Here is a 55,724-nt window from a genome sequence, read left to right as displayed (position 1 = left end):
GACTTGCTGCTGCAACCATGAGCATTAGCGGGCATGGTCTCAACCTGAGCTTGAACCAGGGCCATGGCCAATGTCCGCTGCAACGCCGTTCTCCGAACGCCGCCGCTCGGTCCGCAACCGGACCCTGATCGGCGGCAAGGTCATCTTCAACCAGCGCCAGTCGACGCTGGACTGCACGATCCGCAACCTGTCGGAAGACGGCGCTCTCCTGGTGTTCCCGGACAGCATCGCCCTGCCGGAGCTGTTCGAGCTCTATTTGCCGGTGAAGCGGGAAAGCCGGATGGTGCGCAGCCGCTGGCGCGACGCCGAGCGCATCGGCGTCTCCTTCGCCGCTGCCGCGAAGCAGGACGATGCGCCCGTACCGCTCGACCTGATGCGGCGCCTGCGCCAGCTCGAACAGGAAAACACCGCGCTGAAGGCACGCATCGTCGAGTTGACGGAAGGCGCCTGAGTTTCCTTCAGCCCTTCGCCGGCTGCGCGACCGACAGCACGGTCTTGCCGGCATAGGCCTTCACGATCTGCTCGCGCTTGCCATAGGGCAGGACGCGCTCGACATCGTCGAAGCCGTTGGGCGCGAGCGCCTCGACCGCATCGATGACGCGCTCGGGACCACCGCCGCGGTTCATCGCGACGATCTCCGCCGTCGCCGGCAGGCGCAGAGCCTCATAGGCGGCGAGCGCATGGCGCGGATGCTCGGCCTTGACCAGCAGGTCGGCGAGGCAGCGCGCATCGAGGATCGCCTGCGAAGCGCCGTTCGAACCGACCGGGTACATCGGATGGGCGGCGTCGCCGAGCAGCGTCACCCGGCCATGGCTCCAGCGCGGCAGTGGATCGCGGTCGCACATCGGGTATTCCCAGAAGGTGCCGCTCGCCTGGATCAAGGCGAGGATATCGACGCCGGGCACGGTGAAACGCCGGGCGAAAGGCAGCACGTCCTCCAGCCGCCCAGCCTTAGACCAGGCCTCCTTCGGCGGCGGCTTGGCGGGATCACCGGTACGGATGTTGACGACCCAATTGGTCAGGCGCGTCCCCGGGTTCTTGCCCTCGGCAATCGGATAGAGCACCAGCTTGCCGGCCATGCCGCCGGCGATGATCATGCTCTCGCCATCGAGGAAGGCAGGCCAGTCGCAGGCGCCGCGCCACATTTGCACGCCGTTCCAGCGCGGCCCGCCCTGGTTCGGGAAGTAGTGCGCGCGCACTGTCGAATGGATGCCGTCGGCGCCGATCAGGATATCGGCGCGCGCCGTCTCGCCGCCCTCGCCCAGCCTGGCGTCGGCGAAATGCGCGGTCACCCCGCCCTCGTCCTGCAGGAAGCCCTGCAGACGTCGGCCGGTACGGATCGCATCCGGCCCCAGACGCTCGACCACGGCGTCCCGGATCACGCCCTGAAGCCGGCCGCGATGGATCGAGAACTGCGGCACCGGAGCGCCCGCGTGCAGGCCGCGGAGCTCACGCCAGACGGTCTGGCCGAAGCGGTTCATGTAGACCAGTTCGCGCGTCCGGATCGCCACGGCATCGAGGGCCGGGAGCAGGCCGAGCTCGGCCAGCTCTCGAATCGCGTGCGGCAGCGTGTTGATTCCGACGCCGACCTCCCGGATCTCGCTCGCCTGCTCGTAGACTGTCGCGGCGATGCCGCGCGCGTGCAGCATCAGGGCCAATGACAGCCCCCCGATGCCGCCGCCGATGATGATGGCCTTCATGCCGCGTTCCGCTCCCCCGAATTATTTCAAGCTTCAAATAACCCGAGGCGATTTGTCAATCGCTCCACAAAGCTGGTGAAAACCGCCCCAATTTCGCGGCTTTTGACAGGAACGAAGCCGATTGCTGTGCGTATGTACGGCCGATGCCGTCGTGTTTCGCCGGCAAGCATGCCAAATGGCGGGTTCGTGCGCGAGAGCGCGTCGATTCGCCGCGTTGCGCCTGTACCCGTTGGGATTCGGCGCAGCGTCAATTTTAACAAGATTGGTCTCAGGAGGTTTTCATGACCAAGAACGAACTGATCGCCGCGATCGCGGACGAGACGGGCAAGACCAAGGCCGATGTCTCGGCCATTCTCGGCTCGCTCGCTGGCGTGGTCGCCAAGACGCTGAAGTCGGGCGGCGACGTCACGCTCGGCGGCATCGGCAAGCTGGCAGCCGCCAAGCGCGAGGCCCGGGAGGCCCGCAACCCGTCGACCGGCGCGACCATCAAGGTTCCGGCCAAGACGGTCGTGAAATTCAAAGTCACCAAGGATCTGGCCGACGCCGTCGCCTGAGCCTTGCTAGACAGCGGCGGCTCCCACACCGCGTGTGGAGGCCGCTTGACCGATCAGCCTGCGCTGCAAGCTGATCGGTTAAACGGCCTTACGAGCCGCCGCAGCTTGACCTTGAGACGCTGCTAGCCACAGTAGCGCGATGTTCCTCCGTCTCTTCACCGATCTGCGCGCCGCCAAGGTCCCGGTCACCTTGCGCGAGTATCTTGCGCTGCTGGAGGGCGTCGAGGCCGAACTCGCCGAATACCGCGTCGACGAGTTCTACTATCTCGCCCGCGCCTGCCTGGTGAAGGACGAGCGCCATCTCGACCGTTTCGACCGCGTCTTCGCCGAGGTCTTCAAGGGCGTCGAGACCCTGGGCGAGGCCTTCGAGCAGGTCGGCATTCCTGAAGAGTGGCTGCGCAAGCTCGCCGAGAAATTCCTCACCGACGAGGAGAAGGCCCAGATCGAGGCCCTCGGCTGGGAGAAGCTGCTGGAGACGCTGAAACAGCGCCTCGCCGAGCAGAAGGGCCGGCATCAGGGCGGCTCGAAATGGATCGGCACGGCCGGTACCTCGCCCTATGGCGCCTATGGCTACAACCCGGAAGGCGTGCGCATCGGCCAGGACAAGAACCGCAATTTCCGGGCGGTGAAGGTCTGGGACAAGCGCGATTTCAAGGATTTCGACGACACGCGCGAGCTTGGCGTGCGCAATTTGCGGATCGCGCTGCGCCGCCTGCGCAAATTCGCCCGCACCGGCGCGGCCGAGGAGCTCGACCTCGACCAGACCATCACCGAAACCGCCAAGCACGGCTATCTCGACGTCAAGCTTCGGCCGGAGCGGCACAATGCGGTCAAGGTGCTGCTCTTCCTCGATGTCGGCGGCTCGATGGACTGGCATATCGAGCTGGCCGAAGAGCTGTTCTCGGCAGCGCGGGCCGAATTCAAGCATTTCGAGCATTTCTACTTCCACAATTGCCCCTATGAGCGGGTCTGGAAGGAGAACCGGCGCCGGCACGACCAGGTGATCCCGACCTTTGACGTGCTGCGCACCTACCCGGCCGATTATCGCCTCGTCTTCGTCGGCGATGCCTCGATGAGCCCCTATGAGATCGCCATGCCAGGCGGCTCGGTCGAGCATTGGAACGAGGAGGCCGGCGAGGTCTGGATGCGGCGGCTGACCGAGCGCTTCCCGAAATCGGTCTGGCTCAATCCGGTGCAGCAGAACCTCTGGGGCTACACCCAGTCGATCCGTCAGATCGGCGGGTTGATGGCCGGCCGGATGTTCCCGCTGACGCTCGACGGCCTGGATGAGGCAATGAAGGCGCTGACGCGCTAGACGCATGGCTCGTCATGCTCGGGCTCGACGGGAGCATCTTTTTCAGCAGATTCTCGGGGCTGCGCTTTGCTCCGCCTGAGAATGACGGCTAGAGCTTGCCGCCATGACCCTCGCCGACGACGACACCACCCTGCCCTTCTGGCGCCAGCGACCGAAGCCGATCGGCTTCGAAATCGCCTATCGGCTCAAGGGCGACATGCTGGAGATCGATTCGACCCGCAAGGTCGACCAGGTGAGGCTCTCGGCCGTCGAGCAGGTGCGCTTCATCTATGCGCCCAGCAACGTCTCGTCGAAAGGCTTCCGGACCCAGTTGCGGCTGAGCGATGGCCGGACGATCAGCTTCGGCAACCTGTCCTGGCGCTCACTCACCGACATCGACCGCGACGATGCGCGCTATCATGCCTTCGTCACGGCGCTGTCGACGGCGATCGTGCGTGCGAATCCCAAGGCGCGCTTCCTCGCCGGCAAGCCCTATCTGCTCTGGCTGGCACTGGTGATCGCCGGCGGCGGCGCCATGCTGATGCTGACCTTCTTCAGCCTGCGTGCCCTGCAGCAGGGCGCGACCGCCGCAGCGGGGCTCGGGCTCGTGCTCGCGGCGGCCTCGTTCTGGCAGGTCTGGCCGATGATCCGGCTCAACCAGCCGAGAGACCTCGCGAGCGGCGAGGTCCCCGACGATCTCGTCCCGGGCCGCCTTGCGGCCTGAAGCTCCCTACCTGACCACCAGCACGGAGCACTTCGCCCGGCGCACGATGGTCGAGGCGTTCGAGCCGATCACATAGGCCAGCATGCCAGGCTCGTGCGAGCCGATGACGATCAGGTCGGCACCGCTGGCATCGGCCTCGGCCAGCACCTCGCCATGGACCGAGCCGACCAGGACCTTGGCCGAGACGCGCTCGGCCGGCAGATTCACCTTGGCGGCGATCTCGGCGAGCTTGGCTTCGGATTCGGATTGCTGGCCGGCGTCGAAATCGGCCGGCACGAATTCCATGTAGGTGATCGGCACAAGCGAGCGGACATAGATCAGCCTGATCGAGCCTTCGGACTGGGTGGCGAACCCCTCGGCCGCGGCGATGGCCGGTCCTGCCAGCTCGGCCTCGGCGAGATCGACCGGGACCAGAATCGATTTGTACATCGCATCCTCCTCCGGCGTGGCCCGCCCGGCCTGATGGTCGAACGATCGGAACCGACGCCTGCGCACTATGTCGGAGCACGATCCCGCAAGGGAAGAGCGTCGCGTCGTCGCGATGGGCTCCGGCGTCCGACAGCGCGATCATGGCCGGAGCGAACGCGGCCGTCCTTGCGGTCGATCAAATGGGCCGACGAGCGCGCGCGAGCCCTCTCCGGGAACGGGGGAGGGTCTGCGAGGGGCAGCGCTCAGGCTGGTCAGATGGAGCGTAGGGCCCCCTCTCCATCTCTCCCCCCGTTCCGGGAGAGAACCTGTCGCGATTCCGTGCCATCGCCGCGATGGTCAGGAAAGACGGCGTGCTTCGTGAAAGTTCAGCCCTGACGCGCCGGTGTGCGCACCACGAGGCCGTCGAGATCGTCCCGCACCCTGATCTGGCAGGACAGGCGCGAAGTCGGGCGCACGTCGAAGGCGAAGTCGAGCATGTCCTCCTCCATCGGCTCGGCGTGGCCGGCCTTCTCGGCCCAGGCCTCGTCGACATAGACATGGCAGGTGGCACAGGCGCAGGCGCCGCCGCATTCGGCCTCGATGCCCGGCACGCCGTTGCGGACTGCAACCTCCATCACGGTCGACCCCGTCTCGCCCTCGACCGTGCGGCTGGTGCCCTGGGCGTCGATGTAAGTGATCTTCGGCATCGTGAACTCCGGCCGCCTGGCGACGGCTGCGCGGCTGGCGCGGTCGGGAGGAACCGGCCGGGCTTCCTGGCGGGCCACGGGCAGGTTCGCGAAAGGGACATCGTCCGCGAGCGGGGAGCCCGCCGACATCGCATCTCTAGAAGATTTCGAAAGCGCGCGAAACGGCGATCTCCGCCGTGCCGCCCCTGCCGTCCTGCGGCGTCAGGCCGCGCAGTCGAGCCGGGAGATCACGGCGCGCGCCTCGGCCGCGGCGAGCGTCAGCGCGTCCAGCGCATCCTCGCGCGGCGCGGCATCGGCCTTTGTCAGCTGCTGCTCGATCAGGTCGGCGGCCTCGGCCACCTGCCAGGCGCCGATGGCGCGGGCAGCTCCCTTCAAGGTATGGGCGGCATCGCGGCCGACACTGGCGTCTCCGGCATGGATGGCGCGCAGCTGGCGGGCGCATTGCTGGGCGAACAGCGTCAGCAGCTCGCGCTCCAGCTCGGCATCGCCGCCGCTCTGGCGGGCGAGATGCACGAGATCGATGGCAGTCTGGGGCATGGGGAACTCGGTTCTTGTCTAAGCCGCGGAACTCGCGCAGCCTTCTGACCCCTCATGAAGCGCCGTTATGGTGAATGAGGCGTTAACGACGTTTGTGAATCAGACGGTCAAACGGGTTTCAATCCCTGCTTGCCTCAACTACCCTTCGAGACAGTAAACGATGGGCGTCGTGTCGCTAGTAGGATCCGGCTGGAGGCTGCCGGTTGCTGCTCTGCGGCGGACAGTGGCGCCCGTCGCAAGTGGCGTAGCGAGGCGGCATTCATGACCCGGCAGAACAAGCTCCAGGATCCGACCGAAGCGGCAATGTCGGCGATCGAGGAGGCGCTGAGGCTCGATCCGTCGAAGACCGAGGGCCAGTCTTCGGCCGAACCGAGGCTGCCCTCGACCGGGGAGAACGAGCTCAAGATCGAGCTGCCTCGGGTCGAAAGCGCTCCGGCCAGTGCCGACGCCGTATCCGAACCGCTTCCCGCGCCCTCCCGCCCGGCCATCGCGCCGGACACCAGCCGCGTCGCCAATGACGACCGCCGCGACTCCTCTTCACTCGTCCAGGCCTTCGCCGTCCGCCCCTCCGGCAGGCCCTATTGGCTGGCCGTCCTGGCCGCTTTCGTCTGGCTCGGCAGTGTCGGCTTCACGCTCGTCAGCCGATATGGCTCGTTCACCGAAGGCCTGCCGGCCGGCATGGCCGCCTGGGGAGCCGGGCAGTGGGCCCTGCTCGCCTTCGGCGCCGGCACGCCGGTGGTCTTCTTCTTCGTGCTGGCGGCGCTCTATCGCCGCACGCAGGAGATGCGGCTGGTCTCGCGCGCAATGACCGAGGTCGCGCTGCGCCTGGCCGAGCCGGAAGTCGTCGCGACGGATTCCGTCCTGTCGCTGAGCCAGACCATCCGCCGCGAGGTCGCCGCCATGGGCGACGGCATCGAGCGCGCGGTTGCCCGCGCCGGCGAGCTCGAGACCATCGTTCGCGGCGAGATCGCGACGCTGGAACGCGCCTATGCCGACAACGAGATCCGGCTGCGCTCCCTCATCGACGAGCTGGTGACCCAGCGCGAATCCGTCGTCGGCAATGCCGAGCGGGTGAAGTTTGCGATCTCAGGCGCGCATGAGAGCATCACCAAGGACCTGGAAACCGCCAGCCGCTCGATCGCCGAGGCTGTTGCCGAGGCGGGCGAGCGCGTCACCTCGCGCCTGACCGACAAGGGCGACCAGATCACGCTGGCCCTGGGCCATGCCGGCGAGCGCATGGTCGACGAGATCAGCGGCCGCGGCAACGACCTGGTCGAGCGCCTGCAGTCGACGTCGCACGACGTCAGCGAGCGCATGACCGCCGCGAGCCAGTCGGTCACCGCCGTGCTCGACAACCGCGCCCAGGAGATCGCCGGTTCGCTGGAGCGCACCGGCGCCGTCCTCACCGAGGGCCTGACCGCCGGCGCCCGCGACGTCACCCGCGCCATCAGCGAGACAGGCGCGCAGGTCGTCGAGTCGCTGGCGAGTCGCGCCGAGGCCGTCAACGAGACGCTGCGCTCGACCGGGGACACCCTCGCCGAGGAGATCAGCCAGCGCGGCGCGACCGTCGCCGAGCGCTTCGAGCAAAGCGGGCGCACGCTGGTCGACCTGTTCGACACGCAGAGCACCAGCCTGACCCAGCGCCTGACCGAGACCGGCGAGAGCCTGCGTACGTCGATCAGCAGCGAGGGCGAGAGCGTCACCACGCGCCTGGCCGAGGTCGGCCGCGGCGTGCACATGCTGCTCGGCAAGCAGAACGAACTCGTCGTCAGCCGCATCCAGGAGGCCGGCGACACCGTTCACGGCCTGATCGCCAGCCAGGGCGAGACGCTGGTCGAAAAGCTCGAAGGCACCGTCCAGACCGTCGACAACCTGCTGCGCGAGAAGACCGATTCGATCACCCTGCGCTTCGACGAGGCCGGTAAGGGTCTGCACAACCTGATCGGCGAGCGCGGCGAGGAACTGACCGCCCGCATCTCCGCCGTCGGCGCGACCGTGCACAGCCTGTTCTCGGAAGAGGCGAGCAGCCTCGTCACCCGCCTCTCCGACGTCGGCCATGAGGTCCGCAGCACGATCGGCGAGCAGGGCGACCATCTGGTCGGCCGTCTGGCCGAAACCGGCCAGCGCCTGCAGGAAGCGATCAGCGAGCGCGGCGACGGGCTGGTGCTGCGCATGGCCGAGATCGGCCAGGGAGTCGAGCATGCGATCGGCGAGCGTGCCGACAGCATCGTCAATCGCGTGGCCGATGCCGGCCGCAGCGTCGAGGCCATGATCGGCGAGCGCGGCGACGGCCTCGTCTCCCGGCTGTCCGAGACCACCTATGAGATCGAGCAGACGCTTGGCGGCCGCGCCGACGGCATCGTCGCGCGCATCGCCGATGCCAGCCGCGGCATCGAGAGCGTGATCGGCGAGCGTGGCGACGGCCTCGTCGCCAAGCTGTCGGAGACCACCGAGGAGATTCACCGGACGCTCGGCGACCGCGCCGAGGGCATCGTCGCCCGCGTCGCCCATGCCGGCCGCGACGTCGAATCGGCGATCGGCGAGCGTGGCGACGGGCTGATCGCCCGCCTGTCCGAAGTCGCGCGCGAGGTCCATGCCACGATCGGCGAGCGCGGCGACAGCCTCGTCGCCCGCCTGTCGGATGTCGGCACCGAGGTCCACACCGCGATCGGCAGCCAGCGCGAGACACTGGTGACCCAGCTCACCGATGCCGGCGCCAGCGTGCGCAACATTCTGATTGCCGAGGGCGAAGCGCTCAGCGGCCGCGTCATCGCAACCGGCCAGGACATGCAGGAGCTGCTCTCCGGCCAGAGCCAGGCCCTCGTCACCCGCGTCGCCGATGTCGGCCGCTCGGTGCACGGCCTGCTGGCGGAGCGTGGCAACGCCCTGATCGACCGGCTGGCCGAAGCGAGCGGGACCGCGCATCGCCAGCTCGACGAGACCGGCGAAGCGCTCGCCGCCAAGATCCTCGCCGCCAGCGAGACGGCGAAATCGGTCATCGACGACCAGCACAGCGGCTTCATTGCCCGCCTCGGCCAGGCCGGGGACGAGGTCGGCGCCCTGCTCGGCACGCAGCGCGATGCGATCATCGCCGGCCTCACCGCCACCGGCCGCGAGGTCCATAGCCTCATCGGCGAGCAGAGCCAGAGCCTGGCCAGCCGTCTCGACGAAGCGACCAAATCCCTCGCCGACGCGATCAATGTCGACGGGCGCGAGATCGCCGACCGCGTCACCGACGCGGCGACAGCCCTGCGCGGTACCTTCACGACCGAGGCCGAGCGCGCCAGCAGCCTGCTCGCCGCGACCGGCAAGGACGTGGTCATCGCCCTCACCCAGCAGGGCGGCCGGGTCAACCAGGCGCTCGCCGCCAATGCCGAATCGCTGCTGCGCTCGGTCGATGCCCGCTCGCAGGCGCTCAACGAGTCGCTCGCCAGCAAGCATGACGCGCTGAACCGCCTCTTCGACGTCCAGGGTCGCGAGATCGAGGCGACGATCGGCGCTCGCCTCGGCGCCTTCGAGGAAATCATCGTCACCCGCGGCGGCACGCTGGCCGCCAAGCTCGGCCACGACGCCCGCTCCTTCACCGACCAGGTGACGCTGCGCCTCGGCCAGGTCGAGAAGCTGCTCGGCGAGGAAGGCCAAGCGCTGGCGGAGCGGATCGGCGAGCGCTCGCAGCACGCCGCCGAGACCATGATGGCGCGCACGCAGGAAGCGGCCGCCGCCATGGAGACGCAGATCAAGATCTTCGAGGAGCGTTCCAGCGCCAAGAGCGCCGAGATCGCGACTTCGCTCGACGGGCTCATCGCCCGCATCGACGGCAATCTCGGTTCGCGCGCCAGCGCGCTCAACGAGGCGTTGGTCGAGCGCACGGTCGACATCGCCCGGGTCATGGCCGAGGGCGGGCGCGAGGTCACCCGTGCTCTCACCGCCAAGGCCGACGAGATCGGCGAGATCGTCACCACGAAGAGCGAGGCGCTCACGCAGACGCTCGCCGAGAAGGCCGACAGCATCAATGCGACGCTGGGCGGGCGCGCTTTGCAGATCGCCGATACGCTCGACCAGAGCGTGGCGCGGTTCGAGGAGCGCGTCGTCAACCGGCTCGACACGGTCTCCGGCACGCTCGACGCGCGCGGCAGCCAGATCGCGCAGACCCTGCAGGGCACCGCAGATTCGATCGCCGGCTCGCTCGGCGACCGCACCGAGGAACTGCGCGCCCTGTTCGACGGCAAGGGCACCGGCCTGATCACCCTGCTCGACGAGCGCGGCAACCAGATCGTCCAGACGCTGCAAGGCACCGCGGATGCGGTCACCGGCTCGCTCAGTGCCCGCACCGACGAGCTGCGTGCGCTGTTCGAGGGCAAGGGCACCGGCCTGATCACCCTGCTCGATCAGCAGGGCAACAAGATCGTCCAGACCCTGGACGGCGCCGCGGCCTCGGTCGCGGTATCGTTCAGTGCGCGCACCGACGAGCTTCGTGCCCTGTTCGACGACAAGGGCACCGGCCTGGTCACCCTACTCGACCAGCACGGCAACCAGATCGCGCAGACGCTGCAGGAGAAGTCGGACGGCATCGCGGCCGCGCTCTCCGACCGTTCGAACGAGCTGCGCGCCGTGTTCGACGAGCGCGGCGGCGGCATCCTCAATGCGCTCGGCCATCGCGGCAGCCAGATCGCCCAGATCCTGCAGGAGCGCTCGGAGGGCATCGCCACCGCCCTCTCCGGCCGCACCGAGGAATTGCGCGCCGTGTTCGACGAGCGTGGCGGCGACATGCTGAACACGCTCGACCAGCACAGCCGCAACCTGACCCGGACCCTGGCGGAGCAGTCGGACGGGATGAGCTCGGCGCTCATCACGCGCACCGAGGAACTCCGCGCCCTGTTCGACGAGCGCGGCAACGGTGTGGTCGATGCGATCGGCCGCAAGGGCGTGACGCTCGCCAACCAGTTCGCCAACCTCGGCGAGGCCCTGGTCAATAATATCGAGACGCGCGGCAACAGCATGGTCGCCGGCCTGCAGGAGCGCAGCGCCGAGATCAGCCAGGCGCTCGAGCTTGCTTCGGGCGCGCTGCGCGAGACGATCGAGAGCGGCACCAACCACTCCGTCGAAGCGCTGCTCAAGACCAACGAGCAGCTGCGCAGCGAGCTCGGCAGCATGCTGGGCCGCCTCGGCGAGGCCAACAAGCTGATGCAGCAGATCGTCACCGGCGCGAACAAGAATCTCGCGGCCGTCGAAGGCAGCCTGTCGGGCCGGGTCGAGGAGCTGCAGAACGTGCTCTCGACGGTGGTGCAGGAGACCAACCGGACCTCCGAGCAGGTCGCGAGCCAAATCGCGACGCTGAAGGGCTATTCGGAAGGAACGCTGCGCGACACCGCAGCGCTGATCTCCCGGATCGACGCGCAGGGCTCGTCGATGACCGAAACCACGCATGCCAACGCCGCGGCGCTCAACGCCGTCGCGCAGCGGCTGGAGCAGGTCGAGGCCCGCGTCGGCAACGTCCTGGCCGACCGCAAGGAGGCGCTGGAGCACCTGCACGAGCTGATCTCGACGCGCACCGACGACATCGAGCAGATCACTCGCTCCTTCTCGTCGGCGCTCGACGATTCGCTCAGCAACGCCGAGACGCGCACCCGCCAGCTCAGCACCGTGCTCGGCGACGCAGCCGAGTCGACCAGCAGCGCCATCGCCCAGCAATTCGACTCGATCCGCGCCGCCAGCGGCCGCGAGCGCGAAGCGACGGCGCTGGCCCTGCGCGCCGCCTATGAGGAGGTGGTGAACGAGATCTCCGGCGAGTTCGCCAAGGTCACCGAGCGCTTTCAGAGCGCCGCCGAGGACATGCGGGCCATGTCTGCGGAGATCCATCGCGAGCTCGAGTCGACCCGGACCGAGCTCAAGAAGGGCGTGCTCGAGCTGCCGCGCGAGACGCAGGAATCGACCGCCGCCATGCGCCGCGTCGTCGCCGACCAGATCAAGGCGCTCAACGAGCTGACCGAGATCGTCTCGCGCTCGGGCCGCAGCAGCGATGTCGCGCGCCCACAGGGCGAGCGGCGGCCGACGACGAGCTATCAGCAGCCGGTCCCGGTCGTCAGCGCCGCGTCCTCGATCGCGGTGCAGAGCGCGCCGGTGCTGACCGAGCCGCTGCGCGCCTCGATCGATCCGACGCCGGAGCCGGCCCGGGCCGAGACGCAGGCGGCGCCGGTGCGCCCGGCCCCCGCCCCCGAGCCGGTACGGCCTGAGGTTCAGCGTGCCGAGCCGGCTCGCCGCGCCGCCGTCGAGCAGCCTGCCCCCGCCAAGTCGGGTTGGCTCTCGGACCTGCTCAGCCGCGCCTCACGCGACGACCGGGCGCCGGAAGCGGCCAAGCCGACGGCGCACAGCATCGAGAAGCTCGATTCGCTCTCGGTCGACATCGCCCGGATGATCGACCATGACGCGGCCGTCGAGCTCTGGGAGCGCTACAAGCGCGGCGAGCGCAACGTCTTCACCCGCCGGCTCTATACGCTGCAGGGCCAGCAGACGTTCGACGAGATCCGGCGCAAGTATCGCCGCGACACCGAGTTCAAGGAGACGGTCGACCGCTATATCGAGGAGTTCGAGCGCCTGCTCGGCGAAGCGGCCAAGGACGACCGCGACTCGATGGTGGCGAAGACCTACCTGACCTCGGAAACCGGCAAGGTCTACACCATGCTGGCCCATGCCAGCGGTCGCTTCGAGTAAGAACAGCCCTTGCGCGCAAACCAGAAGAGGCCGCCCGGGAGGCGGCCTCTTTTGCTTCTGCGCCCCCGGCTCCGATGCGAGGCAACACCTGATCGTGAGAGCCCTCATCCTGAGGAGCCATTTCGCCGGACATGGCGTCTCGAAGAATGCTTCACAGCAGGTCCCGGAGCCTCATGGGCCATCCTTCGGGACGCCGCTGACGCGGGTCCTCTGGATGGGAGCTTCCGGGCGAGATGCCATCGAGGAGACAGCGCCGCCACGTCGCGCCATCGTCAGTTGCTGAGCCTGAAGATCGGTGCCCGACAGGGACCGGGTAGGCGAGGTCTGCGGACGCGCTGCGCCACGGTGCCGTAGGCGCAGGCCTCAGCGCGCCCAGCGGGCGATCTGGATCAGCACCTGCGACAGCGCCTGGTCGAGGGCCTGTGCCGCCCCTGCCCCCTCGGCGCCAGCCGGCACGCGGGCCGAGAACAGCCTGGCGCGCTGGACCTTGCCGGTGCGGTCGCCGATCAGCTTGGCGGTGATCTCGACCACGGCCTGGCCGCTAGCGGCGTCGATGTTGAAGGCGCGGATATCGGTGTTGAGCTGGAAATCGGGCACGATGCGTTCGCCCGGCCGTCCAACGGCAGCGATGCGGCTGCCGTTCTCGAAGGTCTGAATCAGGCGGGTCTGCACCAGATTGGGCACCCGGTCGGCCCATTGCGCCCCACCGAGGAAAGAGAGCGCGCCGCTCGAATCCTTGACGATCAGTCGGTCGGAATCGAGCGCCTGCACCGCCGTTGGCTGGGCGACGATCAACACGCCGCCGCCCCCGCCGATTCGGCCGAAATCGCGTGGTGCCGAGAGGTCATAGGTCGTCGGCGCCGATCCGCCGCCGCAGCCGGCCAGCAGCAAAGAGCCTGCCGCCGCCAGAGACACGGCGCGCAGACGACGACGAAGCAGCGAGGGCAGACTCGGCATAATCATATCGGCTAGCGCGATCCGCTGTATTGGGGAAGCGGCGGACGGCCGCCGAAGATGAACTGCTGGGGATTGCGCTCGACATTGCGCAGCACACGGTTGAGATCCCCGAGCGTACGCTTGCCGTCGGAGGCGAGCGTCTCGAGGTCGCGGAGGCCGGGGCCGGTGAAGCGGTTGATGCCGACGGTGATCTCGGCGGTGCGCTTGTCGAGATTGTCGGCCAGCACCCGGATCGATTTCGCGGCATTGGCGACCTCGGCAAAGGCACCCTGCCCGTCCTGCGTGTTCAGGAAGGCCTGCGCCGCCTTGAGCACGCCCTCGACCTGATCGGCGGCGCGGTTCAACTTGTCGGTGATCGAAGCGACGTCGCTGACCGCCTTCGACACATCCGCGCTCGATCCGCCGAGCGCAGCGGTGAATTTGTCGACGTTCTCGATGATACCGGTGATCTTCGCGCGATCGATCGAGCGGACCACCGAGGTCAGTTCCTCGCTCAGCGTTCCCAGCTTCTGCGAGAGCGGCGCAATCGTATCTGCAATCTGGCCGAAGCTCGACATCAGCTTGTCGATGTTGCCGGAATTGTCGCCGAGCGCCTGCGAGAATTTCTCGACATTGCGGACGGTGTTGGTGATCGAGCCGGCGTTTGTCTTGATCAGCCCGTCGAGATTGCCGAGCACCTCGTCGGCCTTTTTGGAAACATTGCGGACCGATTCGATGATGTCCTGCAGCTCGGAGCGCTCCGCGACGATAGTCGGCAGCGTCTCGCCGGGCTTGGCCTGCAGCACCGGGGCATCCGGCTCGCCGCCGATCAGCTGCAGCGCGACCACGCCGGCAAGCCCCTGCGCCTCGATGCGGGCGCGCGTGTCGACCCGCAGCGGCGTGGTGTTGTCGACCTCGATCACACCGAAAATGCGGCGCGGATCGTCGGGCTGCAGGCCGATCTGCTTGACCTCGCCGACCCGCAGGCCGTTGAAGAGCACGCTGGAGCCGCGTCCCAGGCCTGTGACCGTCCCGGTGAAGATCACGCGAACGTCCTGCTTGCGGCCGCCGCCGCCGCTGCCGAACCAGTAGACGAAGCCGAACATCGCCGCGATCACCGCAAGGGTGAAGAGGCCGACTAGGGCGTAGTTGGCACGGGATTCCATCGCGAGCGGTCAGGTCCTCGTTTGATCCGCGGGCAACCGGGCGCGTGCCCGCTCGCCGCCGAAATACGCCTTGAGCCAGGGATGATCGGAAGCCAGCATGGTGGCCAGCGGACCGACCGCGATGACACGCTTGTCCGCCAAGGCGGCTATCCTGTCGCAAGCTACGTAAAGACTATCGAGATCATGGGTTACCATGAACACTGTCAGGCCCAAAGTCTGCTTGAGCGTCATAATCAGCTCATCGAACTCGGCGGCACCGATCGGATCGAGGCCGGAGGTCGGCTCGTCCAGGAAGACGATCTCGGGATCGAGCGCCAGCGCCCGGGCGAGCGCCGCACGCTTGATCATACCACCGGACAGTTCGGAAGGCGTCTTGTCGGCCGCATCGGGCTTCAAGCCGACCATCTCGATCTTGAGCATGGCAAGCTCTTCCAGGAGGCCCGGCGAGAGCTGGAGATATTCGCGCATCGGCACCTGGATGTTCTGCTTGACGGTCAGCGCCGAGAACAGCGCGCCCTGCTGGAACATCACGCCGAAGCGACGCTCGAGCCGCCGCCTGCCGCGCGGATCGAGTTTGTCGACATTCTCGCCGAAGACCTCGATCGAGCCACGCTGCTTGCGCACGAGACCGAGGATGGTGCGGGTCAGCACCGACTTGCCCTGGCCGGATCCCCCGACGAAGCCGAGAATTTCACCACGCATCACATCGAGATCGAGCCCGTCCATGATCACCTTGTCGCCGAAGGCGACCTTCAGATCACGAACGCGAATCACCGCCTCGGGTTCCTCACCGCCCGACGCTTGTGGCTCGCGCGGGCCGGCCTGAGAGGGTCTGTCGAGCACGTTCAGCTCCCCTCACATCCTGATCGAGGCGAAGAACATCGCGAACAGCCCGTCGACCACGATCACCATGAAGATCGCCTTCACCACCGAGGCCGTCACCTGATGGCCGAGCGATTCGGCCGAGCCCTTGACCGCCAATCCCTCGATCGAGGCGATCAATCCGATCACGAATGCCATGAACGGGGCTTTGATGAGGCCGACAGCGAAATGCTGCCAGGTGATCACGGATTTCAGGCGTTCGAGATAGGTGTCGAGGCCGATGCCGCCATAGAGCCAGCTCACCAGGCCAGCGCCGATAAGCCCGGACATCGCCGAGATGAAGGTCAGGATCGGCAGCGAGATGATGAGCGCCAGGATGCGCGGCACCACCAGCACCTCGATCGGGTCGAGCCCCATCACCCGCAGTGCGTCGATTTCCTCGCGCATCTTCATCGAGCCGATCTCGGCCGTGAAGGCGGAGCCGGAGCGGCCGGCGACCATGATCGAGGTCAGCAGCACCGAGAGCTCGCGCAAGACGAGGATGCCGGTCAAGTTGACGACGAAGGCTGTGGCGCCGAAGCGCTGGAGCTGGAAGATGCCCTGCTGCGCGACGATGCAGCCGACGAGAAACGAGATCAGGATGATGATCGGCGCGCCGTTGAAGGCGATCAGCTCGATCTGGTTGATCAGCGAAGGCCCGCGGAAGCGCCGCGGTCCGAAGAGGGCGCTGACGCAGCCCGCCATCACCTCGCCGAGGAAGACGGCGCCACCGGCAAGGTCACGGCCGAAGCGGATGACGGCCTGGCCGATGTCGACGAGGATCGTGACGAGCCCGATCGGTCGGATCGGCGGCTCGTAGTCGGTGACATTGCGCTCGACCTCGCGCAGGAGCACCGCATGCTCCGGACGGCGGCTCACCAGCTCGATGGCTACGCCCTTCGCCTCACCTGCCTGCTTCACCTGGTCGAGCAGATAGGCGCCGAGCGTGTCGAGGCGCTCGATCGCCGATAGGTCGAGGCGCGCCTGGCGGACGCCGCCGACGCGCTCGGACAATTCGCTGGTCAGGGCTTCCAGGCGCGGCGCCCGCCCAACGCTCCAGCGACCGGCCAGAGATACGACGAGGACGCCGCCATCGTCGCGATAGACCGCCTGCGGCTCAACGTCGTCGACGACAGCCATGCCGGCTCGCCTGCTCCCGCGCTTAGATTCGGCCCCCGAGACCTGTATTGCCGCGGGAGTTGAGGAAGGCAAGGGCCGCCAAGACCAGCCCGAGCAGCGCGACCGGCACCATGGCGAGGAACACGCCCGGCCCGAACAGGCGATAGAGATAGCCGGACAGCACGGTAGCAAGCCCCATCACCAGCGCACTCACCGCAACGAGGCGCCCCTGCGCTGCCGCGCGGCGCGCCTCTGGGGACAGCGCCGACAGCGCCGCGAGCGTGCCGAGATGCATGCAGCCGAAAGTTATGCCGTGCAGCAGCTGCAGGACGGCGGTGATGGCAAGGCCGGGATCGACGCTCATCGCCGCGAAGCGCAGGACGGCGGCGACCGCCGCGATCGCGATCCAGCGCAGGCCGATGAGACCGCTCGCGGCAATGCTGCCCCCGACGAGGAAGACGGCGATCTCGGCAAGGACTGCAACCGCCCAGAGCCAGCCGACCGCCTCGCCGCTGAAGCCGATGCTGCGCCAGTGCAGGGAGCTGAAGGCATAGACCGCCGCATGTGTGGCGTTGACGCAAGCAGCCGCCCCGACAGCGAGCCAGAACGACATCCCGAAGCCAGCCGCAGACACTCCTCGCGGAGCGGCCGGCGAAATCCCCCCTGGCGGCGACGGAGCCTGCAGCGCGGCAAGCGCAGCGAGCGCACTGCTGCCGGCGAGGACGAAGGGGATCAGCCAGGCGCCGTGCTGCGCGATCAGGTAGCCGCCGGCGAGATTGGAGAGCACGAAGGTCACCGAGCCCCAGAGTCTGACCCGGCCATAATCCTTCAGTGCCCCGGCCTTGACCTGCGCGGTGGTCAGGACGTCGGCAAGCGGCACCACACCCGACAGGGCGATGGCGCTGAGCGCCGTCAGGACGGCGATCGGCAGGAAGTCCGCCTGCTGCGCCAGGGCGAAATAAGCAAGTGCTGCCAACGCATTGAGCAGCGCCAGCAGGATATTCGGGCGCAGGCGGTCACCGAGCCCCGTCACCGACGATGCCACGAAGACGCGCACCAGGATCGGAATCGCCAGCACATAGCCGATGTCGACATCGCCCAGTCCCGTGGAGGCGAGCCAGACGGGAAAGAATGGCAGATAGAAGCCCACGCCGAGGAAGTTCAGCGCGTGCATGAGCGAGAGGCGCAGAGCCAACACGCGCGAGAATCCGGTCCGGAGCGGCGGTGACATGCCTTTGGCAGCGATTTCTTAAAGAATCAGCAGCAATTTTGCCGATGGGCATCTTCGGTCGGCGAAACACGATTCGACCAGCCCATGGAGTGCAGCCTGGCCATGAGCGACGCGCGTTCGCTATCTCCGCTGAGCGCGGCCGACTATGACGCGATTGCCGCCGCCGTGATGGAAACGGCGCGCGGCCGCTGGTTCCTGTCTGAATATGCCAGGCGCAACCGGCAGACCGACACCGAGATGGTGCTGTCGGCGATCGCGCGCCTCGAACGGCTCTGCACGGTGCCGGTTGCGCTGCCGGAGCTGGGGCCGGAATTCTCGGAAACCGCCCGCACCATCGCCGAACTGCGCGACGATCTCGACCGGGGCGGCGCCTCGGCCCGCCTGTCGGCCCGCATCCAGGAGACCACCGCCGGCATCATCGAGGCGGCCGAATCCATCCAGGAGATAGCCTGGACCCTGCGCGAGAGCGGCGTGGAGCCCGAGCTATGCGATCGGCTCGACCGGCGCGCGAGCGAGATCTATGGCGCGACCACCGTGATCGAGGCCGGCGCCAACCAGATCGAGAAGGTCTCGGACACAGTCGCCATGCTCGATGCGAGCTTGCGGGCCGCAGCCGAGGTCGCGGCCGAGGAATCGCAGCCGGCCGTGCCTCCCGCGCCCGCGCAACCGGCCATCATCGACCCGATGACCGATCTCGGTGACATCGATGTGGTCGATGCCGGAACGAAGCAGCGCGTGCCGCTGAACGAGACCGGGCTGCACCAGCAGACGCAGCCCTATCGCCGGCGCAGCAGCACCCAGGTGGCCGAGGACGATATCGCCTTCGCCGATGTCGGTGCACCGCCAGAATCGATCCTGCTGCCGGACACGGCCAGTTCGGCGCGGCTCGAGCTCAGCTATTCCGAGGCCGACCTGCGGGCGATCGCCTCGCTGCCGGTCGAGGACCGACTGCATTTCTTCGGCTGAATTCGTCCCGCCTCAGTTCTCGCGCCTCAGCGCGCTCTCATGCCAGCGCCGCAGCAGGAGATGCGAGATCAGGCTGGTCGCGAGGAAGATGGCGATGCCCGAGAGCGAGATCATCAGCAGCGCCGCAAAGACGCGCGGGATCTTGAGCTGATAGCCGGCCTCGAGGATGCGGTATGCCAGCCCCGATTCCGAACCGCCCGTCCCCGCCACGAACTCGGCGACGACGGCGCCGATCAGCGCGAGCCCGCCCGAGATCTTGAGACCTGCGAGGAAATAGGGCAGCGCCGCCGGCAGCTTGAGATAGCGCAGCGTCTGCCAGCGCGTCGCGCCATGCAGCTGGAAGAAATTGATCAGGTTGTGATCGGCCGAGTTCAGCCCGAGGATGGTGTTTGACAGGATCGGGAAGAAGGCGACGATCCAGGCGCAGATCAAGAGCGACAGGTTGATGTCGCCGGCCCAGATGATGATCAGCGGCGCGATCGCGACGATCGGCGTCACCTGCAGGATCACCGCATAGGGCAGCAGCGCCATCTCAAGCCATTTCGACTGAGTGAAGAGCACAGCGAGCGCGACGCCGACGATCACCGCCGCCGCCAGCGCCATGAAGGTGATGCGCAAGGTGATCCAGAGCGAGGCCGAGAGCGTGCCCCAATCGGCGATCAGGGTCTGGCCGACCAGAAGCGGCCCGGGCAGCACATAGGACGGCACCTCGTTCCAGCGCACGGCGAACTCCCAGAGCCCGAGCACCAGGATGCCGACGAAGATCGGGGCGAGGATGCGCGGCCAGAAGCTGACCGGCAGGCCGAGGATGCTGGGCTCGGCAAGCGCGAGCGGACGGGCTTCGGCATCGGTGCCGTCATGCGGCACGGCAGCCGCGGAGGACGGAGAGCTCATGCGCCGATCGCCTCCTTGAGCTTGCCGGAGGCCAGTCGGCAGAGATGGGCGTATTCGGCCGAGGTCCGGAACAGCTCGTCGCGCGGATAGGGCGCGGAGACGTCGAGATCGGCCATGACGCGGCCGGGGCGGGCTGCCATCACCACGATGCGCTGCGAGAGATAGACCGACTCGAACACCGAATGGGTGACGAAGACTGCGGTGAAGCGCTCGCGCCACCACAGGTTCAGGAGGTCGTCGTTGAGGCGATGGCGAGTGATCTCGTCGAGCGCGGCGAAGGGCTCGTCCATGAGCAGGATCTTCGGCCGCATCACCAGCGCGCGGGCAATCGAGACCCGCATCTTCATGCCGCCGGAGAGCTCGCGCGGATACGACTTTTCGAAACCCTTGAGACCAACCAGCGCCAGCATCTCGGCGGCGCGCGCTTCGGCTTCGCGCTTCGGCACATGCTTCAGCGTCAGAGGCAGCATGACGTTGGACAGCGCATTGGCCCAGGGCATCAGCGTCGGGTCCTGGAAGACGAAGCCGAGGTCGCGCCCTGCCTTGTCCTCACTCGAGCCGGGCCAGTCGATCGTGCCGGTGGAGGGGCTGCCCAGCCCGGCGATCATGCGCAGCAGGGTCGACTTGCCGCAGCCGGAGGGGCCGAGCAGGCTGACGAATTCGCCGGTGCCGAGATCGAGATCGACATCGCGCACGGCGATGGTGCCGTTGGCGAACTGCTTGGAGACCCGCCGGATCGAGACGAGCGGAGCCCCGCTCGCCTGCCCCCCCGCCGGATGTGTGCTCAGATAGGCTGTGTCCAAAGGCCTGACGATCCGTTGTGTGAAAGGCCGTCATTCTCGGGCGCAGCGGAGCGCAGACCCGAGAATCTCCGGCAAGAGATGCTCGGGACAAGCCCGAGCATGACGCATTTCAGGGCTTGCCGACGCCCTTGTTGATGAACTCCAGGCTGTAGGCCTTCTTCACGTCGACGCCCGCGGGGATGACGCCCGCCTCGGTCATGGTCTTGGCGAAGCTTTCCCAGCGCGCGTCGGTCATGGCGCCGATGCCGAGCGTCTTCGCATCCCCCGAGGCGACGATGCCGTTGTCGTTCATCACCTTGAGGGCGTAGTCGATCTTCTCCTGATCCATGTCGGGATTGTCCTTCAGGATCCGGGCATTGGCGGCGGCGATGTTCGGGCCACCCTTCATGTATTCGGCCCAGCCCTCGGCCGTCGCGTCGACGAAGCGCTGCACGATCTCCTTCTTCTCCTGCACCATCTTGCGGGAGATCGTGATCGTCGTGTTGTAGTTCTCGAAGCCGGCATCGGCGAGGAGATGGACGACGGGCTCGACGCCAGCCTTGCGGATGACGAAGGGCTCGGAGGAGAGGAAGCCCTGCTGGGTCAGCTTCTTGTCGGCCAGGAACGGCGCCATGTTGAAGGTGTAGGGCCGGATCTGCTCGTCCCGATAACCGAATTTCAGCTTCAGGAACGGCCAGAAGCCGACGCGGGCCTGCGCCGCGATCAGGATCGGCTTGTCCTTGAGGGCGGCGAGCGAGTCGTTGCCCTGGCCGGGATGCGAGATCAGGACCTGCGGGTCCTTCTGGAAGATCGAGGCGATGACGAGGAAGGGCAGGTTCTCCTGCGCGAAGCTCAGCGCCTCCAGCGAATTGCCCATGATCATGTCGACGCGGCCGCCGAGCAGGAGCTGGGTCGGGTTCTGCTGCGGGCCACCGGGGCGGATGTCGACGTCGAGCCCGTACTTCTTGTAGATGCCGTTGGCGGCGGCGAGATAGAAGCCGCCATGCTCGGTCTGGGCGCGCCAGTTGGTCTGGTAGCTGACCTTGTCGAGGGTCTGCGCATTGACACGCGCGCCCGGCACCGGGATCAGCACCGAGGCGGCCGAGCCGCCGAGCAAGCCAAGCGCAGCGCGCCGGTCGAGGCGATATTTCATCGTCATGGCCTAACCCCCTCCATCATGTCGCGAACCTGTCGCCGGACCGCACAACCCTTGCATCCAGCAGATAGCCTGTATGCCACGGCCTGTGGGCCGCTGGAAATGCGCCGTCGCCGGCTTTCGCACAGACAGGCTTTGCCGGCGAGGCTCCGGCCCGCATGGCATGCGCATGCCACCAGCCCTTCCCTCGTCATTCGCGGCCACTATGCTGGGCAGTCCTGTCGCCCTGAGGCAGCAGGCGCGAATCGCGGGGCCTGCCCGCAGCTTGATCGACGAGACATCGAGACATGACCGCACGCTTCTGGGGCGACCTGAAGACCACCGACTTCGCCGGCCTCTCGCCCGAGGCGACCATCGCGGTGCTGCCGCTCGCCGCGATCGAGCAGCACGGCCCGCACCTGCCTGTGTCTGTCGACACCACCGTGATGAACGCGATGCTGGCGCTGGCGATGCCGCAGGTCCCGGCCGGGCTCGACGCGTTGGTGCTGCCGACGCAGGCGATCTGCAAGTCGAACGAGCACCTGCATTCGCCGGGCACGCTGACGATCTCCTGGGAAAGCGCGATCCGCAGCTGGATCGAGATCGGCGAGAGCGTGAAGCGCGCCGGCCTGCGCAAGCTCGTGCTCGTCACCTCCCATGGCGGCAATGTCGACCCGATGAAGGTGGTGGCGCGCGAGCTGCGCGTCAGCCAGGGCATGTTCGCGGTCTCGACCTCCTGGAGCAATTTCGGCCTGCCGCCGGAGCTCTATGGCGAGATGGACGCCAGGCACGGCATCCATGCCGGCGACATAGAGACCTCGCTGATGCTGCATTTCCGGCCCGACCTCGTCGACATGAGCAAGGCCGAGCGCTTCGTGCCGCGCACGGTCGAGATGGCGGATGAGGGCTATAGATGGCTGCGGCCGACCGGCGCGCATCCCTTCGCCTGGATGGCGCAGGACGTTCACCCTTCTGGCGCGGCGGGCGATGCCAGCCTCGCCACGGCAGAGAAGGGCAAGGCGACAGCCGAGTTTCAGGCCAGAGGCTTCATCGAACTGCTGGCGGATGTGGCGCGGTTTCCGCTGGCGAAGCTGCACAAGGCGGGGTGAGTGCATCAATCCGGATCGAGCAGCCTCGGCCCCGCCCCCTGCTTGCCGAGCTCGTCCCAGGGATTGTGCAGCGGGCAGCTCTTCACCGAGAGGCAGCCGCAGCCGATGCAGTCGTTGAGGTGGTCGCGCAGGCGCGTCAGCCGGTCGATGCGGTGCTCCAGCTCCTCCTTCCAGGCGGCCGAGAGCCGGCTCCAGTCCTCGGCCGTCGGCGTGCGCTCCTGCGGCAGCGCCTTGAAGGCCTCGCGGATGGTCTTGAGCGGGATGCCGGTGCGCTGCGCCACCTTGATGATGGCGACACGGCGCAGCACCTCGCGCGGATAGCGGCGCTGGTTGCCGGCATTGCGGCGGCTGCGGATCAGCCCTTCGGCCTCGTAGAAGTGCAGCGCCGAGACCGCGATGCCGCTGCGGCTCGCGACCTGGCCGACGCTGAGATCGTCGGCAAAGGGATTGCGGGCTGGGTGCTTCATGGCGCTTGACCTTAACCTTACTTGAGGTCTTATAGAGGTCGCTCCGCTGCATCGCCAGCCCCTCGGAGCCTTCCCATGCATCGCCCGCTCATCCCCCAGATCAAGGTTGCCGTGATCTATGGCAGCACGCGCCAGGGGCGCCTGTGCACCAAGGTCGCCGGCTGGACGATCGCGCAGATCGAGGGCGACGGCCCGTTCTGCGTCGAGAGCGTCGACCCCGGCGCGCACGACCTCGTCGAGCAGACGGAGCGGCTCGGCCGCGCCGACGCCTTCATCGTGGTCACTCCCGAATACAATCGCAGCTTCCCGGCCCCGCTGAAGGCGCTGATCGACGGGACCGGCGCACAATGGCGCGGCAAGCCGGTCGGCTTCGTCTCCTATGGCGGGGTCTCCGGCGGCTTGCGCGCCGTCGAGCAACTGCGGCTTGTCTTTGCCGAACTGCATGCCGCGACGATCCGCGACGGCGTCTGCTTCGCCAATGCCTGGGACCAGTTCGACGAGACTGGTCGCCTGCGGGACGCCGACCGTGCCGAGCGGGCGATGGCGACCATGCTCGGACAGCTCCATTGGTGGGCGAGCGCGCTCAGGACGGCCCGCAACACCGTGCCTTACGGCCAGTTCGCAGCCTGAGCAGCATCCGGCGGAACACACTCTCGGTAGCCCGCTCGCAGAGATCTTCTCGCGCCGGCGGGTCGTAGGAGGCAAATTCCACGTCCCGAGGACCGCGCGTGGAAAATCTCCCTGACAATGCAGGCATCCAACGCCGCGATGCAGTTTGCTTCACAAATTGGAACTGGTCGTGGCCGCGGCATCCGGCGAAGGATCGGGCAAACCGATCCCTCGCACAGCGGAGCCGCCATGCAGCTCAAACTCCTGCGCAACGCCCTGCTCAAGCTGAGCTATGCCGGCAAGACCCTGCTGATCGATCCCGATTTCGGCGAGAAGCTCAGCCGCCGCTCGATCGCCGGCAAGTCGCAGAACCCGATGGTCGACCTGCCCGAGCCGATCGAGGAGATCCTCGCCGGCGTCGATCACGTCATCGTCTCGCATCTGCACGCCGACCATTTCGACGAGGTCGCCAAGGCGCGGATCCCCAAGGATATTCCGCTGATCTGCCAGCCCGGCAATGAGGAGGCGATCCGGGCGGCCGGCTTCAGCAATGTCGAACCGCTCGCATGCTTCGTCCGGATCGGGCCGATCGTGGTCAAGTCACAGCCGGCCCAGCATGGCACCGGGCCGGTCGTCGAGGTGATGGGAAAGGTGATGGGCCTCACCCTGGAAGCGCCGGGCGAACCTTCAGTCTACTGGTGCGGCGACAGCGTGCTCTATCCGCCGCTGCAGGAGGCCGTCACCAAGGCCGAGCCCGACGTGATCATCACCCATTCCTGCGGCGCCCTCTGGGACGGCACGCTGATCGTCATGGATGCGCAGCAGACGCTCGACCTTGCCGAGCAGGCGCCGCAGGCGGTGATCGTCGCCGTCCACATGGAAGCGCTCGATCACGCAACGGTCAGCCGGCAGGCGTTGCGCGAAGCGGCCGAAGCCCGCGGCATCGGCCGCGAGCGGCTCCTGATCCCGGCGGATGGCGAGACGATCGACCTGAAGGCGCCGATGGGCGCCTGAGCGGTGCTTACCTAACGCGCTTGGCGTCGACACCAAAGGAGCGGAATGTATTGCGGTCGACGACGGTTACGGTCGTCGACGAGCTGGAATTGCCGAACTCGCTCTTGCTGGACATCTCCAGCACGCACTCTCCGGCACCGGCGCCGGGTTTGGTGGTCCATTGGCCGGAGGTGACCTGCTCCTCCCACTTCCCTTCCTGATTGACGAAGCGGCGGACGGCCCTGAACGAGCCGTCGGCGTTGTAGGCGTCGAGATTGTCGACCTTGACCTTCATCGGCCCCATGGCGACGTCGCCCTTGGTGGCCCAGCGCCCGGTCAGCGCACTGCGGCAATCAGTAGCGGCCGAGGCGATCCCTGCCGAACAGAAGAGGGCTGCAAGGAGCGGCAGGAGGATGCGTCGCATGATAATCTCCGAAGGACGGTGCGGATATCGCTGCACCGATCCTTGCTCCGGAAACGCCTGATCGCGTCCTCCATTCGAAGGATAGCTCCTACTCCCCTGCCTTGAGCTGCTTGGCATAGATGTCCTTGTACTGCTCGCGCAGCAGGTTCTTTTGGACCTTGCCCATGGTGTTGCGCGGCAAGTCGGCGACGACGAAGACCTGCTTGGGCTGCTTGAACTTGGCGAGGCGCTGCTCCAGGGCCTTGGCGATGCCGGCGGCGCTGATATCGGCCCCGGGCTTGGCTACCACCACGGCGGTGACGCCCTCGCCGAAATCCGGATGCGGGCAGCCGATCACGGCGCTCTCGATCACGCCCGGCATCTCGTCGATCTCGGCCTCGACCTCCTTGGGGTAGACGTTGTAGCCGCCGGTGATGATCAGGTCCTTGCCGCGCCCGACGATGTGGACATAGCCGGCCGGATCGATCTTGCCGAGATCGCCGGTGATGAAGAAGCCGTCGGCGCGGAACTCAGCCTTGGTCTTCTCGGGATTGCGCCAATAGCCCTTGAAGACGTTGGGGCCCTTGACCTCGATCATGCCGATCTCGTCACGGGCGAGCTCCTTGCCGGTCTCCGGATCGGTGACGCGCGCGAGTACGCCGGGCAGCGGGAAGCCGACCGTGCCGGCCACCCTGTCCCCGTCATAGGGATTCGAGGTGTTCATGTTCGTCTCGGTCATGCCGTAGCGCTCGAGGATGGCGTGGCCGGTGCGCTCGCGCCATTCGCGATGCGTCTCGGCCAGCAGCGGCGCCGAGCCGGAGACGAAGAGGCGCATGTGCTTCGTCGTCTCCTTGATTAGCCTCTGATCCTGCAGGAGCCGGACGTAGAAGGTCGGCACGCCCATCATGCTGGTGGCCTTAGGCAGGTATTTGAAGACCTGCTCCGGATCGAACTTCGGCAGCAGGATCATTGCGGCACCGGCGAACAGGATCACGTTGGTCGCGACGAAGAGGCCGTGGGTGTGGAAGATCGGCAAAGCGTGCAGCAGCACGTCGTCCTTGGTGAAGCGCCAGTAATCGACCAGCGCCAGCGCGTTCGAGGCGAGGTTGTCATGGCTGAGCATGGCGCCCTTGGAACGCCCGGTCGTGCCGGAGGTATAGAGGATGGCGGCGAGATCGTCGGCGACGCGCGCAATGTCGGCGAACTCGGCCGAGGCGGCATTGGCCTTGTCGAGCAGGCTGCCCGTGCCGACGCCGAGCGTCTCCAGCTTGGCCCCGGCCTTGTCGGCGAAGGGCTTCAGCGCCTCCGCCTTGGCCGGATCGCAAACGAAGACGGCCGGTTCGGCATCGCCGAGGAAGTATTCGATCTCGGCCGGGGTATAGGCGGTGTTGAGCGGCAGGAAAATCGCGCCGGCACGAACCGTGCCGAGATAGAGCATCAGTGCCTCGATGCTCTTCTCGACCTGGACGGCGACCCGGTCGCCCGGCTTCACGCCTAGCGCCATCAGCGCGTTGGCGAAGCGGGCGGAGACCGCGACCATGTCGGCGTAGGAATAAGTCCGGCCGTCATCGAGAAACGCGAAGGGCGCGGTCGGCGCCGGCATGCGGGCCTTGATCAGGTCGAACAGATGATTGCCCATGATTTCGGGTCCTTTCAGGCGTTTCCGTTGTCTATGTTCACTTGGTCGCGGGCCGAAGCTGCTTCTTCACCGAGGAGGAGGCGACCACGGTGTTACGGCTGGCGAAGGCCTCGTGATTGGCCTCGATGTCGTCGAGCTCATAGCGGTAGTTGACCATCACGCCATGCGACTCGCGCAGGCCCCGGTCGGAGAGATTGCCGCCGACATTGATGCGCTCCAGCCGCGCGCCATTGCCGAGATGGAAACGGGCGACCGGATCGATCACGCGCCCTGACGATGTCCTCGCCCGCAGCATGTACTGCGCCATCATCTGGCCGAGCAGCTTGTCGCGGCGGGCGCGGGTGACCTCATCCTGCGCCGCGACCTCGGACGGGGCCTGCATCAGCAGCGCCGCCTCCTCATTGGTCAGGCCAAGTTCTGCCGGCTCGGCCAGCGCCGGACCCAGCCAGCGGGCGAAGCCCGGCACCGGCGAGAGCGTGACGAAGACGTCGAGCCCCGGTAGTTCCCGCTTCAGGTCCTCGGCGACCTGCTTGATCAGGAAGTTGCCGAAGGAGATGCCGCGCAGGCCCTCCTGGCAGTTCGAGATCGAGTAGAACACCGCTGTGGTGGCCGAGGAGGCCGACAGGACCTCGCGATCCTCGCTCAGAACGTCGACGATGCGGCTTGGGCTCTCGCGGGTCAGCGCCACCTCGACGAAGATCAGTGGCTCGTCGATCAGCTGCGGATGGAAGAAGGCGAAGCAGCGCCGGTCGGCCGGCTCGAGCCGGCGGCGCAGATCGTCCCAGTCCTTGATGGCGTGGACCGCTTCGTAGCGGATGATCTTCTCCAGCACATTGGCCGGCGTAGTCCAGTCGATCCGGCGTAGCACCAGGAAGCCGCGGTTGAACCAGGAGCCGAACAGATGCCGGAAATCGGCATCGACCGCCTTGAGCTCCGGCTCCTGCTTCATCGCCTCGAACAGGCTCTCGCGCATGCGCACCAGCACATGCGTACCGCCGGGAGCGAGGTTGAGCCGGCGGAACAGCTCCTGCCGGCGGGGTTCGGAGGCGAGATGGAGCTGCCCGATCGCCTCGGCGTCGGGATTGTCGCGATAATGCTGCAGCGCGGCGTCAAGCCGTTCGCGATCGGGGCCGAAGCGCTCCTGCAGCAGGCGGAAGAAGGCGAGCCGGCCAGCCTCGTCGAGCTGCTGCCAATCCTCCAGCACGGCCTGGGCCAGCGCCATGCCCGTGGCCTCGCCGCGGCCCGAGAGCAGGTCCTCGCAGAGCTTGTCGAGCGGCCGGCGGCGGTTCGAGGCGAAGCGCTCGAAATTGATCAGCGCCCGGCCGCGATCGGCGACGCTGGTCAGGAGATCGCCAAGAAACGCCATTTGCACCTCCGAATGCCTCGCTTGCTCCGCCTATCCTATATAAGTTCGCTGCAGTGCAAACGTACGGCCCTGCGGCGAATATCAGCCGGCGGTTCCTTCCACCAATGCGTTGACCTCGGCGATGACCGCGGCAGCGAGGGCGACTGGCACACCCCAATAGTCGAAAATCCCCCCGTCAAGGCGATTCTGTCCGCAGGTGACAAAGACCCCTGTGCCGAAGCGCTGCTTGAAGCGGCTGGCCAGCCAGCCGACAAAGCCGCTGTTGTCGGCGCCGGCCGGGAAGTGAAACCGAAACAGGCCGAACAATTCCTCGTTCGCATCGTCGCAGGGGACGAGCTGGCTCCAGACTTGATCATCGCGGACCAGAGCCAGCGCGTCGGGCCGCACCGCGCCCGGAAAGGCCGACAGCGGAAACTCCAGGAATGCGTACGTGTCGCTATAGACCTGAAGCCGTGCCTGCGTCGTTACCTGCAGCAGTCGGCGCTCGGTCGCCTCGGGTGTCTCATGCGATATGTTGACCATCGGATCTGTCTCCCGGCCTCGGCAAATGGTCCTATCGGAGCAAGTCCCACGCCTTGAGGAAAAAATCAGGCGCACCGAAATTCCCCGACTTCAGTGCGACCACCATCTCCGGCCCGTCGACGACGCGGGTCCAGGGTACGCCGGGATCGATCTCCGGGCCGATCTCCAGGGTGCGGATGGCAAGCCCCTGCACGACCGCGCCGGAAGTCTCGCCGCCGGCGACGAGCAGGCGCGTGACGCCGCCGGTGTTCAGCAGCCGCGCGACCTCGGCGAAAGCATGCTCGACGATCTCGCCGGCCCTGTCGCGGCCGAGCTTGTCCTGCACCGACGCGACCTCGGCCGGATCGTCGCTGGAATAGACGAGGAAGGGCTTGCCGACGGGCTGAGCCAGAGCCCAGTCCGCCAGTTCCTTCGCCGTCTGCTTGCCGCTGGCCAACGCCAGCGGATCGACCTTCAGCGCGGGAATGCCAGCCGCGAGCGCCGCCTTGATCTGGCCACGCGTCGCGGTCGAGCAGCTGCCGGAAATGATGCCGGCGCGGCCGGCCGGCGCGGCGAGATGCTTCGCGGTCTCGCGCCAGGGCAAGAGGCCCGCCTTGCGAAAATTCTCGGGCAGGCCCATCGCGATGCCGGAGCCGCCAGTGAGCAGGACATGATCGGAAATGGCCTCGCCGAGCACCATCAGATGGCCATTGTCGAGCGCATCGGTGACGACATAGCGCACGCCATCAGCCGCCAGGTCGGCCAGGCGCTTGCGCACGGCGGCCGCGCCCTGGTTGACCGCGGCATAGGAGGCGAGCCCGACCTTGTGAGCGGTCTGCGCGCCCATCAGCCGCATCAGGTTCGAGTCCCGCATCGGCGTCAGCGGATGATCCTTCATCGAGCTCTCGTGCAGCGGCACCTCGCCGACGAAGAGGTAGCCCTGGAAGATCGAGCGGCCATTGGCCGGGAAGGCCGGGCAGACGATCGCCTGATGGGCATTGAGGCGCTGCATCAGCGCGTCGGCGACCGGGCCGATATTCCCTTGCGCGGTCGAGTCGAAGGTCGAGCAGTATTTGAACAGGATCTGCCGTGCGCCGGCCGCGAGCAGCGCCTCGCAGGCAGCGAGCGAATCCGCGACGGCCTCGGCGACGGGATTGGTGCGCGACTTCAGCGCGACGACGACGGCATCCGCTTCAGGCAGCTTGGCACCGGCTGCGGGAGCACCGATGACCTGGACCGTACGCATCCCGGCGCGGTTCAGCATCAGGGCGACGTCGGTCGCGCCCGTCATGTCGTCGGCAATCACACCCAGCAGCATCACTAGACCTTTCCTGTGCCCCGCGCCTCGAATTCGCGCGTCATTGGCGGAATCTTGCATACCAGAATTCGTGCGAGCGGCGACAGACCTTGGTCGCCCTGCCGTCATGCAGGCACCGGCGGTAGCCGATCGTCACACTGTATCCATTGCACCAATCGCGGTGGCGTGGAATGTTCGCGGCAACGCCCGGCCGGAGCAAGCCGAGCCTATCGACGATCACCGAAAAATGCGCCAGCTTGGTACCGAATGGGACCAACTCAGAATGACCCGCGGAACTCCCGCAAGCGCCGAAGAGCGAGGGAGCGCCATTCAGCGGGCCAGGATCAACACAAAACAATCAGGGGAACAGCCATGAAGCGTATCGTTCTGCTGGCGTCGGCGGCCTTGCTGGGCCTCGCCGCATGTCCAGCCCAAGCCCAATCGCCATCGACCTTGCGGATCGGGCTCCAGGAGGACCCCGACATGCTCGACCCGCACAAGGCCCGCACCTTCGTCGGCCGCATCGTCTTCATGGGGCTGTGCGACCGGCTCGTCGATATCGATCCCGAGCTGAAGATCATCCCGCGGCTGGCGACCGAATGGTCTTTCTCAGGCGATGGCCTGACACTGACGATGAAGCTGCGCACCGACGCCAAGTTCCATGACGGCGAAACGTTCAACGCAGAGGCGGCCAAGGCCAATCTCGAACGGGCGATGACGCTGCCGGATTCGCTGCGCAAATCCGAGCTCGCCTCGGTCGAGAGCGTCAGCGCGCCCGATCCGGCGACGCTGGTCCTCAAGCTGAAGCGGCCCGATGCGACGCTGCTCGCCCAGCTCACCGACCGCGCCGGGATGATGCTGTCGCCGAAGAGCCTCGGCCCCGACATCACCGCCAAGCCGATCTGCTCCGGCCCCTACCAGTTCGTCGAGCGCGTCCAGAACGACCGGATCGTGCTGGAGAAGTTCAAGGGGCACTGGGAGGCCGACAAGTACCAGTTCGACCGGATCGTCTACCGCGCCATCCCCGACACCACCGTCCGCCTCGCCAACCTGCGCGCTGGCGAGCTCGACATGCTGGAACGGCTGGCTCCGACCGATGTGAAATCGGCCCAGGGCGACAAAAGCCTGAAGGTCCAGAGCACGGCGAACCTCGGCTATCAGGGCATCACCATCAACACCAATCATGGCGACGCTGCCAACCAGCCGATGGGCAAGGACAAGCGCGTCCGGCAGGCGCTGTCGCTGTCGATCGACCGGAAGGTGCTGAGCCAGGTGGTGTTCGAGGGGCTCTATGCGCCGATGAACCAGCCCTTCAATCCGGGCAACCAATACCTTTCCGCCGCCCTGCCCGTGCCGGAGCGCGATGTCGCCAAGGCCAAGGCGCTGCTGAAGGAAGCCGGCCAGAGCAAGGTATCGGTCGAACTCTTCGTCACCAACAACCCCGTCGACGCCCAGCTCGGCCAGGTGATCCAGGCGATGGCGCAGGAAGCCGGCATCGACATCCAGATCCGCTCCAGCGAGTTCGCCAGCCAATTGCGCGACCAGCAGCAGGGCAAGTTCCAGATGAGCCGCATCGGCTGGTCCGGCCGCATCGACCCGGATGGCAACATCCACCAGTTCGTCACCACCAAGGGCAACCAGAACGACGGCAAGTATTCCAACGCCGAGGTCGACAGGCTGCTCGACGAAGCCCGCACCATCTACGACGTTGCCGAGCGCAAGAAGCGCTACGACGCGGCACAGAAGATCCTGCAGGACGAACTGCCGATCGTCTATCTCTACAACCAGACCGTCTTCTTCGCGCTGCGTTCGAACATCCAGGGCTTCGTCATCAATCCCGACGGGATGATCCGGCTTTCGGGGCTGAAGCGGTCGTGACACGTTCATCCGAGACGAGTGAGCGCAGCCGCGCTCCCTCCCCGGCCTGCAATGGCGACCGGCAGCCATGCTCGCCCTGATCGGCCGGCGCCTCCTGATCGCGATCCCGACGCTGTTCCTGGTGTCGCTGTTCGTCTTCGCCCTGCAAAGGGCGCTGCCGGGCGACCCGTTCCTGGTCATCGCCGGCGAGGAGCGCGACCCCGAGGTGATCGCGCGCCTGCGCCAGATCTACCGGATGGACGATCCGATCGTGGTGCAGTTCTTCGCCTGGCTCGGCCAGGTCATCCAGGGCGATTTCGGCCGCTCGCTGCGGACCGGCGAGCCTGTGCTGGGGCTCATCATCCAGAAGCTCGGCGTCACCTTCCAGCTCGCCGTCGCCTCGATGCTGGTCGCGGTGGGCATCGGCATCCCCGCCGGCATCATCGCCGCCAGGCGCAAGGATACCATCGCCGACTATTCCGCCAGCGCGGTGGCGCTGTTCGGGCTCTCGGTCCCGCATTTCTGGCTCGGGATCATGCTGATCCTTTTGGTCTCGGTCGAATTGCGCTGGCTACCGGCCTCGGGCTTCGAATCGATCTTCAGCGATCCGCGCGCCGCGATCGAGCGGTTGATCATGCCGGCCTTCGTGCTCGGCGGCGGGCTCGCCGCATCGCTGATGCGTCATACCCGCTCCGCCATGCTCGAAGTGCTGCAATCGGACTATGTCCGGACCGCGCGCGCCAAGGGGTTGGCCGAGGACGCCGTGATCAACCGGCACGCGCTGCGCAACGCGCTGGTGCCGATCATCACCCTGTCGACGATCCTGTTCGGCGAACTGCTCGCCGGCGCAGTGCTGACTGAGCAGGTCTTCACCATTCCCGGCTTCGGCAAGCTGATCGTCGATGCCGTCTTCAACCGCGACTACGGCGTCGTCCAGGGTGTCGTGCTCTGTACCGCGATCGGTTTCATCATCATGAACCTCCTCGCCGATGTCCTTTATATCCTCGTCAATCCGCGCCTGAGGGACGGCTGATGGGCGCCATGACCGTCCGTGCCACCGGCGCGACCTTTCAGGGCCGCGGTTCCCTCCGCAAGCTGATGCGCAGCCGCTCGGCCCGGATCGGCGGCCTGATCGTGCTCATCTTCGTCGCGATGGCGTTGCTGGCGCCGCTGCTGCCGCTCGCCGACCCGCTGAAATCGAATTTCCTCGCCATCCGCAAGCCGCCGTCCGAGCTATACTGGTTCGGTACCGACGAGCTCGGCCGCGACCAGGTCTCGCGGCTGATCTTCGGAGCGCAGGCCTCGCTGCTCGCCGGCATCGTCTCGGTCGCAATCGCGCTCGCGGTCGGCGTCCCGATCGGGCTGATCGCCGGCTGGTATGGCGGCTGGATCGACGCGGTGATCTCGCGCGTCACCGAGGCCCTGCTCGCCTGCCCGTTCCTGATCCTGGCGATCGCGCTCGCGGCCGTGCTCGGCCCGTCGCTGACCAATGCGATGATCGCGATCGGTCTCTCATTCGCGCCGATCCTGATCCGGCTGGTGCGCGGCCAGGTGCTGGCGATCAAGAACGAGGAGTTCGTGGACGGTGCCCGCGCCATCGGCGGCGGCAAGCTCTACATCCTGTTCCGCCATGTCGCGCCGAACACGCTTTCGCCGATCATCGTGCAGTCCACGCTGTTCATGGCGCAGGCGATCGTACTGGAGGCCGCTCTCTCCTTCCTCGGCCTCGGCCAGCAGCCGCCCTCCCCGTCCTGGGGTCAGATGCTCAACGTCGCCAAGAATTTCATGGAGCAGGCGCCGTGGATGTCGGTGGCGCCCGGCGTCGCCATCTTCCTGGCGGTCCTGGGCTTCAATCTGCTCGGCGACGGCCTGCGCGACGCGCTCGATCCGAAGGAACAGTGAGTGCTGCCCTCCTCCTCAGCCCTCATCCTGAGGAGCCGCGTAGCGGCGTCTCGAAGGATGCTCCGGAAAGCTCGGGAATTGCCCGCGCTGAAGGTGTGGGACGGTTCATGTTCTGCGCCTCGCCAGTTCGGGCAAAAGCTCCCAGCGGCCTTCGATCATCGCTTGCTTCTTTGCGCGCGACCAACCCTTGACCCGGCGCTCCATGGCAATAGCGTCAGTGATGCTCTGAAAGTGTTCCGCAAACACCAACACCACCGGCCGTCGCTTGAACGTGTAACTATCAGGATAGAGACCGGCATTGTGCTGCCCGACCCTTGTCTCAACATCGATCCTGGTCGTTCCGGTGTAGAAGCTACCGTCACTGCAGCGGAGAATGTAGAGCCAGCAGCCGTCATGCTCTCGCATGCTGTTACGAGTCCTCGTTCCCTTCTCAGCCCTCATCCTGAGGAGCGCCGTAGGCGTGTCTCGAAGGATGCTCCAGAGAGCTCCGGAACCAACTGGAGCATCCTTCGAGACGCGCTCCTGAGGAACGCTCCTCAGGATGAGGGCTGAAGGTAGGAAACGCGATCCGCCCCAGAGCCGATTTTTTCAACAACCAGTGGATACCCCGATGTTCACCACCCGCCCCGAGATCCTCGGCACCTTCGGTGTCGTCACCTCGACGCATTGGCTCGCGACCGCTTCGGGCATGGCGATGCTGGAGAAGGGCGGCAACGCCTTCGACGCCTGCGCCGCCGCCGCCTTCGTGCTGCAGGTGGTCGAGCCGCACCTCGTCGGCCCGGCGGGAGACATGCCGGCGGTGTTCTATTCGGCTGAGACGAAAAAGGTCGAAGTGCTCTGCGCCCAGGGGCCCGCGCCAGCAGCGGCGACGATCAAGGCCTACAAGGATCTTGGCATCGACATCATCCCCGGCGACGGCCTGCTCTCGACCGTGATACCCGGGGCCTTCGGCGGCTGGATGACGATGCTGCGCGACCATGGCCGCCTGCCGCTGCGCGAGGTGCTGGAGCCGGCGATCGGCTATTTCGAGAACGGCCATCCGATGCTGCCGCGCGTCTCCGACACGATCGCGGGCTTGAGCGACCTCTTCACCAAGGAATGGCCGACCTCGGGCGCAGTCTACCTGCCCGGCGGCAATGTCCCGAAGGGCCGCGAGCTCTTCCGCAATTCGGCCGCCGCCAACACCTACAAGCGCATCCTCGCCGAGGCGGAGGCCGTCGGCGGCGACCGGCAGAAGCAGATCCAGGCCGCCTACGATGCCTGGTACAAGGGCTTCGTCGCCGAAGCGATGGACGCCTTCTGCCGCACGGAAGCGCCGATGGATTCGACCGGCCGCCGGCACAAGGGCCTGCTCACCGCGCAGGACCTGGCCGGCTGGACGCCGCACTACGAGGCGCCGGCGAGCGTGACCTACCATGATTGGGAGGTCTTCAAGATCGGCCCCTGGGGCCAGGGTCCGGTGTTCCTGCAGACGCTGAAGATCCTCGAAGGCTTCGATCTTTCCGCCATGGGTCCGGCGAGCCCGGAGTTCATCCATCACGTCGCGGAAGCGATGAAGCTCGCCTTCGCCGATCGCGAGGCCTATTACGGCGACCCCGATTTCGTGAAGGTGCCGCTGGCGACGCTGCTGTCGGACGACTATGCCCGCGGCCGGCGCGAGCTGATCGGCAACGAGGCCTCGCTCGAAATCCGTCCGGGCGCAGTCGCCGGCTTCGAGGCGCAGGTCGCGCAGGCTCTCGCCAATATCCGGATCGCCGGCCAGCATGGTGCCAAGGGCGGCGCGACCGTCGGCGAGCCGACATTGGCCTCGATGGTCGCCTCGTCGCGGCGCGGCGACACCGTGCATATCGACGTCATCGACCGCTGGGGCAACATGGTCGCGGCGACGCCCTCGGGCGGCTGGCTGCAATCCTCGCCGGTGATCCCGGAGCTCGGCTTCCCGCTGAACTCGCGTGCCCAGGCCTTCTTCCTCGAAGAGGGCCTGCCGTCCTCGCTGGCGCCCGGCAAGCGCCCGCGCACGACGCTGACCCCGACCATCGCCTTCGAGAACGGACAGCCGCGCCTCGCCTTCGGCACGCCGGGCGGCGACCAGCAGGAGCAATGGCAGCTCGGCATGTTCCTGCGCCGCGTGCATCACGGCCTCAATCTGCAGGAGGCGATCGACCTGCCGCTGTTCCACACCCAGCATTTCCCCTCGACCTTTTATCCGCGCGAGGCGCGGCCGGGGCATCTCACGGTCGAGGAGAGCGTCGGCGAGGCGACATTGGCCGAGCTCACCCGGCGCGGCCACAGGCTGGAGAAGGCGCCGGCCTGGACGGTGGGGCGGCTGACCGCAGCCGAGAAGAGCGCCGACGGGCTCTTGCGCGCCGCCGCGACGCCGCGTCTGATGCAGGCCTACGCCGCCGGGCGGTAGGAGGCCTTCTTCGATGACATGGTCCATCGTCGCTCGCGACGCCGCGACCGGCGCCTATGGCGTCGCCGTCTCCACTTGCGCCTTCGCCGTCGGCGCGCGCGTACCCTATGGCTGCGGCCGGGTCGGCGCGATCGCGACCCAGGCCTTCGTAAACCCGCTCTACGGCGTGGACGGCCTGAGATTGCTTCAGGAGGGGCGATCCTCGGTCGAGATCATCGCCAACCTGACCGCGGCCGATGAAGGCCGCGCGCACCGGCAATTCCATCTGATCGACCGTGACGGCCGCACGGCGTCCTATACCGGCAATGCCTGCATCGACTGGTGCGGGGCGGTGAACGGGCCGCAGGTCTCGGTCGCCGGCAACATGCTGGCGGGGCCGGAGGTCGTCCAGGAGACGCTGAAGGCCTATGTCGAGAATTCGGGGCTCGACTTCGACGAGCGCCTGCTGGTCGCGCTCGAAGCCGGCGAGAAGGCCGGCGGCGACAAGCGCGGCCGGCAATCCTGCGCGATCAGGATCTGGGCAGGCGAGCCGGTGCCGAGCTTCGACATCCGGGTCGACGACCATGCCGAGCCGCTCACCGAATTGCGCCGGATCTGGCGGGTGGCGCATCAGCGCTCCGTGCCGTTCCAGCAGGCCTCGCCTTCGCGGGCGCGGCCGGCCGGCGTCACCGACCGGGCCGAGCTCGACCGGCTGTGTGCGGAGTATGCCGAGGCGTGGAACGCGCGGCATCCGGAATAACGATCGCGGCAGTCGATCGTCATGCTCGGGCTTGACCCGAGCATCTCGGAAACCAGTGTTCTCTCGTCATGAGATTCTCGGGTCGGCGCTGCGCGCCGCCCGAGAATGACGACCTTGCTCAAGCCGCCTTGGCAGCGCGCCCTTCGGCCGCCCATTTGGCGTACCAGCTCTTGAAGCGGCGCCATTCGGTCTCGACATAATTGCGCTGGGCGTCGGAAAGCCTGTCAGCGTCGTTGAAATGGCGCTCATAGGCCTTGTGGCCTTCCAGCACCATCAGGTGCTTGTAGTAGAGTACGAGGTCGACGCCCTCGTCGAAGGACGACAGCACATACAGCGCCCGCTCCAGTTCGAGCGCATCACGCTCGGCCTGCGGGTCGCCGGCGGCGGCCTTCTGCGAGAGCGCGACGAGGTGCAGCACCTCCTTGGGCAGGGCATTGCCGATGCCGGTGATGGCGCCCCTGGCGCCGCAGCGGATGAAGCCGTGCGTCACCTGCGTGTCGACGCCGACCATCAGGGTCAGCTTGGGATCGCGGTTGGTGATGTGCTCGGCCGCATAGGTCAGCGCGGCGCCGCCGCCGAACTCCTTGAAGCCGACGAGATGCGGGAAGCGCTGATTGAGCGCGAAGAACAGGTCGGCCTTGGTCTCGTAGCCGTAATAGGGGCTGTTGTAGATCACCGAGGGCAGGTCGACCGCGGCTTCCAGGATGCCTTCGAAATGGGCGCGCTGCGCCTGGAGCGAAGAGCCGCGCGAAAGCACGCGCGGAATCACCATCAGGCCCTGCGCCCCCGCTTTCTTGGCATGGGCGGCGAGCGCTGCGGCGCGCTTGGGGTTCTGCGCGCCGGTGCCGACGATCAGTGGGATGCCGCCCTTCACCAGGGCTTCGACGCCCTCCATGCGCTGCTCGTCGGTGAGCAGCGGCCAGTCGCCCATCGAGCCGCAATAGACGACCGCCGACATGCCGGCGTCGATCAGATGGCGGCCGGTGCGCACCAGCTCGGCGTAGTCGACGTCGCCCGCGGCGGTGCAGGGGCTCATCAGGGCGGGAATCGTACCGCTGAAGATGTTCTTGGTCATGGCAGGTATCCGCTCGCGGGAGGAAATGCGGCTGCGGGCGGAGCGCCCGCAACCGGGATGATAGCTGAAAAAATCAGGCCGTGATCGCCTTGCCGGCCTTGCGCAGGTCGGCCAGCACCGGCGCCTTGGGCAGCCAGATCTTGTCGAACTCGGCGACGACGGCCTCGGCATCCTTCGGATTGGCGAGCTTGAAGTTGGCGCCGGCCGCCTTGAACTGCTCGACAAGCTTGGGCTCGTTGACCGCGAGTGCGTCGATCTGCTCGTCGAGCGCGGTACGGACCGTCTTCTGAATCAGCTCGCGGTCGGCCGCTGGCATGCCTTGCCAGACACGGCCCGAGGCGAGCGCGATCACCGGCATGAAGATCGCGTTCATCTGCAGGATGGTCTTCGAGACCTTGTCGAAGCGCTGGTTCCAGGAGAACTCCAGATCCGCCTCGAGCCCGTCGACCTGGCCGTTGGTCATCGCGTCGAAGACCTGCGGCGTCGGGATCGGGGTCGGGGCGGCGCCGAGCAGCTGGTAGAAGTCGCGATAGACCGGGGTCGGGTTGATGCGCAGCTTCATGCCCTTGATCCCGGCGACACCGTCGATCTCCTTGGCGGAGAAGACGGCGCGCATGCCGGTGATGCCCCAGGCCATGCCGACGCAACCGGTCTCGCGCGGCAGGACATCGAACAGCTTCATCGCGACGGGATCGCGCACCAGCTTGGCGATCTTGGCAGTGGAGTCGACGATATAGGGCGCGGTGATCGCGCCGATCGCCGGAACGCGCGAACCAAGCTCTGCGGCCATGATCCAGCCGAGGTCGAGCGCGCCGGACTGCATCTGCTGCAGCATCGCCGCTTCGTTGCCGAGCTGGCCGGAATGGAAGACCGTCAGGTTCAGCCGGCCATTGGTCTCGGCCTTCAGGCGCTCGCCGACCTTTACGGCCGCGACGTTCCAGGGATGGCCGTTCGGGGTGAGGATGCCGAGGCGCAGCTCCTTGCTCTGGGCGAGCAGCAGCGCCGGCTTGGCGATCGGCAGGGTCGCAGCGGCAGCGATGAGATGACGGCGTGAAATGGTCATGACGGAACTCCCCTTATTGGTTGGCAGGCAGGTTCACTTCACCAGGGCCAGCGAGAGCCATGGATAGATCGAAAGCAGGACCAGGAGGACGCAGGAGATGATGAAGAAGGGCAGCGTCACCATGAACATCCTGCCGGGCTTGGCCCCCGTCACCGCGGCGGCGACGAAGAAGCACAGGCCCACCGGCGGCGAGAGCAGGCCGAGCACGAGGTTGATCACCACGACCACGCCGAAATGGCGGGGGTCGATGTTGTAGACCTCGGTCGCGATCGGCAGCAGGATCGGTACCGTCATGATCAGGCCGGGAATGCCGTCGATCACCGTGCCGATGACCAGCAGGATGACGTTGACCAGCAGCATGAATGTCACCGGATCCTTGGCGATCGCCTGGATCGAGGCGGCGACAGCCTGCGGAACCTTGCCGTAGACCAGCACCCAGGAGAACACGGCGGCAGCGGCGACGAGGAAGAGCACGATCGCCGAGTAGACGCCGGCGCGCAGCATCATCTGCGGCATCTGCTTGAATTTGAGCTCCTTGGTCCAGTAGCAACCGATCAGCGCCGCCGCGACCGAGCCGACCGCGGCCGCTTCCGTCGCATTGGCGAAGCCGCCGAGGATCGAGCCGACGATCACGATCGGGATCAGCAGCGTCGGCGCGGCGCCCAGCACGATCTTGACCCGCTCGCGCAGGGAGAGCTTGTCGCCGGCCGGATAGTTGTAGACGAAGCCCATGCCGGCGATGACGAGGAAGAACAGCAGCGTCAGCAGCACGCCCGGCACAATGCCGGACATCAGCATGTCGCTGACCGAGACCTGGGCCAGCACGGCGTAGACGACGAACATCACCGAGGGTGGGATGATCGGCCCGAGCATGCCGCCATAGGCGGTGAGGCCGGCGGCGAAGTCCTTGTCGTAGCCCTTGCGCTCCATCTCGGGGACCATGACCTGCGCCATGATCGCGACCTGGGCCGTCGCCGAGCCGAGGATCGAGGAGACGAACATGTTGGCGAGGATATTGACATAGGCCAGCCCGCCCTTGAGCGAGCCGACGAAGGCCATGGCGAGGTCGACGATGCGGCGGGTGATGCCGCCGCCATTCATGATCTCGCCGATCAGGATGAAAAGCGGGATCGCGATCAGCCCGTAGCTGTCGACACCACCGAACATCTGGAGCGGATAGTTCGGCAGCAACTGCATGTTGCCGGCCGCCGCCATGTAGATGAGGGCGCCCAGGCACAGGCACAGCGCGATCGGCACGCCGGCCAGCATGATGCCGAAGAAGGCTCCAACCGTGAGTGCCATCAGTTCACCACCCCGTCGGCATTGGCGGCAGCGAAGCCGGGCAGCTCCTGCTTCGCGACCAGGCCGAGATCCTCGAACAGGTTCGCCAGCGCATGCAGCGTCATGGTGAAGGCGAAGAGCGGCATGATCAGGTAGATCACCCAGGTCGGCCAGTTCAGCGTCTGGGTCCGCTCGGTGTAGATGAAGTTGAACGACTGGCCGGCATAGTCCCTGGCGTCGAAGCCGGCCTGGGCGATGCCGACCGGATCGAGCCAGAGCCAGCACATCACCCCGAGGGCGACGCCGAACAGGACCACGCCGAGCGTTGCGATCACCCGGAAGATCGCGGCGCCACGCGCCGAGAAGCGCTCGGTCAGCATGGTCACTGCGAAATCGAGCCGCATGCGCGTCATGGCGGAAGCGCCGATGAAGGTCAGCCAGACGACGCTGTAAACCGCGGATTCGTCGATCCAGTAGATCGGGTAGCCCGTGTAGCGCGTGACGACGTTGAGCAGGATCAGCGCCGAGAGCAGGAACATCAGCGCCTGGATAGCGCGATGCTCGACCCGGAGCAGGCCTCCGGACACGGCGACGATCGCCTCCGGCACGGCCATGGAGCGGCGGTTCGCCGCGACAGCTTCGTTGTTCATACTTGCCTTCCCCTTGCCACTTTGTAGATTGTATAAAATCTACGTGTCAATGGTTTTTCGTGCGGCGATCCACTACGGTGCAGTCGATGTCACCTCCCCTGAAACACCGCACCCTTGCCTCGGCGATCGTCGATCGCCTGCGACAGGAGATCCTCGCCGGCAGCTATCCGGCCGGCTCGCAATTGCGGCAGGACGCGCTGGCGCAGGCCTATGAGGTCAGCCGCATCCCCGTGCGCGAGGCGCTGTTCCAGCTCGAGGCGGAGGGTTTCGTCAGGATCGTCCCGCACAAGGGCGCAATTGTCTCGGGGCTGTCGCTGGACGAGATCAACGACGTCTTCGAGCTGCGAAAGCTCCTGGAGCCGCGGCTGCTGGCGAGCTCGGTGCCGGTGCTGACGGCTGAAGACTTCGCCGCCGTAGCCGGAATGGAAGCCGCCTTCGAGGAGGCGATGACGGCGCGCGACATCAGCCGCTGGGGGCTGCTCAACGCCGATTTCCACATGGCGCTCTATGCCCGCGCGACGCAGCCGCGCACGCTCGCGATCGTCGCGGGGCTATTGCAGACCAGCGATCGCTATACGCGGCTGCAATTGCAGCACAGTTCATCGATCGAGCGGGCGCGGACCGAGCACAACGAGCTGATCCGACTCAGCCGTGCCGGAGCGATGAAGGAGGCGTGCCGCCTCCTCGTCGACCATATCGAGCTGGTGCGGCGAGACCTGGTGGCCTTCCTGGAGGAGCGCGGGAAGGGGTAGCAAGGATCGCGTCGCAAACGTGAGGCGCGGGATCCCCTCTCCCGGATGGGAGAGGGGTAGGGGTGAGGGCCCGCCGCTGATTACTCAAACGCAACGGCGCCGCTGCGACCTCTCCGGATAGAGCAGGCCCTCATCCCTGCGCTTCTCCCACGCGGGAGAAGGGTTCCCCGCGCCCTTCAGAGCCGTCTCGCCTCTTAGTCCTCAGGTCAGCTTCCCCCTCGCCGCTACCGGCAGTTCGCCGATGAGCTTGTCGCCGCGCACTGTCACCAGCCGGTCCACCATGTTGACGACGACGCAGACATGGTTCGGCACCACCCGCACGACTTCGCCGACATTGGGCCGCTCATTGCTGCCGGACAGGTCGAGGAAGCCGTGCTCCTCGGCGAATTGGGCGATCCTGGCCAGCGGGTATTCGAGGATGTAGCCGTGGCCGTCGAGCCCGCCCTTGTCGCTGGTCAGCGTCTTCGAGCCGGAATCGAGGATGCCGCGCTCCGGCCCGGCCCGGCTGACCACGGTCGCGTAGACGGTCAGCGCGCAGTCCTCAAGCGCCGCCACCCCCGCCGCGATCTGCATGCGATCGTTGAAGATCGAGGTGCCCGAGCGATGCTCGGTCGAGCCCTTCAGCTTGCCGATATTCGGGATATTGGGTGAGCCTCCGGTCGAGACGATGCCTGCCTCCAGTCCCGCCTCGCGCAGGCCGGCATTGGCGGTGTCGAGGAAATCCTGCGTCGCCGGCCAGCCCGTCTCGGGCGGATACATCAGGAAGCCGGCGAAGGTCAGGCCCTTCGAGGCCGCGATCTGCCTGGCGAGTTCGACCGCCTCGCCCGGCGTCTCGACGCCGGCGCGCTTGCGGCCGGTATCGCACTCGACCACGACCTCGAGATTGCGCCCGGCGATCTCTGCGGCCTTCGGCAGGCCGGCGATGGTGACGGGATTGTCGGCCGCGACGATCATGCGGACGCGGCGTTGCAAGGCACCGAGACGCCCCAGCTTTTCCTCACCCAGAATGTTGTAGCTGATTAGGATGTCGTCGATGCCGCCATCGGCCATGACCTCGGCCTCGCCGAGCTTCTGGCAGGTGATGCCGCGCGCGCCGGCGGCGACCTGGAGCCGGGCCAGCTCAGGCGACTTATGCGTCTTGATATGCGGGCGGTTGGCGACGCCGGCAGCGTCGCAGGCGGCCTGGAGCCGGGCGATATTGGCCTCGACCTTGTCGAGGTCGATGACGACCGCCGGCGTGCCGTAGACGCGGGCGATCTCGTCTGCGAGCGCGGTCACGGCAGCACCCGGACGATGACTTCGATCTCGACGGTCATGTTGTTCGGCAGCGAGCCCATGCCGACGGCGGAGCGGGCATGGCGGCCGTTCTCGCCGAGCACGGCGACGAACAGGTCCGAACAGCCATTGATGACCTTGGGATGCTGGGCGAAATCGGGCGCGGCGTTGACCATGCCGAGCAGCTTCACCACCTCGATCTTGTCGAGCGAGCCAGCGGCCTTCTTCATCGCCGCGAGCAGGCCGAGGCCGGTCTGCTTGGCGTGCTCATAGGCGTCCTCGATCGAGACGTCGGCGCCGACCTTGCCGGTCGGATAGGTGCCGTCGGCGCGCTTGGGGCCCTGCCCGGAGAGATAGATGAAGTCGCCGACGCGCTTGAAGCTGACATAGGTCGCGACCGGAGTCGGGACGTCGGGCAGGGTCAGGCCCAATTCCCTGAGCTTGTCATCGGCACTCATGCGTTTCTCCCATCGTCTTTCAAATCGCGGACCAGATAGCGGGCCGCATCGTCATAGCTCGCAAGCTTGCGGGCAAGGGCTTCGTCATGCGCCTCGCGAAAGCCCTGGCGACGCCAGAAGCCGGCCGAGTTGCCGACCGCGACCAGGGCCATGCGGACAAAGCCTGAAGCGCGGGCATGCGCTGCCAGCCGATCGACGCATGCCGAGGCGGCGCCACCGCCCCGTGCGCCCGGCAGCAAAGCGAGGTCATGGATGTAATAGGCATCGGCATCGCCCGGCAAAGCGCCGAGCAGGCTGTCGAGCGCCGGCACCTGGCCGAGCCGCCAGGGATGGCTCAGCACATAGCCGCCGAGCGTTTCGCCGCCCGCCAGCACGAGGCAGCCGGCCGGATGGAGCGCGAGCCGCTCGGCGAAGACGGCCTCGCCTTCCGGATAGTCCGGATGCACCTGTCCCGCGACCGCCATGATGGCCGGCAGGTCGGCGGCTGCCATGGGGCGCCAGGAGGGTGAGCTCTTCTCGGGCATGACTTTCGCGCAGCATCCCAACCGCGTCGTCCCGGGCGACCGCGGGAGACCCGGGACCCATGCCTGAAGCCTTATCGGAAAGGCTCCGGAATGGATCCCGGATCTGCGCCACGTCGTGGCTTGTCCGGGATGACTTGCGTTTGGGTATGCGGTTTACAGAACCGCTAGGCCGCCTCGACCTTCCTGAACTTGTTGCTGCGCTTGGGATGCCACCAGGCGCCCTTCAGCACCACGCCCTCAGAGACGATCTTGCGATCGCCGATCAGGTGCTCGCCGACGACGTCGACATAGTCGAACTTGCCTTCCTTGACGGTGAGCACGGTCGCGTCGCCGAGCGAGCCGACCTTGAGCGAGCCGTATTCCGTCCGCTTCAGCGCCATCGCCGCATTCACGGTGGAGGCGGCGATCACATTGTTCAGGCTCATGCCCATGCACAGGAACTTCGACATGGTCGTGACCTGGTCATAGGCCGGGCCGTCGATGCAGAGCTTGTGCACGTCCGAGGAGATCACGTCCGGCTCGAAGCCGTTGGCGAGCATGGCGCGCGTCGTCTTGAACGAGAACGAGCCCTTGCCGTGGCCGATGTCGAAGATGACGCCGCGCTTGCGGGCGGCGACCACCTCGGGCTTCACCGTGCCCTGAGCCGTCGCAGGCGCATTCGGGAAGGGGCGGAAGGCGTGGGTCAGCACGTCGCCGGGGCGCAGCATGGCGAGCACCTCCTCATAGGACGGCGGCGGATGGTCGATATGGCACATCAGCGGCATGCCGACCTCGTTGGCGACCTGCAGCGCGATGTTGAGCGGCACCGTGCCGGACGTGCCGGAGGCGTGCAGGCCGACGCGGACCTTGATGCCGACGATCAGGTCGCGATTCTTGTCGGCGACCTCGACGCAATCGATCGGATTCATCAGGCGAAGATCGCCGCTCTCGCCGACCATGACGCGGTGGTCGAAGCCATAGATGCCGGCATGCGAGACGTGGAGATAAGCGAGGATGCGCGCCTGGCTCTTCTCGATCACATGCTTGCGGAAGCCCGGCCAGTTGCCGGGTCCGGCCGAGCCGGTATCGACCGAGGTGGTGACGCCGGAGGCGCGGCAGAACTCGTCGGCGTCGATGCCGAGCGAAGTGCCGCCCCAGTAGACATGGGTGTGCAGGTCGATCAGGCCCGGCGTGACGATGTAGCCCGAAACGTCGCGGACTTCCTTGGCTCCCTTCAGGTCCTTGCCAAAACCCGAGACCTTCCCGCCGGTGAAGGCGACGTCGAGGACGCCGTCATGCTTCTGCGACGGGTCGATCACCCGTCCGCCCTTGAGGATGAGATCGTGAGTCATGACTGCTCCTTGGGGAAACCAGGCGGACGGACGCTTCGCGTTCAGGCGAAACTGGCCGTATCGCCCTTCTGAATGACGGTAAATTTAAGCGATCACCGCGCCCTTGCGCTCGACGATCATGCCGTAGGTTTGCGGCTCGCGATGCTTGGCGAAATTGAACGTCGAGTTCTTGTAGCTGTTGCCGAGGTCGAGATCGCAGCGGGCAACGACGAGTTCGTCATCCTCGGTCACCGCCTGCGCCACCACCTCGCCTGTCGGGGCGATGATGCAGGAGCCGCCGATCTGGTCGACGCCGGCCTCCAATCCCGCCTTGGCGACGCCGACCACCCAGGTCGCGTTCTGATAGGCGCCGGCCTGCATCACCAGCTGATTGTGGAAATTGCCGAGCCGGTCGTGATCGGGCGCCGGCGGGTTGTGCTTGGGCGTGTTGTAGCCGAGCACGATCATCTCGACGCCCTGCAGCCCCATGACGCGATAGCTCTCGGGCCAGCGCCGGTCGTTGCAGATCATCATGCCGAGCCGGCCGCCCATTGTTTCCCAGACCGGCCAGCCGAGATTGCCGGTCTCGAAATAGCGCTTCTCGAGATTCTGGAAGACGGCATCCGGCCGATGCTCGGGGTGCCCCGGCAGATGGATCTTGCGGTATTTGCCGACGATCCGGCCCGATTTGTCGACGATGATCGCGGTGTTGAAGCGGCGCTTGCGGCCGTCCTCGAAAGCCAGTTCCGGATAGCCGAGATGGAAGCCGATGCCGAGCCGCTCAGCTTCGGCGAAGAGCGGTGCCGTCTCGTTCGATGGCATGGCGCTCTCGAAATAGGAGTCGATCTCGGCCTCGTCCTCGATCCACCAATGCGGGAAGAAGGCGGTCAGCGCCGCCTCGGGATAGACGACGAGGTCGCAGCCATTCGCCTTCCCCTGGCGCATCAGCTCGATCATGCGGGCGACGGCAGAGCTGCGGCTCTCCTCGCGCTGGATCGGCCCGAGCTGGGCTGCGCCGACGGTCAGGATACGAGGCATCGGAAGGCTCCTGCTGTGCTTGGTCGTTGCTCGAGGATGCTGCGCGAGGCGGACGCCGCTATCCGTGTGCGCCATTGCGCAGTTGCCGTTACGGCAATAGCGTCGAGCGTTCCCTCTGGGCTCGGTCCGGAAGCGCCGGCCGCGGCTGCCGGGGCAGCATCGAGCTGCGGATCAAAGTCATGGCCACGTTCAATGTCGTCCGCTTCCGCATCAAGCCCGGGCGTGAGGCCGAATTCCTCGACGCCCACCGCCAGGGCAAAGCCAATTGGCCCGGCCTTGCGCGAGGCCACATCATCAAGACCGGCGACCACGCCTATTGCCTGATCGGCGAATGGGAGGACCTCGCCGCCTTGAAGGGCGCCCGCGACCAGATGATCGCGACGCTGGGCAGCTTCCGCGACACGCTCGAGGACCTCGGCAATGGCCTCGGCGTCACCGACGCGGTGTCCGGGGAAGTCGTCCTGGACCTGCGCGCCTGACGCGCGCTCGACGATGCCATCACCGAGAGCGACGGCATCGCCAGGAAAATGAATGGGCCCATAGGCGGGCCAATTCGCTAAGCGGGTCGGGCTTCGACGAGGCCCGACGACAGCGCAGGACATGACGTCGAACCGCCTTCAGATGCTCTTGGCCAGGCGCGGGTCGAGCGAGTCGCGCAATCCGTCGCCAAGCAGATTGACGGCCAGCACGGTGATCGAGAGGAACAGCGCCGGGAAGAAGACGATGTGCGGCCTGACCTGCCACAGCGCCCTGCCCTCGGCCATGATGTTGCCCCAGGACGGGGTCGCCGGCGGCACGCCCGCGCCGATGAAGGACAGGATCGCCTCGATGATCATGGCGCTGGCGCAGATATACGTTGCCTGCACCGTCATCGGCGCGATCGTGTTGGGCAGGATGTGCTTGACGATGATGCGCGGCACGCGTGCGCCGTTCGAAATCGCCGCCTCGACATAGGGCTGTTCGCGCAGGGAGAGCACGACGCTTCGAACAAGACGGGCGACGCGTGGAATCTCGGCGATGGTGATGGCGAGGATGACGTTGCCCACCGAACCGCGCGTCAGCGCCATCAGAGCGATGGCGAGCAGGATCGGCGGGATCGACATCATGCCGTCGATGACGCGCATGACGATGCCGTCGGCCCAGCGCACGAAGCCGGAGAACAGCCCGATCGCCAGACCGGCGATCGAGGCCAGGATCGCGACCGAGAAGCCGACGATCAGCGAGACGCGGGCGCCGTAGACGACGCGCGAATAGATGTCGCGCCCGAGCATGTCGGTGCCGAACCAGTAGAGCTCGGACGGCACGCGCGTACGCCGCGCCGTCGAGATCGCCGTCGGATCGACCGTAAAGAGCAGTGGCGCGAAGACGGCGATGAAGATCATCGCCAGCAGCAGGAAGCCGCCGATCGCGACCGAAGGGTGCTTGCGCAGATAAGAGCGCTTGGGCGGCTTGACGCCCGCGCCGATTTCATCCGCCAGAGGCAGTGGGGCAGCTGGAGCGGTCAATAGCGTATCCTCGGATCGACGAGGGTGTAGATCAGGTCGACGGCCAGGTTCACCAGCACGTAGACGAACGAGAAGATCAGCACGACGCCCTGGATGACCGGATAGTCGCGCCGCAGGATCGCATCGAGCGTCAGCCGGCCGAGGCCCGGAATGGCGAAGACGCTCTCGGTGACGACGGCGCCGCCGATCAGCAGCGCGACGCCGATGCCGATGATGGTGACGACCGGCACCGCCGCGTTCTTCAGCGAATGCAGGAAGAGCACGTCACGGTTGCCGACGCCCTTGGCCTGAGCGGTGCGGACATAGTCCTGCTGCAGCACCTCGAGCATGGTCGCGCGGGTGATGCGCGCGATCAGCGCAATATACACCGTGCCCAGCGTGATCGAGGGCAGGATCAGGTTCTTGAACCAAGGCCAGATACCCTGCGAGATCGGCGTGTAGCCCTGCACCGGCACCCAGTCGAGCTTGAGTGCGAAGACATAGGCGAGCAGGTAGCCGATCACGAAGACCGGCACGGAGAAGCCGAAGACCGCAAAGCCGACCACGGCGCGGTCGACCCAGGTGCCGGCCTTCCAGGCGGCAATGACGCCAAGCGGCACGGCGATCGAAACCGCCAGGATCAGCGTCAGCACCATAAGCGACAAGGTCGGCTCGATGCGCTGGGCGATCAGCTGCGTCACCGGCAGCGAGGTAAAGATCGAGGTGCCGAGATCGCCCTGCAGCACCCGGAAGAACCATTCGCCGAAGCGGACCAGATAGGGCCGGTCGAGGCCCAGGCTGGCACGGATGCGCTCGACGTCTGCGGGTGAGGCCTGGTCGCCGGCGATCACGGCCGCCGGATCGCCCGGCGCGATGTAGAGAAGCGAGAAGACGAACAGCGCCACGAAAGCCATGACGGGGATCGTCGAGATAATGCGTCTGACGATGAAAGCGAGCATCGAACCCCTGAGTTGCCGCTGCTGGCGCCGGAGTTGTCGGAATGGCAACCCCGACACATCCGGCGGCTTGATTGGAGCCTGCCGCCCGGGATCAGCCGGGCCGCAGGCTTGCTCGGTCTCAGGCCTTCGATACGCCCCAGAAGAAGGGCAGCGGGCCGCTGGTCACGCCGGTGACGTTCTTCCGCCAGGCCTGGTAGCCGAGATAGAAGCCGGTCGGCGCATAGACGACGTTCTCGACGGCGGCCTTGTTGAGGCGGTCCATCGCCGCCTTCTCCTCGGCCTGATCCTTGGCGTTGAACCAATTGGTGACCTCGGTCTCGACCGCCGGCACGTCCGGCCAGCCGAACCAAGCCTTGTCGCCATTCGCCCGGATCGCCGTGTAGGAGGACGGGTTGATGCAGTCGGCGCCGGCATGCCAGGTGTGGAACATGCTCCAGCCGCCCTGGCTCGGCGGGGTCTTCTGGGCGCGCCGTGCGCCGACCGTGCCCCAGTCGGTGGCGACGAAATCGACCTTCAGGCCGATGCTCTTGAGCAGCTCGGCCGTGACGTCGCCCATCGCCTTGGTCGCCGACATGTCCTGCGCCACGACGCAGATCACCGGCTCGCCATTGTAGCCGGACTCGGCGATGAGCTTCTTGGCGGCCGCGACGTTCTTCATCTTCAACATGTCGCCGCCCGCCTCGGTATAAAGCGGGGTGCCCGGCGTGAAGAAGCCGGGCAGCGGCTTCCAGAGCTTGTCGTCGTCGCCGACGATCGAGCGCATGAAGTCTTCCTGGTTCATCGCCGTCAGCACCGCCTGGCGCACCTTCAGATTGTTGAAGGGCGGATGCAGGTGGTTCATGCGGAAGGCGCCGATATTGCCGAGCGGATCGCCGATATCGACGCTGATGTCCTTGTGAGCCTTGAGCACCGGCACGAGGTCGGAGAGCGGGGTCTCCCACCAGTCGACCTCGCCGCTCTGCAGCGCGGCTGCCGCGGTCGCGGCATCGGGGATGATCACCCACTCGATCCGGTCGACCAGCATGTTCTTGCCGCCGGCGAGCCAATCGGCCTTCTCGGAGCGCGGCACATAGTCGGCGAACTTCTCGAAGACCGCCTTGGCGCCCGGCACCCATTCACTGCGGGCGAACTTCATCGGCCCGGAGCCGACATACTCGGTGATCTGCGTGAACGGATCGGTCTTGGCAATGCGCTCGGGCATGATGAAGGAGCACGGCGCGTTGTTCTTGGCGAGCGCCAGCAGCATCTTCGGGAAGGGCTGCTTGAGCTTCCAGGTCCAGGTTCGGTCGTCGACGGCGGCGAGCTCGTTCTCGATCGCCTTGATCATCAGGCCCATCGGGTCGCGGGCCTGCCAGCGCTTCAGGCTCTGCACCACGTCCTTGGCGAGCACCGGCGTGCCGTCATGGAATTTGAGGCCGGAACGCAGCTTGAAGGTCCAGGTCAGGCCGTCGGAGGAGACCTCCTCGCCCTCGACCATCTGGCGCTGCGGCTGGAACTTCGAATCGATGCCGTAGAGCGTGTCCCAGACCAGGGCTGCGGCATTGCGGACGACGTATTGCGTCCCCCAGATCGGGTCGAAATTGGCGAGGTTGGCCTGCGGCACGAAGCGCAGCGTCTTGGCCGCCGCGCCTTGCGAGAGCGCTGGCATGGCGAGGCCGCCGGTTGCTGCCAGAACGCCGGTGCCGGCGGCGGTCTTCAGAAAATTCCTGCGGTCCATCTTGTACTCTCCCCTGAAGCGGCGGCGGCCTCTGATCGGGCGACCTTGCCTAGAGTGTGGGCAGAAAAATCTGCACCTGACAACACGCTTGACGGGTCGCTACGACAAGAATTGGCCCTGCACGGTTCGTGCCAGACGGAACCGGTTTGCGGCTCACGACATCGTTTGCAAGCAAACGACACGCAAAGCCTGGGGACAGGCGCAGAAAATTGCGCCGATCCGCTTAAATCGATTTGATCGGCGCATCGACGCGCGCGAACGGACGCGCGGATTCAAACGATGCTGCCGCCTGCATGACGAGCGCATCATTGCCGAATGCCCCCACGATCTGCAGACTCGCCGGCAATCCGGCCGAGGTCAGCCCACAGGGCACTGCGGCGGCCGGCTGCTGGGTGATGTTGAAGGGGTAGGTCAGCGGCGTCCAGCGCGTCCAGTCCTCGCCATAGCCGCCATGCTCGGGCGTGTTCCTGCCGACTGCGAAGGCCGGCAGCGGCAGCGTCGGCGTCAGCAGGAGATCGAAGCGCTCATGGAACTGCGCCATCTGATAGGCAAGCGCATTGCGCTGATAGAGCAGGGCATCGACGTAAGCAGCGCCTTCAATCCGCTCGCCCATCTCGGCGACGGCTACGAGGCCGGGATCCATCTGCGCGCGCCCCGCCGCATCGGCGCTGCGCAGGGCCAGCGCGGCGCCGGCCGACCAAAGCGTCATCAGCGTTTCGATCGGATCGTCGAAGCCGGGATCGACCTCCTCGACGGTCGCCCCCAGTTCGCGGAAGGTCAGCGCCGCCGCATGCGTCAGAGCCGCGACCTCGGGGTCGACCAGCGCATCGCCGCCAAGCCGTGGTGACCAGGCGATGCGCAGGCCGCGCACGCCGCGATCGAGCCCGGCCGTGAAATCGGGCGGGGGATGTTTGAAAGCGGTCATGTCGCGCGCATCGGGCTGGCCGATCGCGTTCATCGCAAGGGCCGAGTCGCGCACGGTGCGGGTCAGCGGCCCGAGATGGGCGAGGAAGCCCATGACCGAGGCGGGCCAGGCCGGCACGCGGCCATAGGTCGGCTTGAGACCGAAGACGCCACAAAAGGCGGCAGGGATGCGCACCGAGCCGGCGCCGTCGGTGCCGAGATGGATGCAGCCGAGATTGAGCGCTGCGGCCACGGCTGCACCCGATGAGGAGCCTCCCGGACCGGTCGAGACATCCCAGGGATTGCGGGTGATGCCGGAGAAAGGCGAATCGCCGACGCCCTTCCAGCCATATTCCGGCATGGTGGTCTTGCCGAGGAAGACGCAGCCGGCTTCGCGCAGCCGCGCCGTCGCCGGCGCGTCCTGCTGGAACGGCGCATCGGAGGCGAGCGCCGAGCCGCGCCGCATCGGCCAGCCGGCAACGCCGAGATTGTCCTTGATCGTCACCGGCACGCCGTCGAGCGGGCCGAACGCCTCACCCTTCAGCCAGCGCGCCTCGGCGGCCTGCGCCATGGCGAGCGTCACCGGCTCGTCGCGGACGACGAAGGCGTTCACCTCCGGTTCGAAGCGCTCGATGCGGGCGAGCGCGTCCCTGGCGACCTCGACCGGCGAGAGTTCGCGCGCGGCGTAGAGATCGCCGAGTTCGGCGGCAGAGAGGGAGGCGATGGTGGTCATTGATCGAACCCCGTCAGGCGTTGGCGGCGCGCCAGGCGGCGCTGAGCAGGACATTGGCGCCGGCGACCATGTCGTCGTCGGCGCTGAGCTCGGCCGGATTGTGCGAGAGCCCGCCGATCGACGGGATGAAGACCATCGCCGTCGGGCAAAGGCGCGACATCATCTGCGCATCATGACCGGCACCCGAGATCATCCGGCGGATCGGCAGGCCGAATTCGGCGGCGCTCGCCTCGACGCTGGCAATCAGTTCTTCCGCGAAAGGCGTCGCCGGGAAACGGGCGAGATCGCGGAAGCTGATCGAAATATCGTCGCGCGCCGACAATTCGGCGCAGAACTTGCGGACGGCGGCCTCGGCCTCTGCCAGCGGCGCATCGAGCGGATTGCGCAAATCGAGCGTCATCACGACGGTCTCGGGCACGACGTTGACGTTGCCGGGCCAGGTGCGGATCACGCCCGAATTGGCGAGCTGGCCTGGAATCGTCTTGGTCAGTTCGTTGGCGAAGATGTTGATGCGGGCAGCGGCGAGGCCGGGATCCTTGCGGTAGCGCATCGGCGTGGTGCCGGCATGGCTCGGCCGGCCAGTAAGCGTCAGTTCGAGCCAGCAGATCGCCTGGATGCCGGTGACGGCGCCGAGGCCGCCGCCCTCGCTCTCGAGCACCGGCCCCTGCTCGATATGCAGTTCGAGATAGGCATGCGCCGGCAGGAAGCCGGGCTGCTCGGCACCGTGATAGCCGATGCGCTTCAACTCGCTGCCGAGCCCGGCGCCGTCGGAGTCCTTCTCGGCATGGGCAGCCTCGACGCTCATCCCGCCGGCCCAGACATAGGAGCCGAGCATGTCGGGATGGAAGCGAGCGCCCTCCTCATTGGTGAAGGCGATCACGGCCATGTCGCGCTTCGGCGTCACGCCGGCATCGCGCAAGGCCGCCAGCACCTCGACGCCGCCGATCACGCCGAGCGCGCCGTCGAAGCGCCCGCCGGTGCCGACCGTATCGATATGCGAGCCCATGATCACCGCCGGCCCGTCTTCCTGCCCCTTGAGGATGCCGACGATGTTGCCGATCGCATCGACGCGCACATTGAGGCCGAGCGCCTTCAGTTCGCCGACCAGCCAATCCCGCCCCTGCTTGTCTTCATCCGTTAACGCAAGGCGCCGGCAGCCGCCTTCCGGCGTCGCCCCGATCCTCGACAGGGCTGCAAGCCGCGAGAGCAGGCGCTCCCCATCGATCCGCAGATTGGTGCTCATCGCGTCGGCTCTCCATAGGCGCTCTGGTCTGGACCCAGCAGGCCGGAACGGGCGCCCGCGCGCAAGAGGCAGATTGGGTGACACGACGCGTGCCGGCAGCGCGCCACGCGCAGGGCGCGGCCCGCCCCGGCGCGGCGAGGACTTTGAAGGAGCAATCTGCCCAGATAAAAGGCAGTCATCATGTCGCAGATCGCCCTGCCCTATCGCTCGGGGAGCCCCTGGCTCACCGAGGTCAAAGCCATGCTGGCGCTGAGCTGGCCGATGGTGCTGACCAATGTCGCCCAGACGGCGATGACGGCGACCGACGTGATCATGATGGGCCATCTGGGCCCCGACTCGCTGGCTGCCGGCGCGCTCGCCTCCAATCTCTACATGGCCTTCCTGATCTTCGGCATCGGTGTGATGGCCGCCGTCGCACCGATGGTCGCGATCGAGCTCGGGCGGAATCGGCATTCGGTCCGCGACGTGCGCCGCACGGTGCGACAGGGCTTCTGGGTAGCGGCGACGATGGCCGGCCCGATGTGGCTCTGCCTCTGGCAAGCCGAGGCGATCCTGACGGCGATGGGCCAGAATCCGGCGCTGGCGAAAGCTGCCGCTTCCTACCTGCACACGCTGCAGTGGGGGCTCCTGCCCTTCTACCTCTATCTCACCTTGCGCGGTTTCCTCGCAGCGCTGCAGCGGCCGTTCTGGGTCTTCGTGACCGTGCTCTTTGCGGTCGGCTTCAACGCCTTCGCCAACTGGGTGCTGATGTTCGGGCGGCTCGGCTTCCCGGCGCTCGGCCTGCCCGGCTCCGGCATGGCCACGGCGCTGGCCTCGACCCTGATGTTCGCCGGCCTCGCGCTGGTGGTCTCGCTCGACCGACGCTTCCGGCGCTATCATCTGTTCGGCCGGTTCTGGCGGGCGGACTGGAGCCGCTATCGCGCCTTCTGGCGGATGGGCCTGCCGATCGGCACCACCGTCGGCTTCGAGGTCTGGATCTTCAACGGCGCCGCCTTCCTGATGGGCCTGCTCGGCCCGACCTCGCTCGCCGCCCATGCGATCGCGATCCAGATCGCCTCGCTCTGCTTCATGGTGCCGATGGGCATCGGCCAGGCCGGAACCGTCAGAGTGGGGCGCGCCTTCGGCGCCGGCGATGGAGAGGGCATCGCCCGGGCCGGCGCGACGGCGCTCGCGCTCGCGACCGCCTTCATGTGCTTCACCGCCCTGCTGATGTTGCTGATCCCGCAATGGCTCGTCGTTCCGTTCCTCGACGCCGGCAAGCCGCGCGCCGCCGAAGTGGCAGAGCTCGCTATGGTGTTCCTGTTCTATGCGGCGATCTTCCAGATCGTCGACGGCATCCAGGTGGTCGGGGTCTCGATCCTGCGCGGCTTGCGCGACACGCGCGTGCCGATGCTGTTCGCGGGCCTCGGCTATTGGGGCATCGGCCTGCCGCTCTCGGCGGCGCTCGGCTTCCTGACACCGCTCGCCGGCGTCGGCATCTGGATCGGGCTCGCGACCGGCCTCGCGATTGTCGCAGCGTTGATGCTGGCCCGCTGGTTCGCCCGCGAGCGGCTCGGCCTGACCAGGTCGGCCGGCCTATCGACCTCGTAGCGACGCTGCGACTGCAGCGTAGCGATTCGTTAACTCCAGGTTGCATTTTCGCGCATCTTGGCGGACACTTCCTGCGACGATCCCTCATGCCGCCGCGCTGAAAAGGGACGAGTCGTGACGCCGCAAGATATCGCGCTGGTCCGGTCGAGCTTTGCGCAGCTGCATCGGCGCAAGATCGAGACAGCGTGCCTGTTCTATGAGCGGCTGTTCACCACGACGCCCGGCGCACGTGCCCTCTTCAAGACCGATATCGAGACCCAGGCGGCCAAGCTGATGGAGACGCTGATGGTCGCGCTCGCCACGCTGAACGATCCCGGCGGTCTCAAGGTCCTGCTCAACCGTCTCGGCGAGCGTCATCAAGGCTACGGCGTTCAGCCCGAGCATTATGACGCCGTCGGCAGAGCGCTGCTTTGGACCCTAGAGACCTCACTCGGGCCCGACTTTACACCCCAGACCCGGGCAGCCTGGACCGAGCTCTACGATCTGATGGCCAAGACCATGCTTTCGGCCGCCACACCGAGCCTGCGCTCGGCTTAAGCCCCTCAGAACTCCTCCCATCCCGCATCGCTGGCGCGTCCGTTCGCGGCCTTGCGGGGCTGGGGCGCAGCGGCCTTGCTCTGGGCGAAGGCGGCTTCGGCGAGCTGGCGCA

Annotated in this window: 51 protein-coding genes; 18 read left to right on the top strand and 33 right to left on the bottom strand. The window is 66.8% G+C overall.

What is annotated here, in order from left to right; genetic code table 11:
- Nucleotides 1–70 precede the first annotated feature (70 nt).
- Nucleotides 71–451: a PilZ domain-containing protein gene (locus CXY91_RS04100; RefSeq protein ID WP_100959405.1), complete on the top strand. Its 381-nt coding sequence runs from the start codon at nt 71–73 to the stop codon at nt 449–451.
- Nucleotides 452–458: 7 nt separating this feature from the next.
- On the opposite strand, the gene CXY91_RS04095 is transcribed toward CXY91_RS04100, so the two are convergent.
- Complete coding sequence (locus CXY91_RS04095) at nt 459–1,700, bottom strand: flavin-dependent oxidoreductase (protein ID WP_100959404.1); 1,242 nt, start codon at nt 1,698–1,700, stop codon at nt 459–461.
- Nucleotides 1,701–1,981: 281 nt separating this feature from the next.
- Here CXY91_RS04095 and CXY91_RS04090 point away from each other — a divergent pair, with 281 nt between their 5' ends.
- From CXY91_RS04090 to CXY91_RS04080, 3 genes are all read left to right on the top strand, one after another.
- On the top strand, nt 1,982–2,254 hold the full coding sequence (locus CXY91_RS04090; RefSeq protein ID WP_066468590.1) for an HU family DNA-binding protein: 273 nt from the start codon (nt 1,982–1,984) through the stop codon (nt 2,252–2,254).
- A gap of 139 nt (nt 2,255–2,393) precedes the next feature.
- A complete protein-coding gene (locus CXY91_RS04085; protein ID WP_100959403.1) occupies nt 2,394–3,569 on the top strand; it encodes a vWA domain-containing protein in 1,176 nt (391 codons plus the stop codon).
- A 103-nt stretch (nt 3,570–3,672) separates the two neighbouring features.
- Nucleotides 3,673–4,272 (top strand): hypothetical protein, encoded by a 600-nt coding sequence (locus CXY91_RS04080; RefSeq protein ID WP_100959402.1) that lies wholly within the window; start codon nt 3,673–3,675, stop codon nt 4,270–4,272.
- Nucleotides 4,273–4,278: 6 nt separating this feature from the next.
- Here the strand turns inward: CXY91_RS04080 and CXY91_RS04075 are convergent, their stop codons facing one another.
- The 3 genes from CXY91_RS04075 to CXY91_RS04065 form a co-directional block, all read right to left on the bottom strand.
- Nucleotides 4,279–4,701: a universal stress protein gene (locus CXY91_RS04075; protein WP_091831157.1), complete on the bottom strand. Its 423-nt coding sequence runs from the start codon at nt 4,699–4,701 to the stop codon at nt 4,279–4,281.
- Between the two features lie 365 nt (nt 4,702–5,066).
- Complete coding sequence (locus CXY91_RS04070; RefSeq protein ID WP_091832340.1) at nt 5,067–5,387, bottom strand: 2Fe-2S iron-sulfur cluster-binding protein; 321 nt, start codon at nt 5,385–5,387, stop codon at nt 5,067–5,069.
- Nucleotides 5,388–5,588: 201 nt separating this feature from the next.
- On the bottom strand, nt 5,589–5,924 hold the full coding sequence (locus CXY91_RS04065) for an Hpt domain-containing protein (RefSeq protein ID WP_091831159.1): 336 nt from the start codon (nt 5,922–5,924) through the stop codon (nt 5,589–5,591).
- A gap of 261 nt (nt 5,925–6,185) precedes the next feature.
- On the opposite strand from CXY91_RS04065, the gene CXY91_RS04060 reads away from it, so the two are divergent.
- Nucleotides 6,186–12,635, top strand: a complete 6,450-nt coding sequence (locus tag CXY91_RS04060) for an apolipoprotein A-IV repeat region-like domain-containing protein (protein ID WP_100959401.1) — start codon at nt 6,186–6,188, stop codon at nt 12,633–12,635.
- A gap of 363 nt (nt 12,636–12,998) precedes the next feature.
- Here the strand turns inward: CXY91_RS04060 and CXY91_RS04055 are convergent, their stop codons facing one another.
- From CXY91_RS04055 to CXY91_RS04035, 5 genes are all read right to left on the bottom strand, one after another.
- Nucleotides 12,999–13,592, bottom strand: coding sequence for an ABC-type transport auxiliary lipoprotein family protein (locus CXY91_RS04055; protein WP_100959400.1), 594 nt, complete (start codon nt 13,590–13,592; stop codon nt 12,999–13,001).
- Nucleotides 13,593–13,603: 11 nt separating this feature from the next.
- Nucleotides 13,604–14,737 (bottom strand): MlaD family protein, encoded by a 1,134-nt coding sequence (locus tag CXY91_RS04050; protein ID WP_091831163.1) that lies wholly within the window; start codon nt 14,735–14,737, stop codon nt 13,604–13,606.
- A 9-nt stretch (nt 14,738–14,746) separates the two neighbouring features.
- Nucleotides 14,747–15,463, bottom strand: coding sequence for an ABC transporter ATP-binding protein (locus tag CXY91_RS04045; RefSeq protein WP_091832346.1), 717 nt, complete (start codon nt 15,461–15,463; stop codon nt 14,747–14,749).
- Nucleotides 15,464–15,592: 129 nt separating this feature from the next.
- On the bottom strand, nt 15,593–16,738 hold the full coding sequence (locus CXY91_RS04040; protein ID WP_100959399.1) for an MlaE family lipid ABC transporter permease subunit: 1,146 nt from the start codon (nt 16,736–16,738) through the stop codon (nt 15,593–15,595).
- Nucleotides 16,739–16,760: 22 nt separating this feature from the next.
- Complete coding sequence (locus CXY91_RS04035; RefSeq protein ID WP_158673256.1) at nt 16,761–17,915, bottom strand: MFS transporter; 1,155 nt, start codon at nt 17,913–17,915, stop codon at nt 16,761–16,763.
- Between the two features lie 135 nt (nt 17,916–18,050).
- Here CXY91_RS04035 and CXY91_RS04030 point away from each other — a divergent pair, with 135 nt between their 5' ends.
- A complete protein-coding gene (locus tag CXY91_RS04030) occupies nt 18,051–18,914 on the top strand; it encodes a hypothetical protein (protein WP_158673255.1) in 864 nt (287 codons plus the stop codon).
- A gap of 12 nt (nt 18,915–18,926) precedes the next feature.
- Here the strand turns inward: CXY91_RS04030 and CXY91_RS04025 are convergent, their stop codons facing one another.
- The 3 genes from CXY91_RS04025 to CXY91_RS04015 all read right to left on the bottom strand — a co-directional run bounded on the left by CXY91_RS04025 (nt 18,927) and on the right by CXY91_RS04015 (nt 21,749).
- Nucleotides 18,927–19,808, bottom strand: coding sequence for an ABC transporter permease (locus tag CXY91_RS04025; RefSeq protein ID WP_100959396.1), 882 nt, complete (start codon nt 19,806–19,808; stop codon nt 18,927–18,929).
- Nucleotides 19,805–20,611, bottom strand: a complete 807-nt coding sequence (locus tag CXY91_RS04020; RefSeq protein WP_248307345.1) for an ABC transporter ATP-binding protein — start codon at nt 20,609–20,611, stop codon at nt 19,805–19,807. Before CXY91_RS04020 ends, CXY91_RS04025 begins: the two co-directional genes overlap by 4 nt.
- Before the next feature lie 109 nt (nt 20,612–20,720).
- Nucleotides 20,721–21,749, bottom strand: a complete 1,029-nt coding sequence (locus CXY91_RS04015; RefSeq protein WP_100959394.1) for an ABC transporter substrate-binding protein — start codon at nt 21,747–21,749, stop codon at nt 20,721–20,723.
- A gap of 284 nt (nt 21,750–22,033) precedes the next feature.
- Between CXY91_RS04015 and CXY91_RS04010 the strand changes: the two genes are divergently transcribed.
- On the top strand, nt 22,034–22,834 hold the full coding sequence (locus CXY91_RS04010) for a creatininase family protein (RefSeq protein ID WP_100959393.1): 801 nt from the start codon (nt 22,034–22,036) through the stop codon (nt 22,832–22,834).
- 5 nt (nt 22,835–22,839) lie between these two features.
- Here CXY91_RS04010 and soxR read toward each other — a convergent pair whose 3' ends face one another.
- Nucleotides 22,840–23,301, bottom strand: coding sequence for a redox-sensitive transcriptional activator SoxR (gene soxR, locus CXY91_RS04005; RefSeq protein WP_091831181.1), 462 nt, complete (start codon nt 23,299–23,301; stop codon nt 22,840–22,842).
- A gap of 75 nt (nt 23,302–23,376) precedes the next feature.
- On the opposite strand from soxR, the gene CXY91_RS04000 reads away from it, so the two are divergent.
- On the top strand, nt 23,377–23,931 hold the full coding sequence (locus CXY91_RS04000; RefSeq protein WP_091831183.1) for an NADPH-dependent FMN reductase: 555 nt from the start codon (nt 23,377–23,379) through the stop codon (nt 23,929–23,931).
- A 228-nt stretch (nt 23,932–24,159) separates the two neighbouring features.
- Nucleotides 24,160–24,924 (top strand): MBL fold metallo-hydrolase, encoded by a 765-nt coding sequence (locus CXY91_RS03995; RefSeq protein WP_100959392.1) that lies wholly within the window; start codon nt 24,160–24,162, stop codon nt 24,922–24,924.
- Between the two features lie 7 nt (nt 24,925–24,931).
- Here CXY91_RS03995 and CXY91_RS03990 read toward each other — a convergent pair whose 3' ends face one another.
- From CXY91_RS03990 to otnK, 5 genes are all read right to left on the bottom strand, one after another.
- Entirely contained in the window at nt 24,932–25,327 is a 396-nt protein-coding gene (locus tag CXY91_RS03990; RefSeq protein ID WP_100959391.1) for a hypothetical protein, read from the bottom strand.
- Between the two features lie 88 nt (nt 25,328–25,415).
- Nucleotides 25,416–26,945: a malonate--CoA ligase gene (locus tag CXY91_RS03985; RefSeq protein ID WP_100959390.1), complete on the bottom strand. Its 1,530-nt coding sequence runs from the start codon at nt 26,943–26,945 to the stop codon at nt 25,416–25,418.
- A gap of 37 nt (nt 26,946–26,982) precedes the next feature.
- Nucleotides 26,983–28,311 carry a malonyl-CoA decarboxylase gene (locus CXY91_RS03980; RefSeq protein WP_100959389.1) on the bottom strand — a complete coding sequence of 443 codons (1,329 nt, stop codon included), beginning with the start codon at nt 28,309–28,311 and terminating at the stop codon, nt 26,983–26,985.
- Between the two features lie 81 nt (nt 28,312–28,392).
- On the bottom strand, nt 28,393–28,833 hold the full coding sequence (locus CXY91_RS03975; protein WP_091831193.1) for a DUF6196 family protein: 441 nt from the start codon (nt 28,831–28,833) through the stop codon (nt 28,393–28,395).
- 31 nt (nt 28,834–28,864) lie between these two features.
- Nucleotides 28,865–30,130 (bottom strand): 3-oxo-tetronate kinase, encoded by a 1,266-nt coding sequence (gene otnK, locus CXY91_RS03970; RefSeq protein ID WP_100959388.1) that lies wholly within the window; start codon nt 30,128–30,130, stop codon nt 28,865–28,867.
- A 351-nt stretch (nt 30,131–30,481) separates the two neighbouring features.
- Here otnK and CXY91_RS03965 point away from each other — a divergent pair, with 351 nt between their 5' ends.
- The 3 genes from CXY91_RS03965 to CXY91_RS03955 all read left to right on the top strand — a co-directional run bounded on the left by CXY91_RS03965 (nt 30,482) and on the right by CXY91_RS03955 (nt 33,868).
- Nucleotides 30,482–31,987, top strand: a complete 1,506-nt coding sequence (locus CXY91_RS03965; RefSeq protein ID WP_091831197.1) for an ABC transporter substrate-binding protein — start codon at nt 30,482–30,484, stop codon at nt 31,985–31,987.
- 67 nt (nt 31,988–32,054) lie between these two features.
- The gene (locus CXY91_RS03960) at nt 32,055–32,999 is read left to right on the top strand and encodes an ABC transporter permease (protein ID WP_091831199.1); all 945 of its coding nucleotides are present in this window, start codon (nt 32,055–32,057) and stop codon (nt 32,997–32,999) included.
- A gap of 8 nt (nt 33,000–33,007) precedes the next feature.
- Nucleotides 33,008–33,868: an ABC transporter permease gene (locus tag CXY91_RS03955; RefSeq protein WP_465246838.1), complete on the top strand. Its 861-nt coding sequence runs from the start codon at nt 33,008–33,010 to the stop codon at nt 33,866–33,868.
- A 105-nt stretch (nt 33,869–33,973) separates the two neighbouring features.
- Here CXY91_RS03955 and CXY91_RS03950 read toward each other — a convergent pair whose 3' ends face one another.
- On the bottom strand, nt 33,974–34,273 hold the full coding sequence (locus CXY91_RS03950; RefSeq protein ID WP_100959386.1) for a GIY-YIG nuclease family protein: 300 nt from the start codon (nt 34,271–34,273) through the stop codon (nt 33,974–33,976).
- 205 nt (nt 34,274–34,478) lie between these two features.
- Between CXY91_RS03950 and CXY91_RS03945 the strand changes: the two genes are divergently transcribed.
- A complete protein-coding gene (locus CXY91_RS03945; protein WP_100959385.1) occupies nt 34,479–36,281 on the top strand; it encodes a gamma-glutamyltransferase family protein in 1,803 nt (600 codons plus the stop codon).
- A gap of 13 nt (nt 36,282–36,294) precedes the next feature.
- Complete coding sequence (locus CXY91_RS03940; RefSeq protein WP_100959384.1) at nt 36,295–37,020, top strand: DUF1028 domain-containing protein; 726 nt, start codon at nt 36,295–36,297, stop codon at nt 37,018–37,020.
- Between the two features lie 118 nt (nt 37,021–37,138).
- On the opposite strand, the gene CXY91_RS03935 is transcribed toward CXY91_RS03940, so the two are convergent.
- The 4 genes from CXY91_RS03935 to CXY91_RS03920 form a co-directional block, all read right to left on the bottom strand.
- Nucleotides 37,139–38,095, bottom strand: a complete 957-nt coding sequence (locus CXY91_RS03935) for a dihydrodipicolinate synthase family protein (protein ID WP_100959383.1) — start codon at nt 38,093–38,095, stop codon at nt 37,139–37,141.
- Nucleotides 38,096–38,168: 73 nt separating this feature from the next.
- Entirely contained in the window at nt 38,169–39,158 is a 990-nt protein-coding gene (locus tag CXY91_RS03930) for a TRAP transporter substrate-binding protein (RefSeq protein WP_100959382.1), read from the bottom strand.
- 33 nt (nt 39,159–39,191) lie between these two features.
- A complete protein-coding gene (locus CXY91_RS03925) occupies nt 39,192–40,460 on the bottom strand; it encodes a TRAP transporter large permease (RefSeq protein WP_100959381.1) in 1,269 nt (422 codons plus the stop codon).
- Nucleotides 40,460–41,089 (bottom strand): TRAP transporter small permease, encoded by a 630-nt coding sequence (locus tag CXY91_RS03920; protein ID WP_199777352.1) that lies wholly within the window; start codon nt 41,087–41,089, stop codon nt 40,460–40,462. Before CXY91_RS03920 ends, CXY91_RS03925 begins: the two co-directional genes overlap by 1 nt.
- Nucleotides 41,090–41,175: 86 nt before the next feature.
- On the opposite strand from CXY91_RS03920, the gene CXY91_RS03915 reads away from it, so the two are divergent.
- Nucleotides 41,176–41,841, top strand: coding sequence for a GntR family transcriptional regulator (locus tag CXY91_RS03915; protein ID WP_100959380.1), 666 nt, complete (start codon nt 41,176–41,178; stop codon nt 41,839–41,841).
- A gap of 201 nt (nt 41,842–42,042) precedes the next feature.
- On the opposite strand, the gene CXY91_RS03910 is transcribed toward CXY91_RS03915, so the two are convergent.
- The 5 genes from CXY91_RS03910 to CXY91_RS03890 all read right to left on the bottom strand — a co-directional run bounded on the left by CXY91_RS03910 (nt 42,043) and on the right by CXY91_RS03890 (nt 46,446).
- Nucleotides 42,043–43,119 carry an alanine racemase gene (locus tag CXY91_RS03910; protein ID WP_091831217.1) on the bottom strand — a complete coding sequence of 359 codons (1,077 nt, stop codon included), beginning with the start codon at nt 43,117–43,119 and terminating at the stop codon, nt 42,043–42,045.
- Nucleotides 43,116–43,574 carry a RidA family protein gene (locus CXY91_RS03905; RefSeq protein WP_091831219.1) on the bottom strand — a complete coding sequence of 153 codons (459 nt, stop codon included), beginning with the start codon at nt 43,572–43,574 and terminating at the stop codon, nt 43,116–43,118. Before CXY91_RS03905 ends, CXY91_RS03910 begins: the two co-directional genes overlap by 4 nt.
- On the bottom strand, nt 43,571–44,065 hold the full coding sequence (locus tag CXY91_RS03900) for a GNAT family N-acetyltransferase (RefSeq protein WP_100959379.1): 495 nt from the start codon (nt 44,063–44,065) through the stop codon (nt 43,571–43,573). The genes CXY91_RS03905 and CXY91_RS03900 overlap by 4 nt, the downstream gene beginning before the upstream one ends.
- Before the next feature lie 197 nt (nt 44,066–44,262).
- Nucleotides 44,263–45,429 (bottom strand): amidohydrolase/deacetylase family metallohydrolase, encoded by a 1,167-nt coding sequence (locus CXY91_RS03895; RefSeq protein WP_091831223.1) that lies wholly within the window; start codon nt 45,427–45,429, stop codon nt 44,263–44,265.
- Between the two features lie 84 nt (nt 45,430–45,513).
- Nucleotides 45,514–46,446 (bottom strand): N-carbamoyl-D-amino-acid hydrolase, encoded by a 933-nt coding sequence (locus CXY91_RS03890; protein ID WP_100959378.1) that lies wholly within the window; start codon nt 46,444–46,446, stop codon nt 45,514–45,516.
- Nucleotides 46,447–46,625: 179 nt separating this feature from the next.
- On the opposite strand from CXY91_RS03890, the gene CXY91_RS03885 reads away from it, so the two are divergent.
- Nucleotides 46,626–46,925: an antibiotic biosynthesis monooxygenase gene (locus CXY91_RS03885; protein WP_091831227.1), complete on the top strand. Its 300-nt coding sequence runs from the start codon at nt 46,626–46,628 to the stop codon at nt 46,923–46,925.
- Between the two features lie 138 nt (nt 46,926–47,063).
- On the opposite strand, the gene CXY91_RS03880 is transcribed toward CXY91_RS03885, so the two are convergent.
- The 5 genes from CXY91_RS03880 to CXY91_RS03860 all read right to left on the bottom strand — a co-directional run bounded on the left by CXY91_RS03880 (nt 47,064) and on the right by CXY91_RS03860 (nt 53,485).
- A complete protein-coding gene (locus CXY91_RS03880; protein WP_100959377.1) occupies nt 47,064–47,951 on the bottom strand; it encodes an ABC transporter permease in 888 nt (295 codons plus the stop codon).
- On the bottom strand, nt 47,948–48,889 hold the full coding sequence (locus tag CXY91_RS03875; protein WP_091831231.1) for an ABC transporter permease: 942 nt from the start codon (nt 48,887–48,889) through the stop codon (nt 47,948–47,950). Before CXY91_RS03875 ends, CXY91_RS03880 begins: the two co-directional genes overlap by 4 nt.
- A gap of 118 nt (nt 48,890–49,007) precedes the next feature.
- Nucleotides 49,008–50,606 (bottom strand): ABC transporter substrate-binding protein, encoded by a 1,599-nt coding sequence (locus CXY91_RS03870; RefSeq protein ID WP_091831233.1) that lies wholly within the window; start codon nt 50,604–50,606, stop codon nt 49,008–49,010.
- Nucleotides 50,607–50,829: 223 nt separating this feature from the next.
- Nucleotides 50,830–52,242 (bottom strand): amidase, encoded by a 1,413-nt coding sequence (locus tag CXY91_RS03865; RefSeq protein ID WP_100959376.1) that lies wholly within the window; start codon nt 52,240–52,242, stop codon nt 50,830–50,832.
- Nucleotides 52,243–52,255: 13 nt separating this feature from the next.
- Nucleotides 52,256–53,485 carry a M20 family metallo-hydrolase gene (locus CXY91_RS03860; RefSeq protein ID WP_100959375.1) on the bottom strand — a complete coding sequence of 410 codons (1,230 nt, stop codon included), beginning with the start codon at nt 53,483–53,485 and terminating at the stop codon, nt 52,256–52,258.
- Nucleotides 53,486–53,665: 180 nt separating this feature from the next.
- On the opposite strand from CXY91_RS03860, the gene CXY91_RS03855 reads away from it, so the two are divergent.
- Nucleotides 53,666–55,075, top strand: coding sequence for an MATE family efflux transporter (locus CXY91_RS03855; protein WP_248307344.1), 1,410 nt, complete (start codon nt 53,666–53,668; stop codon nt 55,073–55,075).
- 114 nt (nt 55,076–55,189) lie between these two features.
- Nucleotides 55,190–55,612: a globin domain-containing protein gene (locus tag CXY91_RS03850; RefSeq protein WP_100959374.1), complete on the top strand. Its 423-nt coding sequence runs from the start codon at nt 55,190–55,192 to the stop codon at nt 55,610–55,612.
- The last annotated feature ends 112 nt before the right edge of the window (nt 55,613–55,724 follow it).

This window comes from Allobosea sp. FBZP-16, from assembly GCF_002831785.1.
In the GTDB taxonomy this organism is placed as follows: Bacteria; Pseudomonadota; Alphaproteobacteria; order Rhizobiales; family Beijerinckiaceae; genus Allobosea; species Allobosea lupini.
This window is presented reverse-complemented; position numbering and strand designations above follow the sequence as displayed.

Bases quoted from the DNA above. Each gene is read 5' to 3' on its own strand.
- CXY91_RS04100 (WP_100959405.1), top strand. From the start codon at position 71: ATGTCCGCTGCAACGCCGTTCTCCGAACGCCGCCGCTCGGTCCGCAAC.
- CXY91_RS04095 (WP_100959404.1), bottom strand. From the start codon at position 1,700: ATGAAGGCCATCATCATCGGCGGCGGCATCGGGGGGCTGTCATTGGCC.
- CXY91_RS04090 (WP_066468590.1), top strand. From the start codon at position 1,982: ATGACCAAGAACGAACTGATCGCCGCGATCGCGGACGAGACGGGCAAG.
- CXY91_RS04085 (WP_100959403.1), top strand. From the start codon at position 2,394: ATGTTCCTCCGTCTCTTCACCGATCTGCGCGCCGCCAAGGTCCCGGTC.
- CXY91_RS04080 (WP_100959402.1), top strand. From the start codon at position 3,673: ATGACCCTCGCCGACGACGACACCACCCTGCCCTTCTGGCGCCAGCGA.
- CXY91_RS04075 (WP_091831157.1), bottom strand. From the start codon at position 4,701: ATGTACAAATCGATTCTGGTCCCGGTCGATCTCGCCGAGGCCGAGCTG.
- CXY91_RS04070 (WP_091832340.1), bottom strand. From the start codon at position 5,387: ATGCCGAAGATCACTTACATCGACGCCCAGGGCACCAGCCGCACGGTC.
- CXY91_RS04065 (WP_091831159.1), bottom strand. From the start codon at position 5,924: ATGCCCCAGACTGCCATCGATCTCGTGCATCTCGCCCGCCAGAGCGGC.
- CXY91_RS04060 (WP_100959401.1), top strand. From the start codon at position 6,186: ATGACCCGGCAGAACAAGCTCCAGGATCCGACCGAAGCGGCAATGTCG.
- CXY91_RS04055 (WP_100959400.1), bottom strand. From the start codon at position 13,592: ATGCCGAGTCTGCCCTCGCTGCTTCGTCGTCGTCTGCGCGCCGTGTCT.
- CXY91_RS04050 (WP_091831163.1), bottom strand. From the start codon at position 14,737: ATGGAATCCCGTGCCAACTACGCCCTAGTCGGCCTCTTCACCCTTGCG.
- CXY91_RS04045 (WP_091832346.1), bottom strand. From the start codon at position 15,463: ATGGACGGGCTCGATCTCGATGTGATGCGTGGTGAAATTCTCGGCTTC.
- CXY91_RS04040 (WP_100959399.1), bottom strand. From the start codon at position 16,738: ATGGCTGTCGTCGACGACGTTGAGCCGCAGGCGGTCTATCGCGACGAT.
- CXY91_RS04030 (WP_158673255.1), top strand. From the start codon at position 18,051: ATGAGCGACGCGCGTTCGCTATCTCCGCTGAGCGCGGCCGACTATGAC.
- CXY91_RS04025 (WP_100959396.1), bottom strand. From the start codon at position 19,808: ATGAGCTCTCCGTCCTCCGCGGCTGCCGTGCCGCATGACGGCACCGAT.
- CXY91_RS04015 (WP_100959394.1), bottom strand. From the start codon at position 21,749: ATGACGATGAAATATCGCCTCGACCGGCGCGCTGCGCTTGGCTTGCTC.
- CXY91_RS04010 (WP_100959393.1), top strand. From the start codon at position 22,034: ATGACCGCACGCTTCTGGGGCGACCTGAAGACCACCGACTTCGCCGGC.
- soxR (WP_091831181.1), bottom strand. From the start codon at position 23,301: ATGAAGCACCCAGCCCGCAATCCCTTTGCCGACGATCTCAGCGTCGGC.
- CXY91_RS04000 (WP_091831183.1), top strand. From the start codon at position 23,377: ATGCATCGCCCGCTCATCCCCCAGATCAAGGTTGCCGTGATCTATGGC.
- CXY91_RS03995 (WP_100959392.1), top strand. From the start codon at position 24,160: ATGCAGCTCAAACTCCTGCGCAACGCCCTGCTCAAGCTGAGCTATGCC.
- CXY91_RS03990 (WP_100959391.1), bottom strand. From the start codon at position 25,327: ATGCGACGCATCCTCCTGCCGCTCCTTGCAGCCCTCTTCTGTTCGGCA.
- CXY91_RS03985 (WP_100959390.1), bottom strand. From the start codon at position 26,945: ATGGGCAATCATCTGTTCGACCTGATCAAGGCCCGCATGCCGGCGCCG.
- CXY91_RS03980 (WP_100959389.1), bottom strand. From the start codon at position 28,311: ATGGCGTTTCTTGGCGATCTCCTGACCAGCGTCGCCGATCGCGGCCGG.
- CXY91_RS03975 (WP_091831193.1), bottom strand. From the start codon at position 28,833: ATGGTCAACATATCGCATGAGACACCCGAGGCGACCGAGCGCCGACTG.
- otnK (WP_100959388.1), bottom strand. From the start codon at position 30,130: ATGCTGCTGGGTGTGATTGCCGACGACATGACGGGCGCGACCGACGTC.
- CXY91_RS03965 (WP_091831197.1), top strand. From the start codon at position 30,482: ATGAAGCGTATCGTTCTGCTGGCGTCGGCGGCCTTGCTGGGCCTCGCC.
- CXY91_RS03960 (WP_091831199.1), top strand. From the start codon at position 32,055: ATGCTCGCCCTGATCGGCCGGCGCCTCCTGATCGCGATCCCGACGCTG.
- CXY91_RS03955 (WP_465246838.1), top strand. From the start codon at position 33,008: ATGACCGTCCGTGCCACCGGCGCGACCTTTCAGGGCCGCGGTTCCCTC.
- CXY91_RS03950 (WP_100959386.1), bottom strand. From the start codon at position 34,273: ATGCGAGAGCATGACGGCTGCTGGCTCTACATTCTCCGCTGCAGTGAC.
- CXY91_RS03945 (WP_100959385.1), top strand. From the start codon at position 34,479: ATGTTCACCACCCGCCCCGAGATCCTCGGCACCTTCGGTGTCGTCACC.
- CXY91_RS03940 (WP_100959384.1), top strand. From the start codon at position 36,295: ATGACATGGTCCATCGTCGCTCGCGACGCCGCGACCGGCGCCTATGGC.
- CXY91_RS03935 (WP_100959383.1), bottom strand. From the start codon at position 38,095: ATGACCAAGAACATCTTCAGCGGTACGATTCCCGCCCTGATGAGCCCC.
- CXY91_RS03930 (WP_100959382.1), bottom strand. From the start codon at position 39,158: ATGACCATTTCACGCCGTCATCTCATCGCTGCCGCTGCGACCCTGCCG.
- CXY91_RS03925 (WP_100959381.1), bottom strand. From the start codon at position 40,460: ATGGCACTCACGGTTGGAGCCTTCTTCGGCATCATGCTGGCCGGCGTG.
- CXY91_RS03920 (WP_199777352.1), bottom strand. From the start codon at position 41,089: ATGAACAACGAAGCTGTCGCGGCGAACCGCCGCTCCATGGCCGTGCCG.
- CXY91_RS03915 (WP_100959380.1), top strand. From the start codon at position 41,176: ATGTCACCTCCCCTGAAACACCGCACCCTTGCCTCGGCGATCGTCGAT.
- CXY91_RS03905 (WP_091831219.1), bottom strand. From the start codon at position 43,574: ATGAGTGCCGATGACAAGCTCAGGGAATTGGGCCTGACCCTGCCCGAC.
- CXY91_RS03900 (WP_100959379.1), bottom strand. From the start codon at position 44,065: ATGGCAGCCGCCGACCTGCCGGCCATCATGGCGGTCGCGGGACAGGTG.
- CXY91_RS03895 (WP_091831223.1), bottom strand. From the start codon at position 45,429: ATGACTCACGATCTCATCCTCAAGGGCGGACGGGTGATCGACCCGTCG.
- CXY91_RS03890 (WP_100959378.1), bottom strand. From the start codon at position 46,446: ATGCCTCGTATCCTGACCGTCGGCGCAGCCCAGCTCGGGCCGATCCAG.
- CXY91_RS03885 (WP_091831227.1), top strand. From the start codon at position 46,626: ATGGCCACGTTCAATGTCGTCCGCTTCCGCATCAAGCCCGGGCGTGAG.
- CXY91_RS03875 (WP_091831231.1), bottom strand. From the start codon at position 48,889: ATGCTCGCTTTCATCGTCAGACGCATTATCTCGACGATCCCCGTCATG.
- CXY91_RS03870 (WP_091831233.1), bottom strand. From the start codon at position 50,606: ATGGACCGCAGGAATTTTCTGAAGACCGCCGCCGGCACCGGCGTTCTG.
- CXY91_RS03865 (WP_100959376.1), bottom strand. From the start codon at position 52,242: ATGACCACCATCGCCTCCCTCTCTGCCGCCGAACTCGGCGATCTCTAC.
- CXY91_RS03860 (WP_100959375.1), bottom strand. From the start codon at position 53,485: ATGAGCACCAATCTGCGGATCGATGGGGAGCGCCTGCTCTCGCGGCTT.
- CXY91_RS03855 (WP_248307344.1), top strand. From the start codon at position 53,666: ATGTCGCAGATCGCCCTGCCCTATCGCTCGGGGAGCCCCTGGCTCACC.